At 28.7% G+C, this 43587-nt stretch carries 40 protein-coding genes (1 of these 40 cut by a window edge); 18 read left to right on the plus strand and 22 right to left on the minus strand.

Translation table 11 applies throughout. From position 1 onward, the window contains the following. A protein-coding gene (locus HGB55_RS09130; protein ID WP_168816587.1) for an AraC family transcriptional regulator crosses the window boundary here: on the plus strand, positions 1 to 709 show its 3' portion. Its footprint begins 176 nt before the window's first position; only the last 709 of its 885 coding nucleotides appear in the window; its start codon lies beyond the left edge, outside the window; the stop codon is at positions 707 to 709. Positions 710 to 813: 104 nt separating this feature from the next. Beyond that, entirely contained in the window at positions 814 to 1560 is a 747-nt protein-coding gene (locus HGB55_RS09135) for a glucose 1-dehydrogenase (RefSeq protein WP_168816588.1), read from the plus strand. Positions 1561 to 1725: 165 nt separating this feature from the next. On the opposite strand, the gene HGB55_RS09140 is transcribed toward HGB55_RS09135, so the two are convergent. The 3 genes from HGB55_RS09140 to HGB55_RS09150 all read right to left on the minus strand — a co-directional run bounded on the left by HGB55_RS09140 (position 1726) and on the right by HGB55_RS09150 (position 4444). Beyond that, a complete protein-coding gene (locus HGB55_RS09140) occupies positions 1726 to 2181 on the minus strand; it encodes an AraC family transcriptional regulator (RefSeq protein WP_168816589.1) in 456 nt (151 codons plus the stop codon). A 163-nt stretch (positions 2182 to 2344) separates the two neighbouring features. Further along, positions 2345 to 3460: an acyltransferase gene (locus tag HGB55_RS09145; protein ID WP_168816590.1), complete on the minus strand. Its 1116-nt coding sequence runs from the start codon at positions 3458 to 3460 to the stop codon at positions 2345 to 2347. 108 nt (positions 3461 to 3568) lie between these two features. Then, positions 3569 to 4444 carry a LytTR family DNA-binding domain-containing protein gene (locus tag HGB55_RS09150; protein WP_168816591.1) on the minus strand — a complete coding sequence of 292 codons (876 nt, stop codon included), beginning with the start codon at positions 4442 to 4444 and terminating at the stop codon, positions 3569 to 3571. A gap of 449 nt (positions 4445 to 4893) precedes the next feature. Here HGB55_RS09150 and HGB55_RS09155 point away from each other — a divergent pair, with 449 nt between their 5' ends. From HGB55_RS09155 to HGB55_RS09185, 7 genes are all read left to right on the plus strand, one after another. After that, positions 4894 to 5985 (plus strand): AAA family ATPase, encoded by a 1092-nt coding sequence (locus HGB55_RS09155; RefSeq protein WP_168816592.1) that lies wholly within the window; start codon positions 4894 to 4896, stop codon positions 5983 to 5985. Beyond that, positions 5982 to 6650, plus strand: coding sequence for a DUF4276 family protein (locus HGB55_RS09160; protein ID WP_168816593.1), 669 nt, complete (start codon positions 5982 to 5984; stop codon positions 6648 to 6650). The genes HGB55_RS09155 and HGB55_RS09160 overlap by 4 nt, the downstream gene beginning before the upstream one ends. An 803-nt stretch (positions 6651 to 7453) precedes the next feature. Next, positions 7454 to 8686, plus strand: a complete 1233-nt coding sequence (locus HGB55_RS09165; RefSeq protein WP_168816594.1) for an SIR2 family protein — start codon at positions 7454 to 7456, stop codon at positions 8684 to 8686. Beyond that, positions 8676 to 10541 (plus strand): ATP-binding protein, encoded by a 1866-nt coding sequence (locus HGB55_RS09170; protein ID WP_168816595.1) that lies wholly within the window; start codon positions 8676 to 8678, stop codon positions 10539 to 10541. Before HGB55_RS09165 ends, HGB55_RS09170 begins: the two co-directional genes overlap by 11 nt. Before the next feature lie 8 nt (positions 10542 to 10549). Next, positions 10550 to 10759 (plus strand): KTSC domain-containing protein, encoded by a 210-nt coding sequence (locus HGB55_RS09175; RefSeq protein ID WP_168816596.1) that lies wholly within the window; start codon positions 10550 to 10552, stop codon positions 10757 to 10759. A gap of 1 nt (position 10760) precedes the next feature. After that, complete coding sequence (locus HGB55_RS09180) at positions 10761 to 11786, plus strand: hypothetical protein (protein ID WP_168816597.1); 1026 nt, start codon at positions 10761 to 10763, stop codon at positions 11784 to 11786. A gap of 829 nt (positions 11787 to 12615) precedes the next feature. Further along, a complete protein-coding gene (locus HGB55_RS09185; protein ID WP_168816598.1) occupies positions 12616 to 13020 on the plus strand; it encodes a TonB-dependent receptor plug domain-containing protein in 405 nt (134 codons plus the stop codon). 69 nt (positions 13021 to 13089) lie between these two features. On the opposite strand, the gene HGB55_RS09190 is transcribed toward HGB55_RS09185, so the two are convergent. From HGB55_RS09190 to HGB55_RS09240, 11 genes are all read right to left on the minus strand, one after another. Further along, positions 13090 to 13860, minus strand: a complete 771-nt coding sequence (locus tag HGB55_RS09190) for a sulfite exporter TauE/SafE family protein (RefSeq protein ID WP_168816599.1) — start codon at positions 13858 to 13860, stop codon at positions 13090 to 13092. A 48-nt stretch (positions 13861 to 13908) separates the two neighbouring features. Next, positions 13909 to 14094 carry a CPXCG motif-containing cysteine-rich protein gene (locus tag HGB55_RS09195; RefSeq protein ID WP_168816600.1) on the minus strand — a complete coding sequence of 62 codons (186 nt, stop codon included), beginning with the start codon at positions 14092 to 14094 and terminating at the stop codon, positions 13909 to 13911. Between the two features lie 115 nt (positions 14095 to 14209). Next, entirely contained in the window at positions 14210 to 14923 is a 714-nt protein-coding gene (locus tag HGB55_RS09200; protein ID WP_168816601.1) for an OmpA family protein, read from the minus strand. Next, complete coding sequence (locus tag HGB55_RS09205) at positions 14923 to 15402, minus strand: lipocalin family protein (protein ID WP_168816602.1); 480 nt, start codon at positions 15400 to 15402, stop codon at positions 14923 to 14925. The genes HGB55_RS09200 and HGB55_RS09205 overlap by 1 nt, the downstream gene beginning before the upstream one ends. A 483-nt stretch (positions 15403 to 15885) precedes the next feature. Continuing rightward, positions 15886 to 16329, minus strand: coding sequence for a hypothetical protein (locus HGB55_RS09210; protein ID WP_168816603.1), 444 nt, complete (start codon positions 16327 to 16329; stop codon positions 15886 to 15888). A gap of 68 nt (positions 16330 to 16397) precedes the next feature. After that, positions 16398 to 16841, minus strand: a complete 444-nt coding sequence (locus HGB55_RS09215; RefSeq protein WP_168816604.1) for an Hsp20/alpha crystallin family protein — start codon at positions 16839 to 16841, stop codon at positions 16398 to 16400. A 116-nt stretch (positions 16842 to 16957) separates the two neighbouring features. Then, positions 16958 to 18007 carry a response regulator gene (locus tag HGB55_RS09220; RefSeq protein ID WP_168816605.1) on the minus strand — a complete coding sequence of 350 codons (1050 nt, stop codon included), beginning with the start codon at positions 18005 to 18007 and terminating at the stop codon, positions 16958 to 16960. Next, entirely contained in the window at positions 17982 to 19172 is a 1191-nt protein-coding gene (locus HGB55_RS09225; RefSeq protein WP_168816606.1) for a PAS domain-containing sensor histidine kinase, read from the minus strand. Before HGB55_RS09225 ends, HGB55_RS09220 begins: the two co-directional genes overlap by 26 nt. Positions 19173 to 19241: 69 nt before the next feature. Continuing rightward, the gene (locus HGB55_RS09230; protein WP_168816607.1) at positions 19242 to 21245 is read right to left on the minus strand and encodes a thiamine pyrophosphate-dependent enzyme; all 2004 of its coding nucleotides are present in this window, start codon (positions 21243 to 21245) and stop codon (positions 19242 to 19244) included. Between the two features lie 94 nt (positions 21246 to 21339). Further along, positions 21340 to 21819: an Lrp/AsnC family transcriptional regulator gene (locus HGB55_RS09235; protein WP_168816608.1), complete on the minus strand. Its 480-nt coding sequence runs from the start codon at positions 21817 to 21819 to the stop codon at positions 21340 to 21342. 72 nt (positions 21820 to 21891) lie between these two features. Further along, complete coding sequence (locus tag HGB55_RS09240; protein ID WP_168816609.1) at positions 21892 to 23004, minus strand: M14 family zinc carboxypeptidase; 1113 nt, start codon at positions 23002 to 23004, stop codon at positions 21892 to 21894. A 289-nt stretch (positions 23005 to 23293) separates the two neighbouring features. Between HGB55_RS09240 and HGB55_RS09245 the strand changes: the two genes are divergently transcribed. Next, a complete protein-coding gene (locus HGB55_RS09245; protein ID WP_168816610.1) occupies positions 23294 to 23689 on the plus strand; it encodes a helix-turn-helix domain-containing protein in 396 nt (131 codons plus the stop codon). A 50-nt stretch (positions 23690 to 23739) separates the two neighbouring features. On the opposite strand, the gene HGB55_RS09250 is transcribed toward HGB55_RS09245, so the two are convergent. The 5 genes from HGB55_RS09250 to HGB55_RS09270 all read right to left on the minus strand — a co-directional run bounded on the left by HGB55_RS09250 (position 23740) and on the right by HGB55_RS09270 (position 28287). After that, positions 23740 to 26175 carry a M1 family metallopeptidase gene (locus tag HGB55_RS09250; RefSeq protein WP_168816611.1) on the minus strand — a complete coding sequence of 812 codons (2436 nt, stop codon included), beginning with the start codon at positions 26173 to 26175 and terminating at the stop codon, positions 23740 to 23742. Between the two features lie 123 nt (positions 26176 to 26298). Next, entirely contained in the window at positions 26299 to 26844 is a 546-nt protein-coding gene (locus HGB55_RS09255; RefSeq protein WP_168816612.1) for a DUF4252 domain-containing protein, read from the minus strand. Positions 26845 to 26847: 3 nt separating this feature from the next. Next, a complete protein-coding gene (locus HGB55_RS09260; RefSeq protein ID WP_168816613.1) occupies positions 26848 to 27360 on the minus strand; it encodes a DUF4252 domain-containing protein in 513 nt (170 codons plus the stop codon). A 5-nt stretch (positions 27361 to 27365) separates the two neighbouring features. Continuing rightward, on the minus strand, positions 27366 to 27791 hold the full coding sequence (locus HGB55_RS09265) for a hypothetical protein (RefSeq protein WP_168816614.1): 426 nt from the start codon (positions 27789 to 27791) through the stop codon (positions 27366 to 27368). Then, positions 27778 to 28287: an RNA polymerase sigma factor gene (locus HGB55_RS09270; protein ID WP_168816628.1), complete on the minus strand. Its 510-nt coding sequence runs from the start codon at positions 28285 to 28287 to the stop codon at positions 27778 to 27780. The genes HGB55_RS09265 and HGB55_RS09270 overlap by 14 nt, the downstream gene beginning before the upstream one ends. 134 nt (positions 28288 to 28421) lie before the next feature. Between HGB55_RS09270 and HGB55_RS09275 the strand changes: the two genes are divergently transcribed. The 8 genes from HGB55_RS09275 (at position 28422) to thrC (ending at position 39325) form a co-directional block, all read left to right on the plus strand. Beyond that, a complete protein-coding gene (locus HGB55_RS09275) occupies positions 28422 to 29939 on the plus strand; it encodes a S41 family peptidase (RefSeq protein ID WP_168816615.1) in 1518 nt (505 codons plus the stop codon). Between the two features lie 91 nt (positions 29940 to 30030). Then, complete coding sequence (locus HGB55_RS09280; RefSeq protein WP_168816616.1) at positions 30031 to 31074, plus strand: oxidoreductase; 1044 nt, start codon at positions 30031 to 30033, stop codon at positions 31072 to 31074. Continuing rightward, a complete protein-coding gene (locus HGB55_RS09285; RefSeq protein WP_168816617.1) occupies positions 31071 to 31628 on the plus strand; it encodes a hypothetical protein in 558 nt (185 codons plus the stop codon). The genes HGB55_RS09280 and HGB55_RS09285 overlap by 4 nt, the downstream gene beginning before the upstream one ends. Positions 31629 to 31690: 62 nt before the next feature. Further along, positions 31691 to 32923 (plus strand): peptidase T, encoded by a 1233-nt coding sequence (gene pepT, locus HGB55_RS09290; protein WP_168816618.1) that lies wholly within the window; start codon positions 31691 to 31693, stop codon positions 32921 to 32923. Positions 32924 to 33092: 169 nt separating this feature from the next. Beyond that, positions 33093 to 34301, plus strand: coding sequence for a diaminopimelate decarboxylase (gene lysA / locus HGB55_RS09295; protein WP_168816619.1), 1209 nt, complete (start codon positions 33093 to 33095; stop codon positions 34299 to 34301). A gap of 348 nt (positions 34302 to 34649) precedes the next feature. After that, positions 34650 to 37094, plus strand: a complete 2445-nt coding sequence (thrA, locus tag HGB55_RS09300) for a bifunctional aspartate kinase/homoserine dehydrogenase I (protein WP_168816620.1) — start codon at positions 34650 to 34652, stop codon at positions 37092 to 37094. 4 nt (positions 37095 to 37098) lie between these two features. Further along, entirely contained in the window at positions 37099 to 38028 is a 930-nt protein-coding gene (locus tag HGB55_RS09305; RefSeq protein ID WP_168816621.1) for a homoserine kinase, read from the plus strand. Between the two features lies 1 nt (position 38029). After that, on the plus strand, positions 38030 to 39325 hold the full coding sequence (gene thrC / locus HGB55_RS09310; protein WP_168816622.1) for a threonine synthase: 1296 nt from the start codon (positions 38030 to 38032) through the stop codon (positions 39323 to 39325). Between the two features lie 101 nt (positions 39326 to 39426). On the opposite strand, the gene HGB55_RS09315 is transcribed toward thrC, so the two are convergent. The 3 genes from HGB55_RS09315 to HGB55_RS09325 all read right to left on the minus strand — a co-directional run. Continuing rightward, complete coding sequence (locus HGB55_RS09315; RefSeq protein ID WP_168816623.1) at positions 39427 to 41022, minus strand: OmpA family protein; 1596 nt, start codon at positions 41020 to 41022, stop codon at positions 39427 to 39429. A 25-nt stretch (positions 41023 to 41047) separates the two neighbouring features. Then, the gene (locus HGB55_RS09320; RefSeq protein WP_168816624.1) at positions 41048 to 41968 is read right to left on the minus strand and encodes a type IX secretion system membrane protein PorP/SprF; all 921 of its coding nucleotides are present in this window, start codon (positions 41966 to 41968) and stop codon (positions 41048 to 41050) included. 39 nt (positions 41969 to 42007) lie between these two features. Further along, positions 42008 to 43587: Calx-beta domain-containing protein (locus HGB55_RS09325; RefSeq protein WP_168816625.1), on the minus strand; the 1580-nt coding region annotated here is incomplete at its 5' end.

Genomic DNA, 43587 nt, shown 5'->3' on the forward strand with positions numbered 1-43587 from the left:
CGACAACACCCATATTATTAATAATCGTTCGTTTATGATTTATCGTCCTGAACAAATAATTCAAATATCACAAATTCATCCTAAAACTAAAGGTGCTTTTATACTATTTACGAAGCAATTTTTAGATTATTTAAATGAAAATATATTTTCTGTTACAAATCATTCTTTTTTAAGCTATCAGTTTGATTCTCATATAGAATTAGATACATCCGATTATAAAAAACTAAAAAAAGTATCAAAAAAAATATTTGATTTACTTAGCGAAACTCCAAGTGGAAGCTGGGAATATATTGCTAGAAATCTAACTTCAGCATTAGTGTATGAAACTAATGAAATACTTAAAAAATATTTACCCAAAGATTTTAAAAAAAAGGATTGCAGATCATTTTTACTAACAAATGATTTTAAAAATTTAGTTGAAAAACACTATTATTCTAATAGAAACATAAGATTTTATGCTTCTGAATTAAACATTAGCGTTAATTATCTGCATAAGATCATAAAAAAACATACAGGAAAAACTCCTTTATCAATTATAAATGCCAAATTATTATCAGAAGTAAAGCAAGTTCTTTCTTGTTCAAATATTAATATTAGTGAAATTGCGCTAAAGTATGGATTTAGTGGAGTTTCTTCTTTTAGTAAATATTTTAAAAATCAAACAAGTGTATCGCCTTCAACATATCATAAAAAATCAATTCAAAATTAAACATACTATAATAGTAAAGAAATAGATAACAATTTTCAACTTTTAGATAAGTTTATAGTTACATAATTATTGTAATTTGTTTTTTAAATAAATTATATAAAATTATGAATAGATTAAAAAATAAAGTTGCAATCATTACAGGTGCAGCTCAAGGTATGGGTGAAGCCCATGCACGTATGTTTGTTGCAGAAGGTGCAAAAGTTATAATGACTGATATAAAGGAAGATTTAGGTTCTAAAATTGCAGATGAATTAGGTGAAAACGCACTATTTATTAAACTTGATGTTACCCTAATTGAAGATTGGAAAAAAGTAGTTTCAGAAGGTGAAAAAGCATTTGGCCCCATTAATGTATTGGTTAATAATGTAGGTATTTTAGGACCTCAAAAAGATCTTGCAGAATTAAATGAAGATATCTATTTAAAAATATGTGAAATTAATCAACATGCTGTTTTTTATGGTATGAAATACACTTTGCCATCTATGCTTAAAGCAGGTGTTGGATCTATAATAAATGTATCTTCAATAGCAGGTATAGTAGCCGTTTATGGATACCCGAATTTAGCTTATATGAGCAGTAAATTTGCTGTACGAGGAATGACAAAAGCTGTTGCTGTAGAATATGCTGCAAAAAATATTCGTGTAAATTCTGTTCATCCAGGTTTTATTAAAACACCAATGATGGCTGAAGCAACAGACGAAGAAGGTGGTGAAGCAACCAGTTTTATACCACTAAAAAGATTAGCAGATCCTAAAGAAGTTAGTAATTTAGTTGTGTTTATGGCTTCTGACGAATCATCATATATGACAGGAACAGAACAAATTATTGATGGTGGAATAAGTATACAATAATATTATTCAACAATTAATCCTTTTTAAAAAACCATCTCAATACTAAACTTTGGGTTGGTTTTTTTATTTTTTGAATTGCAGAATTTAAAATTCCATATAAAAAAATGTAAAACATTTATGAGCATCATTTTAAAAACAAATATTGACTTAGTATATAATTGAATATTATAATTTCATGAAATGGCTAGGACTCACACCTGTTTTCTTTTTAAAAAATCTGCTAAAATCTGCCATACTTGAGAAATTTAAAGCATAAGCCACTTCGGTTATGTTGTATTTTCTCATAGTCAAAAGTACCTTAGCTTCAGAAACTACTAATTCATCAATTAATTCTTTTGGTGTGCTACCACTAGTATCTTTAATAATTCTACCTAAATACCTTACGGAAATATTTAGAGTGGTAGCATAAAATGAAACCTGTCTGTTTTGTCGATAATCTTTTTTAATCAATCTTAAAAATTCAGACTTTATAAGCTCTTTATTTGATTTAGAATACTCTTTTCCATAAGAAGAACTATCATAGATTTTTTTACTGAGGTATATGTTCTCAATTTCATACAATAAATTTATAATCGTATTTTTTATAATTTCATGTCTAAATTTATGAGACTCTTGTTCCATTCTTTTTCTTAATAAAATAAAATATCTATTTAAAATTGCTCCGTTTTTTTTGTTGAATTTAATACCTGAACCATGGAGAATATGGCTTTAGAGAACTTAGTCACTATAAACCCATTTGGCATAATAAAAATCTAAAAAAAGCAATAGTAGCTCCAGTTATTTATCATAAGTTATCTTTCTTTTTCATTCCGAATAATATTCTTGGTATTTTAAACGGATAAATCAATAATCTATAAATAATTATAATTAGTGGAAAGGATATAAAAACTAATAATACTATTTTTAACAGAATACTCACATTTAATTGAATGATATAATAACCCAATATAATAATGACTGTTTGATGTAATATATAAAAAGGATATATTGCTTCATTACATTTTTTAAGTAGCGTACTTTTTTTATTAAACCAAATCTGCGAATACCCGAGTATTGTTGTTACAAGCGTCCAACTAACTAGTGCACAAACTGCATACCAAACATTCCATCTGCTACTTATAGAAAGATATGGTGAAATAAATTCACTTGGTAAAAGATAATAAACATAAAATAGTATAGCACTTATTAAGAAAGCTATAAAATTAAATTTTCGATGCGATTTTAGATGATCCCAAATATACTTTGACGAAGTAAATAGCATACCAGAAACAAAAAAATAACCGTAATAAAAAGTAGAAGAGAGGTTTGTTATATCTTTTGAATCACTTTGGTATATTTTTTTTAAGAAAATTATTATTACAATTAAAGGAATTACCCATAATAAGATTCCATATTTTTTAGAAGTAATAGTTTCAAGTAGGGTAATTATTGTATCAGATTTAGGAGATCTTAATACTAAAATTAACGGAATTACTAAAATAGACATAATAAATAAATTTTCAATAAACCATAAGTGGTTTACTTCAAAAGAACCATTTCTATAAACATCTATATAAGAATTATAATTATTTATATGCTCATAATATGTTTGTGGAGGAACAATAAAAAGAACACCAAAAAAAAGCGGTATTATTAAACGTGAACTTCGTTCTTTCAAAAACTGAAACCAAGTTCTTTTTGAAAAAGCAAACATAGTTCCTGCCCCAGAAATTAAAAATAATAGAGGTAATCTAAATTGCTCAAAAAACACCATTATATCATCGAGTACTTTACTAGATTCAGAATTCATTATATGAAATTTATCTCCATTAAATGGCATTAAAATATGATGTATATATACAGCCAGTATAGAAATTACTCGTAACCAATCTAAATCATACCTTCGTCCTTTTTCTGTCATGCATATTTGTTTTTTTGTTTAGTGTGTAAACTTAAAAACAAATTAATATGCGATTATTATTTTGTGATAAATGGCAAATAGAAGTGACGAAATGCAAAGAGCATGTTATTAAATTTTAGAATATTTAGCTTTAAAATCCTCAATATTTGAGCGTGAGACAGGAATTATAGTTGAACAGTTTTTTAATAATAGTTGGTAGCCTTGAGCATTTCCTGAAATTGACTTAATTGCATTTAAATTTACCAAATAGGAACGATGTGTTTTGTAGATACACGAAAAACACCTTAATTGTTCTTCCAATTCTTTAAGTGTCATACGAATTAATATTTTATTATTTCTGTCAGATGAGAAAGTGAATACTTCTATATAGTTGCTTTCAACCTTTGCAAAAAGAAAATCTTTAATTTTCAACTCAAAACTCTCATTTGATACTAAATTTTTTATGCAAACTATAGCGTTGTTAAACTCTTGCTTGTTATTAGTAGATAGTTTTTTTATACTAGAAACGTGTTTATGTATAAGTCTTTCTAAATTTAGCGGTAATACAATTATTAATAAAAGAAATCCTACTAAAAAAGTATTACGAATTTCTTCCCAAAAATACCGAAAGGACCAGTTATCTGGATTTGTGTAAATTAAATCACGAATTAAAAAATCAGTAATACCTATAATTAAAAGAATAATTGATAGATTAAAAATTTCCTTTCCAAGTGTCCAAGTTATATCATCTTTTATATTCCTGTTCATTAAACTAAAATATATATAAGCGATAGGGAAAGGAATAAGTGCATGAATTAGTAAAATCCAAATTAAGCTAATTTTATGTTCTACTACATTAACAACAAACGGTTGAAAAAAATAAGAGAAACAGAAACTTAAAAATGAAATAAATAGTAACAATAAAATAAGCCTTTGTTGGCTATCATAGTAATAAGGATAAGGTTCTTTTAAATACCTTTTAATTTGTGCTAGTTTTAATTTCATCTTGGGGTTAAAAATTAGGTTTTTTACTCGACCTCATAAAATTTTGATTAAAACAATAAACGAAATGTATATTTTATCAAATATGCGATTTTTAAATGAAACTAAAAAGTTAGCTTTTTTTGGTGTTGACAAGAGGTTGGTTACTTTATATATAATTTGTATTATAATGTACTTTGCTTTGGTAAAAGCAGGGCAGAGCGCAAAGAAAAGGTCTGGTAGACCTTTTTAGTGAATGAGTCGGATGGCGCCTTGACAATTGCTGATTTTTCTTTTAAAAGTTTTCTTCTCCAAAGCTTCTTCTATTAAAGTTAATGGAACACTTTTTATGCGACGACGTAGGAGAGAAGCATAATGTGTGTGAAATGATATTTTTTTTCAAAGTGGACTATTATTAATTCTAAATATTTAAATTAGCAAATTGCTTAAATATATTTTTTAGTTTAAAATTAATGATTGAAAAAATACAAATAAAAGGATATAAGTCAATAAGAGATACAACAATTGAATTAAAACCTTTAAACATACTTATTGGTTCAAATGGTGTTGGAAAATCTAATTTTATATCATTTTTTAAGTTAATACATAATATATACGAGCAAAGACTACAAAACTTTTCTTTACAACAAGGAGTGGATAATCTTTTCCACTTTGGACGTAAAAATACTTATTCAATTTATGGAAAACTTTTTTTTAAAGATTCTCCAACTGATAATAATAGAAATAGTTATTACTTTAATTGTTTACCAACAGGAAATGACTCTTTATTTATAGAAAAAGAAGGAAGTGGATATCAAGCAAATTGGGTTGATGATAATCATAATTATTTCTATAAAACAAATATTAAAGAAAGTTTAATTAAAACTTCCAATACACATAGAAATAGATATTTACGTTATTATTTTGAATCATTTAAAATTTATCATTTTCACGATACCAGTTCTTCCGCTCCTTTAAGAAGTGCTTGCCAAATTGATGATAATGATAGTTTAAGTGAAAATGGTTCTAATTTACCAGCGTTTCTATATTTTTTAAAGGAAATGCATCCAAACAGTTTTAAACGGATTGAAAAAACAATAAATTCTGTAGCTCCATTTTTTGAAAGATTTAATTTGCAACCAGATAGATTAAATCCAGAAAGAATTAAATTAGAGTGGAATGAAGTAAATCAACCTGAAAGTTATTTTAATGCTACTCATTTTTCTGATGGAACAATGAGATTTATTGCTTTATGTACTTTACTAATGCAACCTAATCTACCAAAAACTATTATAATTGATGAGCCAGAATTAGGACTTCATCCTGTTGCAATAAAAAAATTAGCTGGTCTTATCAGAAAGGCTTCTGCTAAAACTCAAGTAATTATATCTACACAATCTGTTACTCTTGTTGATAATTTTGAACCAGAAGATATAATTACTGTAGATAGAGAAGAAAATCAATCTGTTTTTTCTAGACTTAATGAAGGTAATCTAACCAATTGGCTAGAAGACTATACTTTAGGAGATTTATGGAGTAAAAACGTAATAAAAGGCCAGCCTTGAAAAGATTATATTTTGTAGTTGAAGGATTCACTGAAAGAGAATTTGTTAATAAATCACTCTTACCATATTTTGTGTCAAAAGGAATTTATGATGTACGAGCTGTCGAAATCACTACAAGTAAAGGTCATAAGGGTGGTTTTGTTAATTTCCAACATTTAAAAAATGATGTAGATAATTTTTTAAAAAGTGAGAAAGATATTATTGTTACAACCTTTGTTGATTTTTTCAGAATACCAAGTTCTGTGCCTAAATATAATCAACTAATTACAAAACCAAATATTGACGATAAGTTAGAACTATTAGAATCTGGAATGTTTGAAAGTATTAATGATTATAGATTTTTGCCATATATACAGAAACACGAATTTGAAGCCTTATTATTTTCAGCAAAAGAAGGGTTTGAGTTAATGTATGATGACAACCGGATTGTAGAAGAATTAAGTGCTGTAATTAATCAATATGATAATCCCGAAGATATAAATACAAGACCTGAATTCGCACCTTCTAAACGCTTAATTAATATTCTAGATAAGAGAGGTGAGAAATATGATAAAGTTGCTGAAGGTAATCTAATTGCTGAAGAAATCGGAATTGAATTAATTATGTCTAAATGTCCAAGATTTAAAAATTGGATTGAAAAATTAGAAATTCTAGTCAAAGCTTAATCAACTTTTCTTTTTTATCGACCTCATAAAACTTTGGCCAAAACAATAGATGAGTGGAGCGCCCATATTTTAGGGGTTTAGTAACTGTTTTTCTTGGTATTTCTGCGTTTTATGGTGTTTTCTTTAGAAATCTTGGTTTGTTATAATGTTTCCTAAAATATAGCGTAACGAACCGTTAATTGTTTCCAAAGTTTTATGCAGTCTTGATTTTTTTGTTTCTTTTTTTATCAAGAAAAAAAGATAAATGAAACCTTAAGAAGTTCTAAAGTTTCAATTTCTATTTTACATAACTGTGCATTTGTGTTACAAAACAATAAAGAGTTTGACAGCGGCAATTTTACATAATGGTAAATTATAGCTACAAATTGAATCTAGAACTTAAGCCGTAATTGCTTTTAACATAATTGCTAACGATATAGACCTAAAGGCACTATATCTGCAATTATGCGTAAATAGCCTGAAATACGGCTATACAGCAATTACTGTATATTTGTATTATAATGTACCGCATTATGTTACTTTGCTTTGGTAAAAGCGAAGTAATATTTATAATGTTTCTTCAAAAAATTTCTTATCAAAAGCTTTTTTCTGCGATGTTAATGGAACACTTATTATACGAAACGACGATAGGAGAGTAGTGTAATGTGTGTGGAATGGGATTTTAATTGTAAAGTTTTCATTGTTACGGTTTTCCGTAATATAATACTTGTTAAAATTCTGTATATTTAAACTCTCCATATTTAATTAGTATTTTATATGCCTAGCCAATTGCTATGGCTTCATTTTACTGAAAAGAAAAAGTTATGATACATGATCCTATAAAACACTTGAATTTTTTAAGACAAACTTTGTCTCAAGATAAAAGGCCTTTAGGCTTTTTTATATCAGCAGGCTGTCCATTAGCTGTAAAGCTCCCAGATGATCAATGGCCATTAATACCTGATGTTGCTGGTTTAACAAAATTTGTAGCTGAAGAGTTAGGCTCAAAAGATGGAGAGGACAAAAATAGTTTTGACAAACTTATTGAGGAACTTGTACTATCTGAAAAGAATCCAGAAAATATTGAAGATGTATTAAGTTTTATAAGAAGTATGAAAGTAGTTGCAACTGGTAATGAAGTTAGAGGATTTAATTTGGAATCTTTGGAAAAAATAGAGAAAGACATATGTGAAAAAATAGTTTCAAAACTTAATGTTGACCTACCTACAGAAGATACTCCATATCATAAACTTGCTCAATGGATTTCATTAGATAGAAGTGTACCTATTGAAGTCTTTACAACAAACTATGATTTATTAGCGGAACAAGCATTTGAAGAATTAGCAATTCCTTATTTTGATGGTTTTGTAGGCTCTAGACAATCTTTCTTTGATTTAAGAGCTGTAGAAGATGATTTGATTCCAAATCATTGGACTAGATTATGGAAAATACATGGTTCAATAAATTGGTTTCAAAAGAAAAATAAGGATGTATACAGAACAACTCGAACTGACGAAATTAATGGTTCACACCTCATATATCCATCTCATTTGAAATATGATCAAAGTAGAAAAATGCCTTATCTAGCATTAATCGATAAGCTTTCTAAATTTCTAAAGCAATCAAATTCAATAATGATTATGACTGGATATTCATTTAATGACGACCATTTAAATGATACCATTTTAAATGCACTTAAAGCAAATCCAAATACAATGGTTATTGCAATGTTATTCGGAAATTTAACAACTCAAGAACCAGATGGTAATAAAAAAGAGAATTATCCAAATGCCATAAAACTAGCGAAGAGCAGAAGTAATTTATCCATTTGGGGTAAAGATGAGGCGATTATTGGAACTGTTAGAGCTAAATGGGATGTTTTAAATGAATTTATTGAAGAGTATAATTTAGCTAACAGTATTACCATTGAAACTGAAGCAGTCGATGGAGCTAATGATATAAAAACTTATAAAATGAATTTAGGCGATTATTCAAAATTAGGTGATTTTCTCCAAGCATTAATCGGTTATAACCAAACAAATTTTGATGAAAACTAACTCAACACTTTTAGGCTCAGTTCAAGATGTATCTGGAACTACTGTTAGAGTAGTATTGTCTAATGATTCTCCTATTGGCTTGACTTATGTAAATGGAGAAGGATATAAAATCGGTCAAATAGGAAGTTTTGTTAAGATTCCTATTGGATATAATTATCTATATGGCTTGATAACGCAAGTTGGAGCTAGTGCTGTTCCAGAAAATCAAAGTAACAATCAACCTTATGGGAATAGATGGATGACAATACAGCTTGTTGGAGAAGGACAAAAAAACGGAAACTTTCAGAGAGGTCTTACTCAATATCCAACAATTAATGATGAAACTCATTTAGTATCTGAAGAAGATTTAAAAAGAATCTATGGTCAACCTGATAAACCATATTTTGTGAATATTGGGAATATCTCAGGAGCAGAATCTATTCCTGCGTTAATAGACGTTAATAAACTAGTAACAAGACATTCTGCAATATTGGGCACTACTGGTTCTGGTAAATCAACTACAGTTGCTAGTATTTTAAACAAACTAAGTGATCCGGAAAAATATCCGTCTTCAAGAATATTAGTTTTTGATATTCATGGTGAATATGGAGCAGCTCTAAAAGATCGAGCTAATATTTTTAAGGTTAATGCGGATGAAAATAATGACGAAAAAGAGCTATATATACCTTTTTGGGCTTTAAACTTTGACGAATTATCTAACATAAGTTTTGGTAATTTCAGTAATGATAGAGATAGAAATACAGTTTTAGAGAGAATTTTATCGGACAAGATTCAAAGTATAACTAATAATCCTAAAGTTGGTACTACAGCTAATAATCTTAGTGTGGATACTCCAATACCTTTTAGCCTTAATCATCTTTGGTATAATTTGTATAAAGAATCAGTTGGAAGATATTATAGAGATAATGATGGAAACCCTATAAATAATTTAGCTTATGAAGAGGATGAAGCTGGACAACAAATTATTGGAAACCCAATAAATGCTACACCACCAATTTTCAAGAAACTCAATCAAAACACAGCTAATGGTGTTAGAATCAATATGCTTCCAACACCTACATTAAATCAATCACAGCAGTTACATAATTTAGGTGCAAAATTAAGAATACCAAGATTTGATTTTCTTTTTAAACCAGGACCATACTTACCAGATGAAAATGGAAATACTGAAAAGGACCTTGATGAATTAATAAAGAGCTGGATTGGTAGTGATAAACCAATAACTATTTTAGATTTATCAGGTGTTCCAAGTACAATTCTTAATACTATTATAGGTGTTTTACTTAGGATTATATATGATGGATTATTTTGGGCACGAAATCTATCTCAAGGAGGTAGAGAAAGACCTCTTTTATTATTAATGGAAGAAGCTCACAATTATTTGAATCAAGAAGGAAGTGCATTGTCTATTGTAAAAAAAATAGTAAAAGAAGGAAGGAAATATGGAATAGGCTCAATGATAGTAAGTCAAAGACCTTCCGAGATAGATTCTACAATACTTTCCCAATGTGGCACTTTTTTTGCACTTAGATTAACGAATTCTTCTGACAGATCTCATGTAACGAGTGCCGTATCAGATAACTTAGAAGGACTAACAAGTATGCTACCAATATTAAAAACTGGTGAAGCAATTATTTTAGGTGAGTCTGTGAAACTACCTATGCGAACCAATATTAAGCCTCCTGCAAAGAATAGAAGACCAGATAGTCAAGATCCAATTATATTTGATGAAATTGATACAAATGAATCAATGGTTCCTGGAGGTTGGGGAAATATTATGGAAGAGAATCCAAACTATGAAGAATTTTTAGAAACTTGGAGGTCACAAAATCCAAAAATTAAAAGAATTAAATAATAAAAAATATGGAACGAGAACAAGTACAATCATCGAATATTGCAGCAATAGGGTATGACACAGAATCGCAAACTTTAGAAGTTGAATTTTTAAATGGAGGAGTATATCAATATTTTGATGTACCAGAGTACCATCACACAGGAATTATGGATGCGGATTCTAAAGGTCAATATTTAGCTCAAAATATAAAAGGAGTTTATCGTTATTCTAAATTGTAATATGATAAATTTAAATCAAAAACTAAATAGAGTAGAGGTAAAAAATTTCGAAATTGATAATCAAATTGTTTTTAACTATTTCAATAATTTACCAGTATCAGAAAGAGGAGATAAACTTTTTAGAGCTCTATATATAGGTGTATTAGCTTTAATGGAAGATAGAATATCTGCTTTCCTTTCTAAAACAAGTAATGAGTTGGGTACAGAATTAGAAAGTTTAAAAATGATTTTTGATATGAAGAAAGAATTGTTTTATAAAACTTCTATTAAAGGTTCTTTTGCAGAAGATGATATTGCAGAATATTTGAACGAATATTTTAAGAATAAAAATTTAAAAGATGTTGCACTTTTAACTGGAAATGAAGCGGGAAATTTACCTCGAAATAAAACAGGTGATATTATTTGTAAAATTAATGGAGAACCTGATTTAAAAATTACTATTGAATGTAAATTTGATAAAAGTATAAAACTTGGCAATATAGAAAGTAAAGAAATATTTACTAGAAAATATGATTCAGCTTGGAGTCAACTTATTGAGTCAGATGCTAATAGAAATTCTAAAGTAAGTATTATTGTATTTGATATATCATTAGTTGACAATAGTATTTTGAAGGTTTTTGAAAATGTTGGTTTTATACAATCAATAGGTTTTATTGCTATTATCGACTCTCAAAAAGGTGATTATTCAAATTTAGCAATTGCTTATATGCTTGCAAGAGATATTGCTATCAATGCAAAAAATGTTGATTTAGATAAAAATTTATTATCTATGATTGTGAATAGAATTATTAAAGATATAAATGAAATAACTGCTATTAAAAGACTTGTTGAAGGCAATATTGAGAATAACAAATCTATACTTAAACAATTAGAAAAGAGTATTTTATTAATGAATTTTAATCAAGAATACTTAAATAAATTTTTAAATGATGGTGTTTTAGATAAAAAGGATTTGTTAGATTTTTATATGGGAGAAGATATAAAAGATAAATATAAGTTAATTGAAAAGGAAATAGATAATCTTTAGTATTATGTAAAATAGAAACTCAATTTTAACTTGGCCTCATAGAATTTTGGTAAAACAATAGGAGAAATGAGCGTCCATATTTTAGGTTATTAGTACTAAATACTATTAAAATCAAGTGTTTTGAAGCTTTTTGTGAATGGTTTTAATAGTTATAATGTTTCCTAAAATATAGCGAATGAGCCGTTAATTGTTTCCAAAATTATGTGTAGCCTTGAATTTTTGTTTCTTTTGTTTCAAGACAAAAGATAATGCAAACACAAAAGAAAGTTAAATTAAAACTCTAAATAGAACAAGTGTATAGAAATTATCTCGCAGAGTAATTTTATACTCTTGTGGCAAACTCACGAGAATCGTCTGAAATTTTTTTTTAACGTACATTTTCTCAAATACGCGATTTTTAAATGAATCTAAAAGGTTAGCTTTTTTTTGGCGTTGGCAAGCGATGGATAATTGTGTGTAGAAAAAAATGCCAGAGCATTTTATTTATACAAAACAATCGAGCGTTTGGTAGCGGCAATTTTACATAATGACAAATTATAGTTACAAATGATTGCAGGATTATGAATCTACGAGAATCGCATATTTAAAATTTTAATGACCCAAGTACTGAATATTGTATAGAAATTGAATGCTTCTGGGATATTTAACATAATATAAATTATAGCTTACAAATAGATAAACCTCTTATAAACTAAATAATAAAATTTGTACTATAATTTATATTATGTTAAATAGATTATTTTAAAATCCACTCTACTTATATAAACGAAAAAAATATTTAACTACTCCAATTTTAATTAGTAATTTTAAAATCCAAATTAAATCACTTATGAGATATTTAGTATCAACCCTTTTAGTATTAAGTTTAGTTATAACAAGCTGCAGTTCAAATCAAAATACAACAAAAGTAAATTCAAAAGATAAAAATACAATAACCGACTTACAGCCAGAAATTTCTTTAGCAAATTATTTAAGAAGATTTTCAGGAATAATGGTTAAAGGAACCGGCGATGATGCTCTAGTACTAGTTCGTTCAGGAGGAAATTCGTTAACAGGAACTTCTGAACCTTTATTTTTAATAAACGGCAACCAATTTAACGGAAGCTTTAACGAACTTTCTAAATCTATTGCTGTAGATCAAATAAAATCGGTAACTGTTTATAAAGATGCTTCTGATACAGCTTTTTATGGAATTAGAGGCGCAAATGGTGTTATTGATATCAAATTAAAATAATACTCTAAACCAACCTTTTTCTTTAAAAGAAATAATATATGTAATTGATTATCAGTATATTACGTGTTTTTATTTTAAAAGAATCAGCAACGATCCTATTGCAGTTACTGCCAATATAAATTTACGAAATAGTTGATTATTTATTAGTTTCACAAGTTTAACACCTATATAAAATCCTAATATAACTGCAGGAATTAAAAATAAATCTACTGTAAAACTTTTTAACGTTACTGTTTTCCATACAAAAATATGAAACGGTAATTTAAATACATTAATGATAAAAAACAGCCACGCTGCTGTGCCAATAAATTCATTTTTTGGTAATCGCATTGCTAAAAAGTAAATATTGGCAAACGAACCTGCTAAATTACCAATCATAGATGTAAATCCGGATAAAAAACCTAAACTACCTGATAATACCCAATGTTTTGGTATGCCTAAATTCTTTTTCCTATCCATCCAAACCATCACAATTACTGTTAAAAGTATAAAAACAGCCATTATTTGCTTAAATAAGTGTTCAGAAATATCATTGCCAAACCACACTCCTACCAAAACTCCTAAAATCATGCTTGGTAATAATTTTAATAATATTTTCCATTGAGTATGTCTATGATAATAAATTACAGCAAACGAATCAGCTAAAACCATTAATGGAAGTAATATTCCTGTTGAAGCTTTACCTCCAAAAACCAACGCCATAATTGTAACAATAACAACACCTATCCCCTTTATTCCTGCTTTCCCCATTCCTAAAAACAGTGCACCTAAAAAAGCTAAAGACCAATTTAAATTGGATAAGTGGTATTGGCTTGATAGTTCAATAATGTTTTGCAGCACTTTTAAAATTTTAAACGGGAAAGGTACTTATAAAACTGAAATATAAAGTTATTGTTCAATACTATTTATAATTATATTCTTTAATGTATGTTGACTGTTAAATTCAACACTAATTTGAATTGGATTACAACAAACCTCACAATCTTCTATATAATTTTGATTTTTGATGGAAGCATCAAATAACATTGAGATTTCTTCCCAACAATACGGACATTGAAAAAATATTTCCTCCATAATTTTAGTTTTTAGTAATATTAAATTGAAATATATTCAGTAAAACGTATTAAATAAAAAATCCCGAACTAAAAGTTTCGGGATTTTTTATTATATATAGATTATAGATATATTCTTAATTTTCACCTGCTTCTTTTTTCGCAGCTTCAATCATATCTTCATTTGGTACAATAACAATATTTACACGTCTGTTTTGAGCTCGTCCTTCAACTGTGTTATTATCAGCAATTGGTTGTTCTTCACCAAACCATTCAGTTGTAAGTCTTGAACTACTTAAACCTTTAGTTTTTACAAAATAATCAGTTACTGCGTTTGCTCTGTTTTTAGATAGTGTCATATTATATTCATCAGAACCTGTGCTGTCTGTATGTCCAACAACAAGGATATTAGTATCAGGATATTGATTTAAAACACCTGTTAATTTGTTAAGTGTTTCTTGTGATGCACTATTAATATTGTATTTGTTAGTATCAAAATAAACGCCACTGTTTTCATCAAAGGTTACAACAATTCCTTGATCTACACGTTCAACTTTTGCTCCCGGAATTTCTTGCTCAATTTCTTGTGCTTGTTTGTCCATTTTATTGCCAATAAGTACACCTGCTGTACCGCCAACAACACCGCCAATTACTGCTCCCAGCTCTCCTCCATCACCTTTTTTTCCAACATTATTTCCAATAATAGCTCCTAAAATAGCTCCACTGGCCGCACCAATTACAGCACCTTTATCTTTATTACTGGCGTTTTTTGTAGCTTCACAACTTGTTAAATTAGTAATTAAAGCAAATGCAATAGTTACCAACGATATTTTTTTAATTAGTGTTTTCATTATTCATTAATTTTAGTAAAATTCATATTAATTTTAAAAGGTTTTCCGTCTAGGTTTACAACTTGTTGCCATTGCATTGTTGCATCAGACAAATGTATAAGCTGAAGCCTAAAGCCTTCATTAGTTTCAGATTTTTTCTTCTCATCAGTAGGTTTAATTAAAAAGTCGTACAATCCGGTGTTTGGATCTATTTCTTGAATTGTAAAAATAAAATACCTGTCGCCTGTTGCGCAATTTGAATTGTTGATTGTATATGTTCCTGTATCATTATTTGGAATAAAGCGCCATGTCGATCCTTCAAAACATTCTTTAGAAACATCATTTAAAAGGGTTACATTAAATTCACCCATTTCACTATAAGTTATGTTATCTAAAGTCCAATAACCTTTGATAACTTTTTTTGACTGAATTACAGTTTTAGGCACTCCACAAGAAATGATAGATAAAGCCAAAACAGTAAGTATTGCAAGTTTTTTCATACTAAATGTATTTTATAAATTACTAAATTCTAATTGTTAGCTGTTGAATAAGTATAGCTTTTCTTTTTTTTCAAATATAGTAAAAAGATTGATTTATAAATACTGTTAAAAAGTTAAATTAAAATTAGGTAATTAACATCTGTTTTACTTTTTAACTTTATTAAATATGAGTTTACTAATGACTGTTTACAATGAAGTATTGTATATAACTTTTGATTGGAATTTGAATAAAAAAAACCGACCTCAAGCTCAACCTTTAAATTTTGATAATAATTTTATATTTAAAAAATCTATATAAATAACAATTGATAAATTAAGAGTAATTTTTCACCCCATTAAATAACTCTTTTATTACACTTTATTTTACTTATTAATTTTTAATTATCATGAAAACTAATAAACAAACAAGTAAACTAATATTTATAAAACTTATTATACACTATTTAAAGAACTAAAATTGAAATCGGCTTCAATTTAAAACAACTATTTTATGAATAATTTTGCTTTTTTTTCCTTTTTCATTATATCTAAAATAATTTCAAATATTTGTTCTTTCAAATATTTGAAATTTTGAATGTAATTTTTTACTTCAGTTTTTAAAAGTTCATGATCTCTTCTAATTTCATCTTCTCTTTTCAAATACATGTTTTCAATTAGCAATCCTAAATTAATTTGGTGATTTTTTACAGATTCAGTTAATTCGCTTCCAGTAATATCCTCTTGCTCTATACCATTTAAATACAATTTAGTTTTACTAAAATTAGCTGCAGAGCATAACTCTAATAAATGTTGAGAAATTAATTCTTTCAAAAACGCTTGTTCTTTTTTAATAAATTCAATTTCTGAAATCCAGAATTGTGTTTTTTCCAGTAAATTTTCTACGCTTCTGTTAATTAAGGCTGATTGCTTTGGAATTAAACGTTTCATTATTATTTATATTTAATTTAAAGAATCCGAAGAATCTTATTAAATCCCTCGGATTCAATAAAAGAAGATTAATCAATCTCTATCGTTTTTTTGTGTTCTTCAGTTTTTGAAACTTCAATTTTTTCTAAATGTACTAACAGAACTCCATTTTCATACTTCGCCCTAATCTTCTTACTATAATCTACGGTAGTTGGCAAAGTAAATGATCTTTTGAATGAATTATAATAAAATTCACGTCGAGAGTAATTTTCTTCTTCTTTTTCACTTTCTCTTTTGCTTTCAGCTGATATTGTTAAAATATCATCAGTAATAGTTACTTCAAAATCCTTTTTTGAAAAACCTGGCGCAGCAACTTCTATTTCAAAGTCGGTTTCATGTTCCTTTACATTAATGGCCGGAATCCAATTGTCTCTTAAAAATAAATCTTGATTAAAAAATCTATCAGTATCTAAAATTTCAGGAAACATGCGGTCTAATACAGGAAATGCTTTGTTAAATTTAATAAGAGACATAACAAACCTATTTAAAATCACACATTTATTTCGATAACTAAATTATTATATAAAATGAATAATTACAATGATTGCAATCACCGAAAGTTATGATTATAGTCAATTTATTTTAAAGATTATTTAATTTGGATGAGCTTATTTTTATTGATAATTTTTATGCCTTTTGGATTAATTTCAATTAACCTTTCTTGTTTAAAATCATGTAAAGTTCTTATTAAAGTTTCTTTTGCAATACCAATAGAATTTGCAAAATCAGCTCTACATATTTTTATTTCAGAATCAGATTTTAATGGATAATTTTCTGAGATATATATAAGTGTTAACGCAGTTTTTTTTCTTACAGATGCATAAGCCATTAATAATAACTTTTCTTTTAGGGTGATGAGATTTGTTGCTAATAAATCGATGAAATGATATAATATATGATGGTTGTTGTTTATAATTGAAGAAATTTCATCTTTATTAATTTTATATAGTTGCGTATTTGTAACTGCTTTGGAGTTTTCAAAATGAGGTGAATGTTTTACAAATGATGAGTATCCAAAATATTGTTGTGATGTAAAATATCCTGTTATCAGTTCTTTACCTAATTCGTTGGTTTTGTATGTTTTAACCAATCCTTTTTTAATTAAAAAAATATGATTACTTTGATTTCCCTGACAATAAATTGTTTCACCCGATTTATAATTAAACAACTGTTTTTGATCTAAGAATTGATCAAAATTCTTGATGTTTTTAATAGTTTTTTCGTGTAATTTTATATCGTTTTGTATGCTTTTTTTTTGTTCAAAAGCCTCTACCCTTTTAAGTCTAATATCAATAGCTCTTAACAATTCTGATTCTTCAAAAGGTTTATTTATATAATCATCTGCTCCAAGTTCCATTCCTTTTCTAAGGTCTTCATGATTGGTTTTGGCAGTTAAAAAAATTAAAGGAATATGCTCAAGTTTTGGAGAATTAGAAACTATTTGAAGCACACCATAACCATCTAATTCAGGCATTAAAATATCACAAATAATAATATCGGGCATAAAATCATTTGCCAAAGAAACTCCAATTTTTCCATTTTTGGCAGTTTTTACGGTATAGCTTGCAAGTTCTAATATTTCAGTAATATTTTCTCTTACAATTTTGTCATCTTCAATTACTAATACTTTTTTGTTCATTACAATTAATTTTTGGTAATTGTACTTTAAAAACGGTTCCTTTATTTTCAGTGCTTTTAAAAGAAATACTTCCTTTTAAACTAGTTATATAACCTTTTACAATGTTTAAACCTATACCGGTTCCAGGATAATATACAGCATTTTTAGCTCTAAAAAATCTATTAAAAATTAAGTTTTGTTCATTTTCAGGTATTCCAATACCATTGTCTTTTATATTTAAATAAATATTGTTTTTATCCGTACTTATTTTTACATTGATTTTACCATCTTCATCAGAATATTTAATGGCATTGTATAAAAGGTTTGTTAATAGTATTTTTAAAATTTTGGGATCTTGATAAATAGTTTCATCAATATTATTTTCAAAATTCAAAGTTTGCTTTACCTTTAAAAAAGGTTTTATTTGCTTAATAATATCTTTAACAACTTTATTAAACTTAAATTGAGAAAAATTAGGCTTTATATTTCCTGCTTCAATATTTTCTAATGTTAAAAAATCATCTAACATCCCATTTAAGTAATTGATCATTGTTTTTACTTTGGTAAGATGCTCTTCTCTCTTTATTTTATTGTCTAAATCAGCATATTTAACTATTAATTCTGTCGATGTTAAAATAGCACTTAAAGGAGTTTTAAATTCATGTGAAGCCAGCGATATAAATCTGGTTTTTAACTGATTTAATTCTTTTTCTTTATCAATTGTCTTTTTTAATTGTTCAATTACTTTTTCCAGTTCTTTATTTCTTAAAGCTACCTCTTGTTCTAATTCAAAATTTAAATTGTTTATTCTAAGCTCTTTTTCTTTTCTAATACTAATGTCAGAAATTAATGCTTTGTAATATATAATGTTGTCATATTCAATTTTACCAAAACTCATTTCAACCGGAACTTCATTTCCATTTTTTGAAATTCCTACACACTCTAAATTGTTTTTAAAGTTTATATTATGCGAATTTTGAATGTAGTTTTCTAACAAATACTTATCTTTTAATAATATTTCGGCATTTTTATTGTGAAGTTCATCACTATTATATCCAAAAATTTCAGCTAAAACTTTATTAAATAAAATTATTTTTTGAGTTTTATCAAATACAAGAATTCCTATAGGCATTGAGTTGAAGCAAACCTCATAAAACTCTTTTTTATGTTGATCATCTAACATCATAAACAAGCTTATAATGTTAAAGTTATAATTTAAGTGTTTTTTATTGTATGATAAAAATCAGCCTGTTGCTTAGTATTCTAATAAATTTACGATTTCGGCATACAATTTACCTTTTGGCAAATACATTTCTTCTAAATTTTTATAAAAAGGTATTGGAGTTTCTATGCTGCCCACTCTTTTTACAGGAGCATCTAAATAATTAAAGCAATTTTCTGAAATTAAAGCAGAAATATCTGAAGCTATACCACCAAACAAAGTATCTTCATGTAAAACTAAAGCCTTTCCTGTTTTTTTAACAGAATTATATATTGTTTCAGTATCTAAAGGTTGTAAAGTTCTTAAATCAATTATATCTGCTGAAATTTGATTCTTTTTTATTACGTCTAAAGCCCAATGAACTCCGGCTCCGTAAGTTATTATTGAAATATCATTTCCTGTATGCACAATTGCTGCTTTGCCAAAAGGTATTGTATAATATTCATCAGGAACGTTTTGATAAACAGTTCTATACAAGGCTTTATGTTCAAAAAATAAAACTGGGTTTTCATCTTCAATGGATGTTGTTAATAATCCTTTAGCGTCGTAAGGAAATGCAGGATATACAACTTTTAATCCGGGAGTTTTAGTAAACCAGGCTTCATTGGTTTGGCTGTGAAATGGTCCGGCATTAACACCTGCGCCACAAGGCATTCTTAAAACTATATCGGATTTTTGATTCCAACGATAGTATGATTTTGCCAATAAATTGACTACCGGATTAAATCCGGAAGTAATAAAGTCAGAAAATTGTAATTCAACAACAGATTTATAACCGTTAATTGAAAGTCCAAAAGCAGCTTCAATTATACTGGATTCGCAAATTGGAGTATTTCTAATTCTAGAACTTCCAAATTCGTCTAAAAAACCTTCAGTAATTTTAAAAACACCTCCATATTCAGCAATATCTTGTCCCATTATTACTAAATTATCAAAGCGTTTCATACTTTGTTTTAATCCTTTAGAAATTGCATCAACAAAGCGAATGTTTGAAGTTGATTCACCGGCCTTAGTTTCATTATAATTAAATGGTTTATAAACATCAGCCAATTCGTTTTCAACGGTAGATGTTATTACTTCTTCTTCAAAGGCAATTTTTAAATTTTCATGTATTTCATTATTAATTTCTGTTTTTATAAAATTGTCATCTTCTTCTGTTAAAATTTTACTTTCTAACAAATAAGATCTGTAATTGGTAACCGGATCTTTTAAAGACCATTGTTTTATAAGCTCTGTAGGAACATATTTAGTACCACTCGCCTCTTCGTGTCCACGCATTCTAAAAGTTTTAAATTCTAATAAAACCGGACGAGGGTTTTCTCTAACACTTTTAGCTATTTTACTAACTTTAGTGTATACTTCTAAGATATTATTACCATCAAGAATATAACTCTCCATACCATAACCAATACCTTTATCTGCAATATTTTTACATTTAAATTGCTGGTTAGAAGGAGTTGAAAGTCCGTATCCATTATTTTCAATACAAAAAAGGACAGGTAAATTCCATACAGCCGCTACATTAAGCGCTTCATGAAAATCGCCTTCGCTTGTACCGCCTTCACCTGAAAATACTGCTGTAACTTTAGATTGATTTTTAAGCAAGTCGGCTAATGCTATTCCGTTAGCAACACCAAGTTGCGGACCTAAATGAGAAATCATACCCACAATTTTATACTCTTGTGTTCCAAAATGGAATGAACGATCTCTTCCTTTGGTAAATCCATTTTTTTTACCTTGCCATTGAGAAAAAAGTCTGTATAAAGGAATATTTCTCGAAGTGAATACTCCTAAGTTTCTGTGCATTGGCAAAATATATTCATCTTTATTTAAAGCAGCAGTAACTCCTACAGCAATAGCTTCTTGCCCTATACCGGAAAACCATTTAGAAATTTTACCTTGACGCAGTAAAATAAGCATTTTTTCCTCTATTAAACGAGGCTTTAAAATTGATTTATACAAATCAATCAGTTGTTTGTTATCGCACTTTTTACGATTATAAACTATTGTACTAAGGGATGTTATATTAGTTCTCATTTACTTGATAAAGTTTCAAATGTAACAAATAAGAACAAAAAAACCTCACCATTTATTCGGATAAGGTTTTTTTTATATTATGGTTATTTAGAAATTAAATTTCTCTAAAAATAGAATGCATCAAACGAGTTTTATCGTTTATGCTTTCTTCTAACGAGATCATAGTTTCTGTTCTAGAAACTCCATCAATATCATCAATTTCGAAAATTATCTCTTTAGCATGTGTTGTATCTCTTGCTCTAATTTTACAAAATATATTGTATTTACCGGCAGTAATATAAGCTATAGTTATATTAGGAATTTTCTTTAAATCGTTAATAACTTGCTTGGTTTTTGAAGTTTTATTTAAATAGATACCCACGTGTGATATAAATGAGTAGCCCATTTTTTCATAATCAAGTGTTAGGGTTGAACCCTTAATAATACCTTCATCCTCCATCTTTTTTACTCTTACATGAATGGTTCCTGCAGAAACAACTAATTTCTTAGCAATATCAGTAAATGGTGTTCTGGCATTTTCAATAAGAATGTCTAATATTTGATGATCAATTTCATCTAGCACAAATTTTTTCATGATATAGTTTTAGTTGATATAAAAAACATTACGCAAATTTATTAAAAATATCTGATAAACGGATAAAAAAAATTACGAATTTGATAATTCTAATTGATTAAATTCTAAATTTTCTGCATTTATGCAATTATCTGCATAATAATTTGATAAGTTTCCAATTTTTTCGATATGTTTATACATTACCAGCTTATTACCTAACACTTTGAATTTGAACTGAATACCTACATCTACAATACCAATTATGTTATTTTCTGTGATTTTCATATTTTTATAAATTATATCTAAAAACTTTTTATCATTATTAGGAATTTCAAAATAAGGTTCGTAATTATTATAATTTTTAGCAATTGAAATAAAATGCAAACCTTGTAAAATAGCATAAAAATTAAATTTTCTTGTTACTTCCCTGTCATAATCACCTTTAAAATGCCCTGCTTCAATTAATATAGTATTGTGACCTAATTTTTGAAAATTGTCTCCTGTCGCTGTCGGATAAAATTCATCTGTATAACGTCCAATTTGATTCGGTATTATTTTTTGCAACAAACTATTCATTGCTACAATAACACTCATAGTTTCTTTTCTCCCCTTAGTTAATGTTCTTTCTATATCTTCAGAAGGAGCTAGAAATGATAATGTGGCAGGATTGCCGGTTCCTTCAACATTAAAAATTGAACGCTGGTCGTGTAAATTAAAACAGAATTCAGGGTTAAAATCATCTAGCGTTTTACGCAATATCTTACTTTCAACTGCATTTATATCAACCGCATCACGATTAAGATCAATATTATGAGCATTTTCTCTGGTAAAATTAATTGCACCATCGGGATTTAACATTACAATAAACCAAAGTGTACAATTTGTAAGAATATCATCAACTATTTTGTTTAAGCTATTATCGTAATCTCTAAATAAATTAAACAAATCAAATAATGCTTTAGTTCCTGTACTTTCATTACCGTGCATTTGCGACCATAATAAAATTTTCATTTTACCGGTACCTATTGAAATTTTATAAATAGGAATCTTATTTTCTGAATAGCCAATTATTTTTTTTTCAAACCTTGAAGGTAAATTTTCAATTAAAGGATGTATATCATCAAACAAAATTCTTCTACCTTTTAATTTATTCTCAAAATTAAGGTTATACCACTGCTCTAAGTTTTTTGTGCTAATTGATTCCATTTTACAAATGTAATCATTAGCTTGTTTACAATTGTATACAATTAAAATTTAAGAATAGTACACATTTGTAAATAGATTTTTTGTTGATTAGTATCATTCCTTACTTCAAGATTTTATAGGTATAAAAAAAATTTATACAAGAATTTTATTTACTTGTTTTTTAGTATATTGTATATTTTAATGTGAAGTTATTATTCAATACTAATTTGTGATATTGAACAGTATTTTAAATTATTTTTGCTTATTGTAATTATAAAGTTTACATTTGTAATACTAAATATAATTTACAATGGTAAACGTTGAGGAATTTGCTAAAAGGCTTAATTTATTAATGGATTATTATGAATTAACGGCTGCATTATTAGCTGAAAAAATAGATGTACAGCGATCCAGTATCTCACATATTTTATCTGGAAGAAATAAGCCGAGCTTAGAATTTGTTTTAAAAATATTGAAGACTTTTCCTGAAGTAGAATTATATTGGCTTTTAAATGGTACCGGAAATTTTCCTAAACAATCTGAAAAATCTAACTCCACACCTACACCGCCAACATTATTCAATCAACAACCAGAAAAAGTTATAGAAAAAATAGATACTCCTAAAAACATCGATAAGAATATTGAAGAAATTGACAGAATTGTAATTTTTTTTAAAGATGGTAGCTTTAAAAATTATACTCCATAAAAAAAGCTGTTTAATAATTTAAACAGCTTTTTTAAAATTCATTTATAGTTTTATTCAATAAGCTTAGCCATTCCGGTTTTTAAAATAACTATGAGCTCATTTTTATTGCTATTGCCGGATTGTTGTTGAGCATACACCATTTGATTTAGCATGTTAACTGCCATTTTATCAAAGTTGTATTTTTTATACTGTAATCCTAATTTTACAAAATCTTCGGTTAAATTAGTAATAGCCTCTTTATTATCACTTTCAGCAATCCATTTAAAGGCTTCGTTATACATGCTCTGTGTTCTTTTATCTTGGGTTAAAAACATACCTTTTAGTACGTGTTTTGCTATAAAAGGAAGTTTTGTTTTATCTTTTTCATTAATGTAAATTTTTGTTATTGGATCTGCTAATCTATCTTTAACTTCTTCACTTAAAGAATTTACTTTTGTAACAGCCCTTTCTTTATCTATTTGATATAATGAAATTAATGAAGTTCCAATCATAGCAAACGATTCACTTTCCATTCCTCGCTCAAAAAGCGGTTTGTAAATAGGGTCTACCAATTTACCTAAAACATTTATAGCTTCAGCTTTAACCAAAGTTTTATCATCAGATTGAGCTATTTTTTCAATTTTAAAGATAGCATCCTTTTTATTATACTTTTGAAACAAATCAATTTGTTCTAGAGCCAACACTCGTATTTCGTAATAAGGATCATTAAAAGCTTTAATTATAGTGTTGAATGCCTCTCTATTATCTTGATGCTTCGCTATTTCTTCTAAAGCAAATTTTCTGTCTAAAAAATGAGGAGCATTATTGTACTGGTATATATAATTCTCTAATGTTTTTTTATCGGTAATTTCTGCTAAAAGAATATGTTCAGGGTCAATATTGATTAGTTTAGGCATTTCATTAAATGAAAAAGTGAAAGAATTTTGAGTGTTATCTACCCAAACATTGTGTCGTAACTTGCTTGAACCTTCATAAATATCAATTGCTAAAGGAAATTTAAATACTTCTCCTATCTGGTTAATATTTACGGTAACTGTATTTTTTAACAAATTGAAATCGTACGTAACATTCATTTTTATATGTCCGTTACCATAATACCATTGATTAAAAAACCAATTAAGATCTTTCCCACTAACTTCTTCAAAAGCTAAACGTAACTCTTGAGCTTCAGCTTTGCCATATTTATGTTCTTCTAAAAATGTATGCATTCCGGCAAAAAAAGCATCATCACCCAAATAATTTCTTAGCATGTGTAAAATAGCACTTCCTTTGTGATAACTAACCGGATCAAACATTTCTTCCTTGTCTTCATAATAAAAACGAACCAAGTCTTTATCTTCACTTTGACTTTGTAAATATGTTTGAATATCTTCGTACATGTGCGAGTTTGCCTTGTCTTTTCCATATTTATATTCGTACCACAAATAAACACTATACGTTGCAAACGACTCGTTTACAGTTAAATTAGACCAACTTTCGGTAGTTACCAAGTCACCAAACCAATGATGAAATAATTCGTGTGCTATGGTACTTTCCCATTCATTATTGTCAATTAACTGACCCTTTTTTTGTTGTGCATCTTCACCATGAACTACTGCTGTAGTATTTTCCATTGCTCCGCTAACGTAATCTCTTACAACTATCTGGCTGTATTTATCCCACACATAAGGTATCCCTGTTATTTTTGAGAAAAATGATATCATTTCAGGTGTTTTTCCAAAAATATCTTTTGCAACTGATTCGTATTCTTTTTCAACATAATAATCTACATCTATTCCGTTCCACGAATCTTTAACAATGCTAAACTCCCCTACGCCTATAAAAACCAAATACGGAGCATGTTTTTTATCCATTTTCCAATAATCTGTTCTTGTACCGTTTGGATTTGTAGTTTTATTTATAAGTTTTCCGTTAGAGAGAGTTACATACTTATTAGGTACAGTAATATAAATTTCTTGTGTAGTTTTTTGATTTGGAGAATCTATTGTTGGAAACCAACAACTGTTAGATTCTGTTTCGCCTTGAGTCCAAATTTGAGTAGGTTTTTCAGGATCTTCATCTTTCGGATCAATAAAGTATAATCCTTTTGCATCTTTAATTGCATTACTTCCTTTTTGTACAACTTCTTCCGGGTTAGCAATATATTTTACATAAATTGTGTATTCTTCATCTTTTTTATAGGTTTTCCCCAACTCTACTGTAAGCTCGTTGTCAGAATAATTGTAAGCTGCTTTTATATTATTAACTTTTACTTCTTTTATGCTGAAATATTTAGCATCTAAAACAACTTTTTCGGTTGAATAAAAATGAGGTTTTAATGTAATCCAGGCTTCACCGTTTAACTGACTTTCTTCAAAATTAAAATCAACTTTTAACTTGGTGTGTACCAAATCGTTAATTTTTTCTCTTTCTGCTCTATATTCTTTGGTTTGGGCTTGTAAAACTGCCGTTATAAACAAAACAGCAATAAACAGTACTTTTTTCATAAATATTATTCGTATTAAAACTTCAAAAGTACTATTTTAATTTTTTTAAGTAGTTAATAGATAGTTAAAAAGCCATACTTAATGGTATGGCTTTCTTATTTAATTTTGAAGTTTGTTGTATTTTTATTTAATACTGCTTAGTATTCCTTCGAGTTGTTTTAGTTCATTCGAATTTTTATCGAGCTGAATTTCCTGAGTAAGTTTTAAAATATCAGACGGATTCATATTTTCACCAATAACTCTAACCAAAGCAAATCCTTTACTGTCATCAGATCCAAAAACTATAACTTCATCAATAGCTTCTTCGTTACCTAAATAATTTACAGTAATACTTCCTTTTCCTGAATTCATTCTCATTAACTGTTTGTACTTATCGTTTTTTAAAATTTTACGTACTTTTTCTTTTTCAGAAGTATAAAGTTCTTTATTAGTCTCCGTTAATTGTAAGGCTAAAAAATTAAGTTTTTTTATGCTTTGCAAAGTACTTTTCAATTCTTCAGACATATTTTCCTCTTGTAATTGTAAAATACTTGAAGGTAAATCAACTGAAATAAATTCATTGTTTTCTTTACTGTCTACATAATATTTTTGCAAAGAAGGATTTGTTTCGCATGATGTTAAAGCAAACATTACTACTAGTACAAATCCTAAATTTTTAAAAGCTTTCATAATTTATTCTTTTTTTAATCCACTATTTGGAATATGAGCTTCAGTAATTTCAGATATCTTGTTCAAGTCAATATCACCTGTTAATGATAAAATTACTGCTTCTTGGTTCGAATTATTCTTTAATCCATTTACAAACATCAACAATTCACTTACATGGTTTTCATCTTTACCTTGACGCACATATATTTTTACATTAGCTTCTTTATCTTTAACTCTCATTAATTGGGTAAGTTTTGTAGATTTTAAGTATTTTGATACTACATCATTCATCTGATTTGCAATTTCAGGAATTTCGGTAGTAAAAACTTTTAATGATTCTAAATTTTGAACCATTTCTACATATTCTTTAGCTTCAGGGCTTCCACCTTTGAATTTACTCAACATTTTAAAAGCATCTTTAGTTACTACAACTGTTGTAACGTCATCCATTTCTTCAAATTTGTCAAAAATTGAATTTTGAGCATAACCTGCAAATGGTAAAATTGCTATTGCTAATATTAAAATTATTTTTTTCATTTTTTTTACTTTTTAGGTTGTTTAAAAATTTTGTTTGTTGTGGTTTCAAATTCTTGCAATTGTGCAATTGCATCATTCCCTTTGTTTAAGTTTTCAGATAGCATACCTAATGCTGTTAAAGTTTCGGCATACACTTTCTCTGCTTTTACTTGTTGGTTTTTTTGATAACCTGTATAAACACTTGCCATTAAAATTAAAGAAGCTGCAATTGATAACCATTTCCATTTCGACTTTTGACTTTTTAAATGAATGGTTTTTGTATACTTCTCTTCTTTTTCGGCTGAAAAATAGTTAAATAGCATTTGGTACTCTTGTAAATGTGGTGCCACATTTTTTTCTGAAAAATAGTTTCGCAACTCTTTCTCTTCTGCAACAGTAGTTTCTGCATTCAAATATTTATCCAACAACTTTTCTATGTTAGCTAATTCCATAATTATGTTGTTTTATTAATTGTTCTTTTATAGTTTTTCTTGCTCTGGATAATGTAACCCTTATTGCTGTTGGTTTTAAATTCAACATTTCGGCAATTTCATCATATTCATACTGTTCAATATCTCTAAGCTGTATTATTAATTTTTGTTGCTCAGGTAAGTTTTCAATTAATTGATGAACTATACTTACACTGTCATTAAGTTCCACACGATTTTGTAATGATGTATCATTCTCTTTATAATTACTATGTACCAACGTTAAATTACTAGCCTGTTTAGATTTCAATCGGTCAAAACAGTAATTTTTTGTCATAGTCATTGCAAAAGCTTCTACATTATTATAGTCTTTTAATTTAGACTTGTTTTTCCATAACTTAAAATAAAGTTCTTGTGTTGCATCTTCAGCCTCTTCAGTAGATACTAACAATCTCTTCGCTAATCTAAATACCTTATCTTTAAAAGGTATTACAATATTTAAAAACTCTGACTGATTCATTTTAAGTTTGGTATAACTTTTGTCGTTTTCATTAGTATGACGATTAAGATACATGTTTGTAACACAAATATTAAAATTTTGCAATAAAAATTAATATATTGCGTGCCAAATAAAATGAAATATAAAAACCTAACATGAAAAAAATAAATTATTTAATAGTTTTTTACTTATTGGTTAGTATAACTTTTTTAAGTTGTAGTGATAACAATAATAATGACCCTGAGCCAACACCTAATCCAAATGAAGTTACACTTGAAAATGAGATTAATGATTTTGTATGGAAAGGTATGAATTCATGGTACAACTGGTTAGATAATGTTTCAAATTTATCAGATTTAAAAGATGATGATAAAGATGATTATTATACTTATTTAAACGGTTATTCTAGTCCTGAGAATTTATTTTATAATTTATGTTATAACCATATCTCAATTGTTGGTGAAGCAAATGCTGTTGACAGAGATTCTTGGTTTATTGAAGATTATGTAGAACAAAATAAACAATTTCAAGGTATCTCACTATCTTTTGGTTTTCGCTTACAAGCTGTGCGAATTAATGATGCCGGTGATGTAATTTTATATGTAAGATATGTTGCTCCCGACTCTCCTGCTGATTTAGCAGGAATTAAAAGAGGTGACATTATTAGCGGAATAGATGGTATAACTTTAAATGCAAATAATTACAGTAGTGCATCAGCCAATTTATTGAATGAAACAGTAACATTATCGTTTATTGATGAAGTTGACGGTGAACTTGTTTACCTTGAAGACAAAACTATCACTGCTACAGAAATATCTGAAGATCCGGTTTATTTGAAAAAAGTATTTAATGATATTAATGGTGAAAAAGTGGGTTATTTAGTGTATAACGGATTTCGATCTTCATACAACGATGAATTAAATGCTGCTTTTGAATATTTTAAAAATGAAGGAATAACCGAATTGGTATTGGATTTACGCTTAAACGGAGGTGGTTCTGTTCTAACTTCAGCTTATTTGGCAAGTATGATTTATGCAAACGCAGGAACCGACAATTTTGCTGTTTTAAAATTTAACAGCAAACATTCCAATGAAAATGGAGCCTATACTTTTGAAGATAAATTAAATGTGTATAATGTAGATGGAGAAAAAACCGGGGAAGAATCTATAAACAGATTGACAACTGTTAACAGGTTGTATGTATTAACTTCAGGAGATACTGCTTCTGCTAGCGAAATGATTATCAATGGGTTAAGACCATTTATTCCTGTTACACTTGTAGGAACTGAAACGTATGGGAAAAATGTTGGATCTATTACATTATATGACTCTCCAAATTCGGATTACACAAAACAATCTACAGCAAATACAAATCACTTAGTTGCAATGCAGCCTATTGCTTTTCAAATTTATAACAAAATTGGAGAAAGCGACTATTCAAGAGGTTTTAAACCGGATATTGAAGTTGTTGAATATTATTACTGGAATGAAATTTTACCTTTTGGCGATGAAAATGAAGTAGTTTTAAAAGCTGCTTTAGATGATATAAGAGGTCTTTCAGGAAGAATGAGTTTGCCTAAAAATGCTCATGATATTGCATTAAAAGATTTATCTAAACTTGATCAAAAATTTGATAAGGACATGTATATTAATAGCGATTATTTCAATAAATAACACTTATTAAAAAATATTGAAAAGCAGGTTTATACCTGCTTTTTTTATGCCTAATAATTAAGTACATTTGCTGTAAATACTACAATTTATAATGAAAAAACTAATTTATTCCTTATTTATTATATTTCTATCATTTACAGTAAGTTGTAATAAAAAATATGTACCAAGACAAACAATTACTATTTCACTCGAAAAATTTAAATTGGATAGCACCGGTATAAGAGCTATTGAGGTTTTAAATGATACTTCAATAATGTACGCAGGTTCTATTGGCGATATTGGAATACTAACAAATTTAGGGGAAGAAATTTTAAAAAGAACTATTAAAACCGACTCTGTAATTCCTCATTTTAGAGCACTGGCTTCAACAAATAAAGCACATTTTATATTAAACGTAGGTAATCCTGCATTACTTTATAAGCTTGAAAATGATAGCATTACAATTGTTTATAAAGAAATGAATGAAAAAGTTTTTTACGATTCTATGCAATTTTTTGATGAATTGAACGGTATAGCTATGGGTGATCCTACGGAAGACTGTTTATCAATTATACTCACACATGATGGTGGAAATACATGGCAAAAAATACCTTGTAATAATTTACCTAAAATACAAGAAGGTGAGGCTGCCTTTGCAGCCAGCAATACAAATATAGCCATAGTAGGTTCAAATGCTTGGATTGCTACAGGAGGAATCAAATCAAGAGTTTTTCATACTCCTGATATGGGCAAAACATGGGAAGTTTTCAATACACCAATTATCCAAGGAAAAAATACTACAGGGATTTATTCTGTTGCCTTTTTTTATGAAAATCAAGGAATTATATGCGGAGGAGATTACACCGATAAATTTGGGAATTATGCCAACAAAGCACTTACTTTTGATGGAGGCAAAACTTGGAAAGTTGTTTCAGAAAATTTGCCACCTAAATATGTGAGTTGTGTACAATACATACCAAATACTCAAGGAAATGAAGTTGTTGCAGTTTCAACCAATGGCATCTTTTTTTCAAATAATAAAGGTAAAAATTGGCAAAAAGTAAGTAATGAAAGTTTTTATGCTATTAGATTTATAAATGAAAATGAAGCTTGGTTATCAGGAAATGAAGTAATTGCAAAAATGTATGTTGAATGAAAAAAAGTGTAATTTTTATAGTTATTTTGTTCGCTTTTATTAGTTGCAAAAATCAATCGGAGTTAAGCAATTTATTCGATTGTAGAACAAGTAATTTGGAAAATTCAAAATCAATTTCAGATTTTAATAAAAACTTCAAATTAAATATCCCAATAAATTGGAAATCAGAATTATATTATAATGAATTTCAATCTGAAATATTTACTGCAGATACTACAAAACAACTTTCGGAATCATTTATTTTAGATACTTCTTTTAACAATGGAAATTTAACTTTTGATACTATTTTTTATCAAAAAACTGACTCAATTCTTAAAAGTAATAATTTAGAAATGGTCAATTCGGGTTCAATTCAATTTAAGAATAAACCTGCATTTTGGTATTTGGTCAAAGGAGAAAAAAAAGGTTTTGAGTTTCATCAGTTTAATATTTTAGTAAAAAATTCAAATAACAACTATTTTACCGCAAATTCTGATATTTATGGCAATAAGAATATAAATAGTAGAATATGCGAAACTATTTCTTTATTAAATACTGTAGAATTTTTACAATAATTTATGAAAATTAGATTGTAAAACCATATTCGAATACTTACTTTTGAAAAAAACTTAAAAAAATGCAACATATTATAGATCGCTTCGTAAAGTATATAACTATAGATACACAATCAGATCCTGAAAATCCTGAATTTCCAAGTACAGAAAAACAATGGAATTTAGCTCATGTTTTGGTAGATGAGCTTAAAGAAATTGGCATGGATGATGTAACCATTGATGAAAATTGTTACGTTATGGCTACACTTCCTTCAAATGTAGATTTTGAAGTACCAACCATTGGTTTTATTGCTCATATTGATACTAGTCCTGATTACTCAGGAACTGACGTAAAACCTCAGTTTCATCCAAATTATAATGGAGAAGATATTGTTTTAAATAAAGATGAAAACATAATTTTATCACCTGGTTATTTTGAAGATTTACTGTTATATAAAGGTCAAACCCTTATTACAACTGATGGTACTACCCTACTTGGCGCCGATGATAAGGCTGGTATTACCGAAATTGTTTCGGCAATGGAATATTTGATTAATCACCCTGAAATAAAACATGGAAAAATTAGAGTTTGTTTTACACCTGATGAAGAAGTTGGTAAAGGAGCTCACAAATTTGATGTAGATAAATTTGGTGCCGAATGGGCTTATACAATGGATGGTAGCCAAGTTGGTGAATTAGAATACGAAAATTTTAATGCTGCAGGAGCAAAAATTATAGTAAATGGTAAAATAGTGCATCCTGGTTATGCAAAAGGGAAAATGATAAATTCTATGCTAATTGCCAATGAGTTTATTGCCGGTTTACCTAAAAATGAAATTCCGCAAGAAACTGAAGGTTATGAAGGCTTTTTTCATTTACACACAATGAAAGGTGAAGTTGAAAAAACGGAACTTCAATATATTATAAGAGATCATGACATGAAACTTTTTGAAGATCGTAAAGCTTTATTTCAAAAAATAGCTGACGATTTAAATGAAAAGCTGGGTAGTAAATTAATTGAAGTTGAAATTAAAGATCAATATTACAATATGCGTAAAAAAATTGAACCTGTTATGCATATTGTTGACATTGCAGAAGAAGCTATGAAACAACTAAACATAAAACCTATAATTAAAGCAATTAGAGGTGGTACTGATGGTTCTCAGCTTTCTTATAAAGGATTGCCTTGCCCAAATATTTTTGCAGGCGGTCATAATTTTCATGGTCGTTATGAGTATGTAGCTGCCGAATCTATGCAATTGGCAACCGATGTTATTATTAATATTGTTAAAATAACTGCCGAAAGAGTTAAATAAAATACTTTTTTACATATTTTTTTTAAAGCGAAATGATATTCATTTCGTTTTTTTTTAATGAATATGTAAGTTTATAAATTTAACAACATGTTAAATATTGTTATTTTATGAAACTATATTTTATAAAAATAAAGGAATGTTTACTTTTGAAATTCAAATAAAAAAATGAATGGATAATCAATTACTACTGTCTTTAACTGAAAAATATGGCAGTCCGCTATATGTATACAATGCTGATAAAATAATTTCACAGTATAATAGAATTACAGAAGCCTTTTCTTCAGTAAAAAATTTAAAATTAAACTATGCTGTAAAAGCAAATTCTAATATAAGTGTTCTAAAGTTATTCAATAAACTGAGTTCAGGTATCGATACTGTGTCAATTCAAGAAGTTCAACTAGGTTTAGAAGCAGGTTTTTACCCTGAAAATATTATATACACACCCAACGGAGTTTCGTTACAAGAAATTGAGCAAGTTGCAAATTTAGGTGTACAAATTAATATTGATAATATTTCTATTTTAGAACAATTTGGCCACCACTACCCTAACATTCCGGTTTGTGTACGTATCAATCCGCATATTATGGCAGGTGGAAATCATAAAATTTCTGTAGGACATATAGATTCAAAATTCGGAATTTCAATTCATCAAGTACCTCATATTAAACGTGTTGTAGAAAATACCAAAATGCATATCAATGGTATACACATGCATACAGGTTCTGATATTTTAGATATTGATGTGTTTTTAGCTGCAACCGAAATTTTATTCAACACAGCCAAAGAATTTCCTCAAATAGATTTTATAGATTTTGGAAGCGGATTTAAAGTGCCATACAAAGAAGGTGATATTTCAACAAATATTGAAGAGTTAGGAGAAAAATTATCTAAACGATTTAATACATTTTGTAAAGAATTTGGTAAAGACTTAACTTTAATGTTCGAGCCCGGAAAATTTTTGGTAAGCGAAGCCGGTTACTTTTTAACCCATGTAAATGTGGTAAAGCAAACAACATCTACAGTTTTTGCAAGTGTAGACAGTGGTTTTAACCATTTGATCAGACCAATGTTATACGATTCATACCATCATATCCATAATATTTCAAACCCTAACGGCAGAGAGCGTTATTACTCGGTTGTTGGATATATTTGTGAAACTGATACTTTTGGCTCTAACAGAAGAATTAGTGAAATTAGAGAAGGCGATGTGCTATGTTTTAACAATGCCGGAGCTTATTGTTACACAATGGCTTCAAATTACAATTCACGTTACAGACCGGCAGAAGTTTTATTGTATAATGGAAATGATTATTTGATAAGAAAACAAGAAACTTTTAACGATTTAATTAAAAATCAGGTGATTATAGATTTAGATTAAGCAAAACTCCGAATGTACATTCGGAGTTTTTCATTATCTATAAAAAGTACTTTGAAATTATGATTAGAATACATAAATAATATTCAAACATTAAGTTTTAATTAAAATTTAGTAAAAAAGGTTGTTATTTTAAAAAAATAGTTAAATTTGTGAAATGCAAATAACAAAAACATATCAGTTAACTAAAAACGTAAATTCTATGCGTTCTACTGTTATTGCTATTACTACAACTATCACTACTACCCTTTAGGGGTTGTGTTCTATTTATATCATCCGTTTATATATTCGTTTTTCATAAAAATGAAAAAGAAATTAATTCTAAAAAAATATTAATTATATAGAAATACTATGAAAGTATTAAAATTTGGAGGCACTTCGGTAGCAACTTCAGAAAATATAAAAAAAGTAATCTCAATTGTTAAAGAAAGTTCCTATAAAGACAATATCGCTGTTGTAGTTTCAGCTTTAGGAGGAATTACTGATGTGTTATTAGATGCCGGTAATTTGGCTTGCAGTGGTAATGAAGAGTACCAACTGAAATTTAAAAACATTGAAGATCGCCATTTACAAGCAATAAGAGAACTTGTTCCTATAAACAGTCAAAGTAGTGTTATTGGTCATGTAAAAGATATGCTTAATAAATTGGAAAATACACTTGAAGGCATCTATCTAATCAACGAATTTTCTCCTAAAACTTCCGACAAAATAGTAAGTTTTGGAGAATTACTATCGTCTTACATCATTTCAGAAGCAATGAGGTATTCAGAATTAGATGTAGTATTAAAAAATTCTCAAGAGCTTATTGTTACCAATCAAAATTTTTCAAATGCTTCGGTAAAATTCAGTAAAACAAATGAAACTATCTCTCATTTTTTTAAAGAAAATAAGCATCAAATTGTTGTACTTCCCGGTTTTGTTGCATCATCGGAAAATGGGGAAGTAACAACTTTAGGACGTGGAGGTTCAGACTATACTGCGGCAATTATAGCAGCTGCTGTAAATGCTTCTATTTTGGAAATATGGACTGATGTGAGTGGCATGTATACTGCTAACCCAAAATTTGTAAAACAAGCATTCCCTATTAGAAATATTTCATATCAAGAAGCTATGGAATTATCACATTTTGGAGCAAAAGTGCTATATCCACCAACAATTCACCCTGTTTTAGATAAAGAAATACCGATTTGCATAAAAAATACTTTTGATGCTAAAGCTGAAGGTACTTTAATTACTAAAATTTCTTCAAATACCGATGCTATAAAAGGTATCAGTCATATCGAAAATATGGCGTTAATTACTCTTGAAGGATCTGGTATGATTGGTATACCCGGAATTTCTAAACGGTTATTTGAAGCGTTGTCTCTACAAAAAATTAATGTTTCGTTAATTACTCAAGCTTCATCAGAACATTCTATTTGTATCGCCATAAACAATGCCGATGCCAAAAAGGCAAAAGAAGCTGTTGATACTGAGTTTAGTTACGAAATTGAGCAACAGAAAATTGATCCGTTAATTATTGAAAAAAACAATGCAATTATTGCCGTTGTTGGTGATAACATGAAAAGCCACCAAGGTATTAGCGGTAAAATGTTTAGCACTTTAGGTAATAATAATGTGAATATCAGAGCAATAGCGCAAGGTGCTTCAGAAAAAAATATTTCGGCAGTAATTGCACATAAAGACATCAAAAAAGCTTTAAACACGCTACATTCAAAGTTTTTTGAAAATCAAATAATGCAATTAAACTTATTTGTTGTAGGTGTTGGAAATGTAGGTGGTAAACTGTTGCAACAAATTAAAAATCAGCAACAATATTTGATAGATAATTTAAAATTACAAGTTAGAGTTATTGCACTTACCAACTCTAAAAAGATGTATTTTAATGAAGATGGTATCAATTTAGAAAATTGGAAAGCAAAACTTGAAAATGCTGAAAAATTAGATGTGGATGTGTTTTTTAAAAAAGTAACCGATTTAAATTACAGAAATAGCATTTTTGTTGATAATACGGCAAACGAAAGTATCTCTAAATTGTATTCAAAGTATTTAAAAGAAAGTGTGGCTGTGGTAACTTGCAACAAAATTGCTTGTTCATCTAATTATTCAGACTATGTAAACCTTAAAAAATTAGCAAGAGAATACAATGCCCCTTTCCTATTTGAAACTAATGTTGGAGCAGGTTTACCAATAATTGACACTTTAAAAAATTTAATTGCTTCAGGAGATAAAGTGACTAAAATACAAGCAGTTCTATCCGGTAGCTTAAACTTTATATTTAATAATTTTAATGATGAAACTTCTTTTTATGATGTGGTTCAACAAGCTGGGGTTGAAGGTTACACAGAACCTGACCCAAGAATCGATTTAAGCGGTGTTGATGTTATGAGAAAGATTTTAATTTTAGCACGAGAAAGCGGTACTAAATTAGAATTAAGTGATATTGAAAACGAATCATTTTTACCAAAGTCTTCTTTAGAAGCAAAATCTGTAGTCGATTTTATGGAAACTTTAAAAACAGAAATAACACATTTTAATAAGTTGCAAAAGAACGCTTCAGTAAAAAATTGCAGATTAAAATATGTAGCTGAATTTGATAATGGAAAAGCTAAAGTTGGTTTAAAAGAAATTCCTGCAAATCATCCTTTTTATAATTTAGACGGTAAAGATAATATTGTACTTTTCTATACAACAAGATACAGTGAACAACCTTTAATTATTAAGGGAGCAGGTGCTGGAGCAGATGTAACAGCTTCAGGGTTATTTGCCGATATTATTAGAATTGGTAATATTTAAAAAAATGAATGAATTAAAAATATTTGCTCCGGCTACCATTGCTAACGTTTCATGTGGATACGATGTTTTAGGATTGGCTCTTGATACTGTTGGTGATGAAATGATTATTAGAAAAGTATCACAAAAAGGTGTAAAAATAACTAAAATAATTGGGCAAGATTTACCCTTAGAAACTCATAAAAATGTCGCAGGTATCGCAGCATTAGCACTTTTATCTGAAATTGAAATAAATTTTGGTTTTGAAATTGAAATTGATAAAAGAATTAAACCAGGTAGTGGCATAGGAAGCAGTGCTGCGAGCTCAGCAGGAGTTGTTTGGGCTATAAACGAATTACTTGGAAAACCTTTTAGCAAAACTGATTTGGTACGTTTTGCTATGGAAGGAGAACGATTGGCAACTGGTGTTGCCCATGCCGACAATGTAGCTCCTGCCCTTTTTGGCGGTTTCACTTTGGTTAGAAGTTATCAGCCGTTAGATATAATAAGTTTACCAACTCCAAATGAACTTTATGCAACGGTTATTCATCCTCAAATAGAAGTTAAAACATCTGATGCACGTAAAATTTTAAAATCTAATATTGCTTTAAAAGATGCTATTAAGCAATGGGGAAATGTTGGCGGACTCATAAGTGGATTATATACAGAAGATTATGATTTAATAGGTCGTTCACTAGAAGATTATATTGTAGAACCAATACGTTCTATTTTAATTCCGGCATTTGATGCTGTTAAACAAGAATCATTAAAAGCTGGAGCTTTAGGATGTGGCATTTCGGGCTCCGGACCTTCAATTTTTGCTTTAAGTAAAGGTGAAATTTCTGCCAAAAATGTGGCCAATACCATGAAATTTGTATATGATAAAATTGGAATTGATTACGATATTCATATTTCACAAATCAATAAAGAAGGAATAAAAATTTTAGAAAAAAAATAAGATGAACTTTTACAGTTTAAATAAAAAAGCTCCTAATGTATCTTTTAAAGATGCAGTAATAAAAGGATTAGCCCCAGATAAAGGATTGTATTTTCCTGAACAAATTATTCCACTTCAAAAAGATTTTTTTGATCATATAGAATATTTTACAAATAATGAAATTGCTTTTGAAGTAATAAAACAATTTGTTGCAGATGAAATTCCGGAAAAGGAATTAAAACAAATTATTAATGAAACCTTGAGTTTTGATTTTCCAATTGTACCTATTGAAGAAAATATTTCAACTTTAGAATTATTTCACGGTCCAACAATGGCTTTTAAAGATGTTGGTGCTCGTTTTATGGCACGTTGCTTAGGGTATTTTAATAAAGAGGAAAATACTGAGAAAGTTACTGTTTTGGTTGCTACATCAGGTGATACAGGTGGCGCGGTAGCAAGTGGTTTTTTAGGGGTTGAAGGTGTAAATGTTGTTATTTTATACCCAAGCAGAAAAGTAAGTGATGTACAAGAAAAGCAATTAACTACACTTGGTAAAAATATTACTGCTTTAGAAGTTGACGGTACTTTTGACGATTGCCAAGCAATGGTAAAAACTGCTTTTTTAGACCAAGATTTAATTTCAAAACTTAATTTAACATCTGCTAATTCAATAAATATTGCCCGTTGGTTACCACAAATGTTTTATTTCTTTTTTGCATATAAACAACTAAAAAATAAACATAAAGAGTTAGTTTTTTCAGTTCCCAGTGGAAACTTCGGAAATATTTGCGCAGGCATTATGGCTCAACAATTAGGTTTACCTATTAAACATTTTATTGCTTCAACAAATGTGAATGATATAGTTCCAACTTATTTAAAAACAGGAATTTATTCTCCAAAACCATCTAAGCAAACTATTTCAAATGCTATGGATGTAGGTAATCCAAGTAATTTTGTAAGAATTTTGGAAATTTATAAAAATGATGATTCTAAACTTAAAGAAAATTTATCATCGTACTCTTTTACTGATATAGAAACTCGTAAAGCCATGGCAAAACTACACGAGGAATTTAATTATACTGCCGATCCGCATGGAGCGATTGGGTATTTAGGTTTAAAAAAATATTTTTCCGAAAATAATAATGCTCAAGGAATATTTTTAGAAACCGCACATCCGGTTAAATTTTTAGATGTTGTAGAACCTATAATTAATAAAACAATTGGTTTTCCTAGACAAATTTTAGAGGTTATCAAAAAAGAAAAGACTTCAATAAAAATAGCTGTTTATAGTCAATTAAAAGAGTTTTTACTCAATTAAAAAAAGCAGCTGCAATAATCATTTGAGATAATTGTCGTCCCCACAACGGTAGTAGTATCAAAATGATTCTTTATTACAGCTGCCAAAATTAATTTCTTTTTTCATTGTCTACTAATCACTTCAGGATTTTTAATTACAAATTCCGTGCGTCTATTCATTTGATGTTCTTCTTCTGTACATTTAACACCATTAGCACATTTATTAGTTAACATTTTTTCTCCATAACCTTTACCGGTAAGTCTATCTCTTGAAATTCCTCTTTCAAACATGTAATTCACAGTTGAGCTTGCTCTTTTTGCAGATAATTTATCATTATATGCATCGGGCCCTCTACTATCACAATGCGCTCCAAACTCAACAATTAAATCTGGGTATTTTTCCATAATTTGAATAGCTTTCATTAACTCATTTCCAGCATCTTCTCTAATTTCAGATCTGTCAAAATCAAAATATATTGTATTAATTTTTAATAAAACCCTATCACCAACCACTAAAAATTCATCATCTTGATTTAGTGATAATACAACATTATGTACTTTTTCATTTTCATCTGTTGTATTTAATAATATTAATCCTTCAAGATAATTTTCTTTAGTACCAACTATTTTATAGGAAGATTCACACTCTAAAGGAAATTCAAATTTTGCATCAGTTCCAGTAGTGATAAGGCTATCTATTTTTACATTGTCTTTATATAAGCTAATTGAAGTGCCTGGAAGAAATAATTTAGTGTCTTTATCTTTCACTACACCTTTTACAGATTGATTACAAATAATAACAACAGGTTTATCTTCTTTAAAATAATAAATATCATCATCTCCTTTTCCATCATAACGATTTGAAGAAAAATAGCCTTCCCTAGTTTCATTATTGATTATAAATCCAAAATCATCTTTTTCACTATTCAAAGGTTCATCTAAATGAATGGTAAATTCTACACCGTTTTCATTTAGTTTACTCATAAAAATATCTAACATTCCTAAGCCTCCTCTTCCTTCCGAAGAGAAATACAATTCATCGTTGCCTGCTATATATGGAAACATTTCTTTTTCCGGAGTATTAATTTCCGGACCTAAGTTAATTGGTTTACCGTAAGTACCATCGTCAAAAACTTCAACTTTAAAAATATCGGTTTTACCTAACGTTCCCGGCATATCGGAAATAAAATATAATGTTTTCCCATCTTCGCTTAATGTTGGATGACCAACAGAATAATTATCGTTATTAAAAGGCATATCATAAATTTCTGACCATTGTCCGCTTGCGTCTTGTGTAGCCTTAAACATTTGAACTCTATTAATTCCAAGTGAATCTTTTCTATATTTACCACCAAAATAATTACTTCGTGTAAAGTAAACTGTTTTTTTATCTTTTGAAAAAGTTACATCAGCTTCATGAAAAGTTGTATTAATAACTTTAGAAAATTTTTCAACATCTTTTAATCCTCCATCATTTGTAATTGTTCCAATATACAAATCTAAATAAGGTTGATTATTACCTTTCCAAACATTACTAATAATATAATTTCTTTTAGTCGGAGAAGCAAAAACAAGTTTATCTTCACCATAAAAAGTAGTTCCAAAATTAGATAATATAGTATTTGCCGCTATACTTTTTACACTATATTGCGGACCTTCTATTTGAGCCTTGGCTGTATATGCGCAAAGCATTAATAATATTATAGTAATTTTTTTCATCTTTTTAAATTTTATATTATCCGTTTTAGAAAAATCTAGGTGACAAACCGGCTCTAGAATTACTAATGGTAATTAATAAAATGACTTCATGCGATCCTGAATTATAATCTCCGAGATTAGTAGTTGTATAGTCATATGCATAACCAACTCTAACTAATGGTGCTACTTCCATATTTACCAATGCGCTTACAGAATCATCAACTCTCCATGCCAAGCCAAATTCAAGTTTTTCATTAATCAAAACATTCCCGGAAACATCAATTGATAATGGAGATCCTGTAACACCTTTCAGCATTACAGAAGGCTTTAATTTTAAATTATCATTTAAATCAAATACATAGCCACTAGTTAAGAAATAATGCATTTTTTCGGCAGCAGAACTTATTACTCCATTTTTTTTCTTTAAATGATACTGATTAAGCATGTTTGGCATTGATAAACCAACATAAAATTTATCGGTATAATAAAAAGCACCGGCACCAAAATTTGCATATGTTTCTTTTATGTCTTCCTTAAATACATCATCTTCTTCATTATCACCTAAATCTAATTTACTTATAAGAGCATCTAAAAATGAAAAACCACCTTTAACTCCAAAAGCTAAATTTCCAAAATCAGAAGTTTGAATTGTATATGAAAAATCTACAAAAGCATTTTGTTCTTTCACTGGTCCTATTTCATCTGCAAAAACTGAAAACCCTAACCCTACATTTTTTTTAATAGGTGCATTAATAGTAGCAACTGTTGTTTTAGGAGCTCCGTCTAACCCTACCCATTGTGTACGATGTAATAATCCTATGTTTAATGTACCATGAGAACCAGCATAGGCAGGATTTATTATATGCATATTATACATATATTGGGTGTATTGCGGATCCTGTTGACTATGCATAGAATTAATAGTCAAAATTGTAAGTATACCTAATATTATTTTAACTCTCTTCATAACTTGTTATTTAAATATTATCATAACTTTCCAAATGGGTTATCTGTTTAAGTATAAAAATCCTGATCGTGATTTAAAACCTTCTTTGTTAAAGTTTATAGTGTAAAAATAGGTTCCTACAGGAACTTGTTTCCCTTTATCTAATGTCATCCTACCTGTTGAATATCCATCCCACCAAATAGGTTCTGATAAAGGATCTCCGTTATGATGATAATCATATACAACCACACCCCATCTGTTGTATATAACTATTTCGAAATCTGGATATAAGTTAGATAATCCTTCTACTTCAAATACATCATGTACTTGATCATTATTTGGAGAAAAACCTTCTGGAATAACTAATTCTGCTGCTAAAACTCCAGCAACAATCACAGTAACTTGTGCTGAATTACATAAACCATCATTATCACAAACCTGATATATAAATGTATCATCTCCAACAAAATCAAAATCAGGGCTATAGGTTATACTTCCATCTAAATTAACTGTAACTTCTCCATTTAATGGCTCATCAATTATGGTTAATGATTCAGGATTAATAGTACCGTCTGGATCACTATCATTTTCAATAACATTAATTTCTATAGGAATATTAGCTTCAGTTTCTGCTAAATCATCAACAATACTTGGAGATAAAATAGCATCAATTGTTACTGTGGCAGTAACAGAATTTAAACTTCCATCACTATTTTTAACAGTAAGTGTATACGTAAATGTATCTAATCCATAGAAACCTTCATTAGAAGTGTAAGTGACGGTATAATTTGTTGTTGTACTATCCAAAGAAACTTGAACATAACCATCGTTTGAATTTGTAATAGTTAAACTTTCAATTCCATCATCTGGTCCATAAATGTCATTTATTAATACATCTATCGGAGTTGGTCCACCGTCAATCACAATTGCATAATCATCAGCAACTTGCATGTCGGGATCTGTAATATATCCAACACCTTGTCCATCAATAATATTTATCAATGTTGAACTTAAATTACTTAGGTTTACATAAAACTCTTCTGCTCCTTCCGCTATATCATCATTTTCAATAGTCACTGCAATTTCATGAGTTTCGCCTGTAGTTCCTTCAAAAGTTAAAATACCATTGGTAGCTATATAATCATCAGGTGAAATTGCTGTACCATCTTCAGTTGCAAAATCTACAGTAAAACTACCTTGAACATTGCCCGTTAAAGTAACTATAAAAGTAGCCGTACCCTCATTCTCATTAATATTTGCATCACTAATTGATATACCATTACTTTCTCCTCCGTCATTGTCCTCAATAGTTATCTCTCCTTGTGAATCATTAATACCTATCAGCGTAGTGCTTAAATTACTCAAATTCACATACAAACGCTCGGTCGGTTCTATCAAAGTATCATCTGCTATTGAAACTTCTATCTCTTTGGTCTCTCCTGTATCTCCTGTAAAAGTTAGTGTTGCTGATTGTACTGTATAATCATCCGGTGCTATCGCTGTACCATCTGCAGTTTGGTAATCTACACTGAAACCGCCCTGTACATTGCCTGTTAAGGTTACTTGAACTGTCGCTGTACCATCACCTTCGTTAACCGTAATGTCACTGATGGTGAGTCCATTGCCTGCACCGCCGTCAT

Origin of the sequence: Lutibacter sp. B1, from assembly GCF_012524075.1 — a bacterium.
Taxonomy (GTDB): domain Bacteria; phylum Bacteroidota; class Bacteroidia; order Flavobacteriales; family Flavobacteriaceae; genus Lutibacter.

Excerpts from the sequence above, each read along its gene's own strand:
- HGB55_RS09135 (WP_168816588.1), top strand. The coding sequence starts at position 814 with ATGAATAGATTAAAAAATAAAGTTGCAATCATTACAGGTGCAGCTCAA.
- HGB55_RS09140 (WP_168816589.1), bottom strand. The coding sequence starts at position 2,181 with ATGGAACAAGAGTCTCATAAATTTAGACATGAAATTATAAAAAATACG.
- HGB55_RS09145 (WP_168816590.1), bottom strand. The coding sequence starts at position 3,460 with ATGACAGAAAAAGGACGAAGGTATGATTTAGATTGGTTACGAGTAATT.
- HGB55_RS09150 (WP_168816591.1), bottom strand. The coding sequence starts at position 4,444 with ATGAAATTAAAACTAGCACAAATTAAAAGGTATTTAAAAGAACCTTAT.
- HGB55_RS09155 (WP_168816592.1), top strand. The coding sequence starts at position 4,894 with ATGATTGAAAAAATACAAATAAAAGGATATAAGTCAATAAGAGATACA.
- HGB55_RS09165 (WP_168816594.1), top strand. The coding sequence starts at position 7,454 with ATGATACATGATCCTATAAAACACTTGAATTTTTTAAGACAAACTTTG.
- HGB55_RS09170 (WP_168816595.1), top strand. The coding sequence starts at position 8,676 with ATGAAAACTAACTCAACACTTTTAGGCTCAGTTCAAGATGTATCTGGA.
- HGB55_RS09175 (WP_168816596.1), top strand. The coding sequence starts at position 10,550 with ATGGAACGAGAACAAGTACAATCATCGAATATTGCAGCAATAGGGTAT.
- HGB55_RS09180 (WP_168816597.1), top strand. The coding sequence starts at position 10,761 with ATGATAAATTTAAATCAAAAACTAAATAGAGTAGAGGTAAAAAATTTC.
- HGB55_RS09185 (WP_168816598.1), top strand. The coding sequence starts at position 12,616 with ATGAGATATTTAGTATCAACCCTTTTAGTATTAAGTTTAGTTATAACA.
- HGB55_RS09195 (WP_168816600.1), bottom strand. The coding sequence starts at position 14,094 with ATGGAGGAAATATTTTTTCAATGTCCGTATTGTTGGGAAGAAATCTCA.
- HGB55_RS09200 (WP_168816601.1), bottom strand. The coding sequence starts at position 14,923 with ATGAAAACACTAATTAAAAAAATATCGTTGGTAACTATTGCATTTGCT.
- HGB55_RS09205 (WP_168816602.1), bottom strand. The coding sequence starts at position 15,402 with ATGAAAAAACTTGCAATACTTACTGTTTTGGCTTTATCTATCATTTCT.
- HGB55_RS09210 (WP_168816603.1), bottom strand. The coding sequence starts at position 16,329 with ATGAAACGTTTAATTCCAAAGCAATCAGCCTTAATTAACAGAAGCGTA.
- HGB55_RS09215 (WP_168816604.1), bottom strand. The coding sequence starts at position 16,841 with ATGTCTCTTATTAAATTTAACAAAGCATTTCCTGTATTAGACCGCATG.
- HGB55_RS09220 (WP_168816605.1), bottom strand. The coding sequence starts at position 18,007 with ATGAACAAAAAAGTATTAGTAATTGAAGATGACAAAATTGTAAGAGAA.
- HGB55_RS09225 (WP_168816606.1), bottom strand. The coding sequence starts at position 19,172 with ATGATGTTAGATGATCAACATAAAAAAGAGTTTTATGAGGTTTGCTTC.
- HGB55_RS09230 (WP_168816607.1), bottom strand. The coding sequence starts at position 21,245 with ATGAGAACTAATATAACATCCCTTAGTACAATAGTTTATAATCGTAAA.
- HGB55_RS09235 (WP_168816608.1), bottom strand. The coding sequence starts at position 21,819 with ATGAAAAAATTTGTGCTAGATGAAATTGATCATCAAATATTAGACATT.
- HGB55_RS09240 (WP_168816609.1), bottom strand. The coding sequence starts at position 23,004 with ATGGAATCAATTAGCACAAAAAACTTAGAGCAGTGGTATAACCTTAAT.
- HGB55_RS09245 (WP_168816610.1), top strand. The coding sequence starts at position 23,294 with ATGGTAAACGTTGAGGAATTTGCTAAAAGGCTTAATTTATTAATGGAT.
- HGB55_RS09250 (WP_168816611.1), bottom strand. The coding sequence starts at position 26,175 with ATGAAAAAAGTACTGTTTATTGCTGTTTTGTTTATAACGGCAGTTTTA.
- HGB55_RS09255 (WP_168816612.1), bottom strand. The coding sequence starts at position 26,844 with ATGAAAGCTTTTAAAAATTTAGGATTTGTACTAGTAGTAATGTTTGCT.
- HGB55_RS09260 (WP_168816613.1), bottom strand. The coding sequence starts at position 27,360 with ATGAAAAAAATAATTTTAATATTAGCAATAGCAATTTTACCATTTGCA.
- HGB55_RS09265 (WP_168816614.1), bottom strand. The coding sequence starts at position 27,791 with ATGGAATTAGCTAACATAGAAAAGTTGTTGGATAAATATTTGAATGCA.
- HGB55_RS09270 (WP_168816628.1), bottom strand. The coding sequence starts at position 28,287 with ATGAATCAGTCAGAGTTTTTAAATATTGTAATACCTTTTAAAGATAAG.
- HGB55_RS09275 (WP_168816615.1), top strand. The coding sequence starts at position 28,422 with ATGAAAAAAATAAATTATTTAATAGTTTTTTACTTATTGGTTAGTATA.
- HGB55_RS09280 (WP_168816616.1), top strand. The coding sequence starts at position 30,031 with ATGAAAAAACTAATTTATTCCTTATTTATTATATTTCTATCATTTACA.
- HGB55_RS09285 (WP_168816617.1), top strand. The coding sequence starts at position 31,071 with ATGAAAAAAAGTGTAATTTTTATAGTTATTTTGTTCGCTTTTATTAGT.
- pepT (WP_168816618.1), top strand. The coding sequence starts at position 31,691 with ATGCAACATATTATAGATCGCTTCGTAAAGTATATAACTATAGATACA.
- lysA (WP_168816619.1), top strand. The coding sequence starts at position 33,093 with ATGGATAATCAATTACTACTGTCTTTAACTGAAAAATATGGCAGTCCG.
- thrA (WP_168816620.1), top strand. The coding sequence starts at position 34,650 with ATGAAAGTATTAAAATTTGGAGGCACTTCGGTAGCAACTTCAGAAAAT.
- HGB55_RS09305 (WP_168816621.1), top strand. The coding sequence starts at position 37,099 with ATGAATGAATTAAAAATATTTGCTCCGGCTACCATTGCTAACGTTTCA.
- thrC (WP_168816622.1), top strand. The coding sequence starts at position 38,030 with ATGAACTTTTACAGTTTAAATAAAAAAGCTCCTAATGTATCTTTTAAA.
- HGB55_RS09315 (WP_168816623.1), bottom strand. The coding sequence starts at position 41,022 with ATGAAAAAAATTACTATAATATTATTAATGCTTTGCGCATATACAGCC.
- HGB55_RS09320 (WP_168816624.1), bottom strand. The coding sequence starts at position 41,968 with ATGAAGAGAGTTAAAATAATATTAGGTATACTTACAATTTTGACTATT.